General features: G+C 39.5%; 45 protein-coding genes (2 of these 45 cut by a window edge). 23 read left to right on the top strand and 22 right to left on the bottom strand.

Annotated features, from left to right (window positions below):
- Nucleotides 1-771: the beginning of a patatin-like phospholipase family protein gene (locus BUR11_RS17980; RefSeq protein WP_074226401.1), read on the bottom strand. It extends 1578 nt beyond the left edge of the window; the window shows 771 of its 2349 coding nt (coding positions 1-771); its start codon is at nucleotides 769-771; the stop codon falls past the left edge of the window.
- Nucleotides 772-785: 14 nt separating this feature from the next.
- Nucleotides 786-2207 carry an amidohydrolase gene (locus BUR11_RS17975; protein ID WP_074226400.1) on the bottom strand — a complete coding sequence of 474 codons (1422 nt, stop codon included), beginning with the start codon at nucleotides 2205-2207 and terminating at the stop codon, nucleotides 786-788.
- 237 nt (nucleotides 2208-2444) lie between these two features.
- On the opposite strand from BUR11_RS17975, the gene BUR11_RS17970 reads away from it, so the two are divergent.
- Nucleotides 2445-3434 carry a c-type cytochrome gene (locus BUR11_RS17970; RefSeq protein ID WP_074226399.1) on the top strand — a complete coding sequence of 330 codons (990 nt, stop codon included), beginning with the start codon at nucleotides 2445-2447 and terminating at the stop codon, nucleotides 3432-3434.
- 50 nt (nucleotides 3435-3484) lie between these two features.
- On the opposite strand, the gene BUR11_RS17965 is transcribed toward BUR11_RS17970, so the two are convergent.
- The gene (locus tag BUR11_RS17965) at nucleotides 3485-4234 is read right to left on the bottom strand and encodes a DeoR/GlpR family DNA-binding transcription regulator (RefSeq protein WP_074226398.1); all 750 of its coding nucleotides are present in this window, start codon (nucleotides 4232-4234) and stop codon (nucleotides 3485-3487) included.
- 224 nt (nucleotides 4235-4458) lie between these two features.
- Between BUR11_RS17965 and BUR11_RS17960 the strand changes: the two genes are divergently transcribed.
- From BUR11_RS17960 to BUR11_RS17940, 5 genes are all read left to right on the top strand, one after another.
- Entirely contained in the window at nucleotides 4459-5124 is a 666-nt protein-coding gene (locus BUR11_RS17960) for an N-acetylmuramoyl-L-alanine amidase (protein WP_074226397.1), read from the top strand.
- Between the two features lie 200 nt (nucleotides 5125-5324).
- Nucleotides 5325-6767: a glycoside hydrolase family 10 protein gene (locus BUR11_RS17955; protein WP_234982197.1), complete on the top strand. Its 1443-nt coding sequence runs from the start codon at nucleotides 5325-5327 to the stop codon at nucleotides 6765-6767.
- Between the two features lie 11 nt (nucleotides 6768-6778).
- Nucleotides 6779-7267, top strand: a complete 489-nt coding sequence (locus BUR11_RS17950; RefSeq protein WP_074226395.1) for a GNAT family N-acetyltransferase — start codon at nucleotides 6779-6781, stop codon at nucleotides 7265-7267.
- Nucleotides 7254-8519, top strand: a complete 1266-nt coding sequence (locus BUR11_RS17945) for an MFS transporter (protein ID WP_074226394.1) — start codon at nucleotides 7254-7256, stop codon at nucleotides 8517-8519. The genes BUR11_RS17950 and BUR11_RS17945 overlap by 14 nt, the downstream gene beginning before the upstream one ends.
- 87 nt (nucleotides 8520-8606) lie before the next feature.
- Nucleotides 8607-10169 carry a glycoside hydrolase family 3 protein gene (locus BUR11_RS17940; protein ID WP_074226393.1) on the top strand — a complete coding sequence of 521 codons (1563 nt, stop codon included), beginning with the start codon at nucleotides 8607-8609 and terminating at the stop codon, nucleotides 10167-10169.
- 80 nt (nucleotides 10170-10249) lie between these two features.
- On the opposite strand, the gene BUR11_RS17935 is transcribed toward BUR11_RS17940, so the two are convergent.
- From BUR11_RS17935 to BUR11_RS17915, 5 genes are all read right to left on the bottom strand, one after another.
- Complete coding sequence (locus BUR11_RS17935; protein ID WP_084561062.1) at nucleotides 10250-10825, bottom strand: DUF4142 domain-containing protein; 576 nt, start codon at nucleotides 10823-10825, stop codon at nucleotides 10250-10252.
- Nucleotides 10826-10976: 151 nt separating this feature from the next.
- Nucleotides 10977-12122 carry a hypothetical protein gene (locus BUR11_RS17930; RefSeq protein WP_074226391.1) on the bottom strand — a complete coding sequence of 382 codons (1146 nt, stop codon included), beginning with the start codon at nucleotides 12120-12122 and terminating at the stop codon, nucleotides 10977-10979.
- A gap of 62 nt (nucleotides 12123-12184) precedes the next feature.
- Complete coding sequence (locus BUR11_RS17925; protein ID WP_074226390.1) at nucleotides 12185-13333, bottom strand: aldose epimerase family protein; 1149 nt, start codon at nucleotides 13331-13333, stop codon at nucleotides 12185-12187.
- Nucleotides 13334-13372: 39 nt separating this feature from the next.
- Nucleotides 13373-14737 (bottom strand): amidohydrolase family protein, encoded by a 1365-nt coding sequence (locus tag BUR11_RS17920; RefSeq protein ID WP_074226389.1) that lies wholly within the window; start codon nucleotides 14735-14737, stop codon nucleotides 13373-13375.
- Between the two features lie 89 nt (nucleotides 14738-14826).
- Entirely contained in the window at nucleotides 14827-15306 is a 480-nt protein-coding gene (locus tag BUR11_RS17915; protein ID WP_074226388.1) for a gluconokinase, read from the bottom strand.
- Nucleotides 15307-15358: 52 nt separating this feature from the next.
- On the opposite strand from BUR11_RS17915, the gene BUR11_RS17910 reads away from it, so the two are divergent.
- From BUR11_RS17910 to BUR11_RS17865, 10 genes are all read left to right on the top strand, one after another.
- Nucleotides 15359-16813 (top strand): DUF294 nucleotidyltransferase-like domain-containing protein, encoded by a 1455-nt coding sequence (locus BUR11_RS17910; RefSeq protein ID WP_074226387.1) that lies wholly within the window; start codon nucleotides 15359-15361, stop codon nucleotides 16811-16813.
- Nucleotides 16814-17049: 236 nt separating this feature from the next.
- Nucleotides 17050-19377 (top strand): PIG-L family deacetylase, encoded by a 2328-nt coding sequence (locus BUR11_RS17905; protein WP_074226386.1) that lies wholly within the window; start codon nucleotides 17050-17052, stop codon nucleotides 19375-19377.
- 99 nt (nucleotides 19378-19476) lie between these two features.
- Nucleotides 19477-20337: an ROK family protein gene (locus BUR11_RS17900; protein ID WP_074226385.1), complete on the top strand. Its 861-nt coding sequence runs from the start codon at nucleotides 19477-19479 to the stop codon at nucleotides 20335-20337.
- Nucleotides 20338-20456: 119 nt separating this feature from the next.
- Nucleotides 20457-21410 (top strand): carbon-nitrogen hydrolase family protein, encoded by a 954-nt coding sequence (locus tag BUR11_RS17895; RefSeq protein WP_074226384.1) that lies wholly within the window; start codon nucleotides 20457-20459, stop codon nucleotides 21408-21410.
- A gap of 175 nt (nucleotides 21411-21585) precedes the next feature.
- Entirely contained in the window at nucleotides 21586-22458 is an 873-nt protein-coding gene (locus BUR11_RS17890) for a geranylgeranylglycerol-phosphate geranylgeranyltransferase (RefSeq protein WP_234982196.1), read from the top strand.
- Nucleotides 22459-22629: 171 nt separating this feature from the next.
- A complete protein-coding gene (proB, locus tag BUR11_RS17885; protein WP_074226383.1) occupies nucleotides 22630-23712 on the top strand; it encodes a glutamate 5-kinase in 1083 nt (360 codons plus the stop codon).
- Nucleotides 23705-24946, top strand: a complete 1242-nt coding sequence (locus BUR11_RS17880; protein WP_074226382.1) for a glutamate-5-semialdehyde dehydrogenase — start codon at nucleotides 23705-23707, stop codon at nucleotides 24944-24946. Before proB ends, BUR11_RS17880 begins: the two co-directional genes overlap by 8 nt.
- A 249-nt stretch (nucleotides 24947-25195) precedes the next feature.
- The gene (gene purN, locus BUR11_RS17875; RefSeq protein WP_074226381.1) at nucleotides 25196-25753 is read left to right on the top strand and encodes a phosphoribosylglycinamide formyltransferase; all 558 of its coding nucleotides are present in this window, start codon (nucleotides 25196-25198) and stop codon (nucleotides 25751-25753) included.
- Nucleotides 25754-25823: 70 nt separating this feature from the next.
- Entirely contained in the window at nucleotides 25824-27335 is a 1512-nt protein-coding gene (locus tag BUR11_RS17870; RefSeq protein ID WP_074226380.1) for a sulfatase family protein, read from the top strand.
- Nucleotides 27336-27788: 453 nt separating this feature from the next.
- On the top strand, nucleotides 27789-28520 hold the full coding sequence (locus tag BUR11_RS17865; protein ID WP_074226379.1) for a hypothetical protein: 732 nt from the start codon (nucleotides 27789-27791) through the stop codon (nucleotides 28518-28520).
- 18 nt (nucleotides 28521-28538) lie between these two features.
- Here the strand turns inward: BUR11_RS17865 and BUR11_RS17860 are convergent, their stop codons facing one another.
- Together BUR11_RS17860 and ppsA are read right to left on the bottom strand one after the other, a co-directional pair.
- Nucleotides 28539-29297 (bottom strand): glucose 1-dehydrogenase, encoded by a 759-nt coding sequence (locus BUR11_RS17860; protein ID WP_074226378.1) that lies wholly within the window; start codon nucleotides 29295-29297, stop codon nucleotides 28539-28541.
- On the bottom strand, nucleotides 29278-31677 hold the full coding sequence (gene ppsA, locus BUR11_RS17855) for a phosphoenolpyruvate synthase (RefSeq protein ID WP_074226377.1): 2400 nt from the start codon (nucleotides 31675-31677) through the stop codon (nucleotides 29278-29280). Before ppsA ends, BUR11_RS17860 begins: the two co-directional genes overlap by 20 nt.
- Nucleotides 31678-32030: 353 nt before the next feature.
- Here ppsA and BUR11_RS17850 point away from each other — a divergent pair, with 353 nt between their 5' ends.
- The 7 genes from BUR11_RS17850 (at nucleotide 32031) to BUR11_RS17820 (ending at nucleotide 43706) form a co-directional block, all read left to right on the top strand.
- Nucleotides 32031-33245, top strand: coding sequence for a glycoside hydrolase family 18 protein (locus BUR11_RS17850; protein ID WP_234982195.1), 1215 nt, complete (start codon nucleotides 32031-32033; stop codon nucleotides 33243-33245).
- A gap of 387 nt (nucleotides 33246-33632) precedes the next feature.
- Nucleotides 33633-35159 carry a bifunctional phosphoribosylaminoimidazolecarboxamide formyltransferase/IMP cyclohydrolase gene (purH, locus tag BUR11_RS17845; protein ID WP_074226376.1) on the top strand — a complete coding sequence of 509 codons (1527 nt, stop codon included), beginning with the start codon at nucleotides 33633-33635 and terminating at the stop codon, nucleotides 35157-35159.
- A gap of 254 nt (nucleotides 35160-35413) precedes the next feature.
- Nucleotides 35414-36907, top strand: a complete 1494-nt coding sequence (gene cysS / locus BUR11_RS17840) for a cysteine--tRNA ligase (protein ID WP_074226375.1) — start codon at nucleotides 35414-35416, stop codon at nucleotides 36905-36907.
- Complete coding sequence (locus tag BUR11_RS17835; RefSeq protein ID WP_074226374.1) at nucleotides 36897-37877, top strand: M28 family peptidase; 981 nt, start codon at nucleotides 36897-36899, stop codon at nucleotides 37875-37877. Before cysS ends, BUR11_RS17835 begins: the two co-directional genes overlap by 11 nt.
- A gap of 70 nt (nucleotides 37878-37947) precedes the next feature.
- On the top strand, nucleotides 37948-38973 hold the full coding sequence (locus tag BUR11_RS17830) for a LacI family DNA-binding transcriptional regulator (RefSeq protein WP_074226373.1): 1026 nt from the start codon (nucleotides 37948-37950) through the stop codon (nucleotides 38971-38973).
- Nucleotides 38974-40119, top strand: coding sequence for a galactokinase (gene galK, locus BUR11_RS17825; RefSeq protein WP_074226372.1), 1146 nt, complete (start codon nucleotides 38974-38976; stop codon nucleotides 40117-40119). It begins immediately after the preceding gene.
- A gap of 140 nt (nucleotides 40120-40259) precedes the next feature.
- Nucleotides 40260-43706, top strand: a complete 3447-nt coding sequence (locus tag BUR11_RS17820) for a ThuA domain-containing protein (protein ID WP_074226371.1) — start codon at nucleotides 40260-40262, stop codon at nucleotides 43704-43706.
- A gap of 107 nt (nucleotides 43707-43813) precedes the next feature.
- Here BUR11_RS17820 and BUR11_RS17815 read toward each other — a convergent pair whose 3' ends face one another.
- The 12 genes from BUR11_RS17815 to BUR11_RS17760 form a co-directional block, all read right to left on the bottom strand.
- Entirely contained in the window at nucleotides 43814-45187 is a 1374-nt protein-coding gene (locus BUR11_RS17815) for an alkaline phosphatase family protein (RefSeq protein WP_074226370.1), read from the bottom strand.
- Nucleotides 45184-46401, bottom strand: coding sequence for a metabolite traffic protein EboE (gene eboE, locus BUR11_RS17810; protein WP_074226369.1), 1218 nt, complete (start codon nucleotides 46399-46401; stop codon nucleotides 45184-45186). Before eboE ends, BUR11_RS17815 begins: the two co-directional genes overlap by 4 nt.
- Nucleotides 46402-46435: 34 nt before the next feature.
- On the bottom strand, nucleotides 46436-47587 hold the full coding sequence (locus tag BUR11_RS17805) for a 3-dehydroquinate synthase (protein ID WP_074226368.1): 1152 nt from the start codon (nucleotides 47585-47587) through the stop codon (nucleotides 46436-46438).
- 74 nt (nucleotides 47588-47661) lie between these two features.
- Nucleotides 47662-48570 (bottom strand): UbiA-like protein EboC, encoded by a 909-nt coding sequence (eboC, locus tag BUR11_RS17800; protein WP_074226367.1) that lies wholly within the window; start codon nucleotides 48568-48570, stop codon nucleotides 47662-47664.
- 3 nt (nucleotides 48571-48573) lie between these two features.
- Nucleotides 48574-49485: a TatD family hydrolase gene (locus BUR11_RS17795; protein WP_074226366.1), complete on the bottom strand. Its 912-nt coding sequence runs from the start codon at nucleotides 49483-49485 to the stop codon at nucleotides 48574-48576.
- A gap of 51 nt (nucleotides 49486-49536) precedes the next feature.
- Nucleotides 49537-50433 carry an EboA domain-containing protein gene (locus BUR11_RS17790; protein ID WP_074226365.1) on the bottom strand — a complete coding sequence of 299 codons (897 nt, stop codon included), beginning with the start codon at nucleotides 50431-50433 and terminating at the stop codon, nucleotides 49537-49539.
- A 222-nt stretch (nucleotides 50434-50655) separates the two neighbouring features.
- On the bottom strand, nucleotides 50656-52146 hold the full coding sequence (locus BUR11_RS17785) for an arylsulfatase (RefSeq protein WP_074226364.1): 1491 nt from the start codon (nucleotides 52144-52146) through the stop codon (nucleotides 50656-50658).
- Between the two features lie 84 nt (nucleotides 52147-52230).
- Nucleotides 52231-53394, bottom strand: coding sequence for a Gfo/Idh/MocA family protein (locus tag BUR11_RS17780; protein WP_074226363.1), 1164 nt, complete (start codon nucleotides 53392-53394; stop codon nucleotides 52231-52233).
- A 69-nt stretch (nucleotides 53395-53463) separates the two neighbouring features.
- Nucleotides 53464-54486 (bottom strand): sugar phosphate isomerase/epimerase family protein, encoded by a 1023-nt coding sequence (locus BUR11_RS17775; protein WP_074226362.1) that lies wholly within the window; start codon nucleotides 54484-54486, stop codon nucleotides 53464-53466.
- Between the two features lie 58 nt (nucleotides 54487-54544).
- Nucleotides 54545-55756, bottom strand: coding sequence for a cupin domain-containing protein (locus BUR11_RS17770; RefSeq protein ID WP_074226361.1), 1212 nt, complete (start codon nucleotides 55754-55756; stop codon nucleotides 54545-54547).
- Between the two features lie 71 nt (nucleotides 55757-55827).
- Nucleotides 55828-56892, bottom strand: coding sequence for an aldose 1-epimerase family protein (locus BUR11_RS17765; protein WP_074226605.1), 1065 nt, complete (start codon nucleotides 56890-56892; stop codon nucleotides 55828-55830).
- 205 nt (nucleotides 56893-57097) lie between these two features.
- A protein-coding gene (locus BUR11_RS17760) for a 3-keto-disaccharide hydrolase (RefSeq protein ID WP_074226360.1) crosses the window boundary here: on the bottom strand, nucleotides 57098-57671 show its 3' portion. The gene runs 209 nt beyond the window's last position; 574 of the gene's 783 nt are visible here — the last part of the coding sequence; its start codon lies off the right edge, out of view; it ends in the stop codon at nucleotides 57098-57100.

Genomic DNA, 57671 nt, shown 5'->3' with positions numbered 1-57671 from the left:
TCCAAAGCCACCAAGATCATCTGCTTTTGAAAAATCCTCATCAGAAACATTTACTCCAATAATAATATCCGCACCCATGTCTTGAGCAATATCCACAGGAAAATTATTGACTACTCCTCCATCGACCACTTGTGTTGAATCTAAGGAAAATGAGGTAAAGGCAGTAGGAATCGCTATACTGGATCTAAGAGCATCGTGGAGATAACCTTTGTCAAAAATAATAGGCTCTCCAGTGGAGATGTCCGTAGCTATACATCTAAATGGGATTGGGAATTCGTCAAAGCTTTTGTATTCATTGGCGGGCCAGGTGTAATAATGGAGAACTTCTGATAATTTTTGCCCCTCAATCAATCCCGAAGGAATGGATATTTTCCCTTCTTTTAAAGGTAGCTCCAACAGATATCGATTGTAATACTCCTTTTCTTCAAAAGAGATAGAGTTGAACTCTACTCTATTGGAAATCAATAAATCCCAGTCGATGCTGAGGATAATTTTTTCTAACTCATCCGCACTATACCCTAAAGCATACAAGCCACCAATGACAGATCCCATACTTGTTCCGACCACATAATCGGGTCGTATCCCTGCTTTTTCTAAATATCGAATGACTCCAACATGAGCCATACCTTTGGCTCCTCCACCACTCAAAACCAGACCAATTTTAGGTCTGGTTTCGTCAGTGGGAATTTGTTGATAAGCAAGTGATTTAAATACAGAGAGATGAATAAAAATGATCGTAAAAAACAGTAAACCAATTCGTTGCTTATTCATCTCTATATCTATAATTATTTCCTATAATCTAAAGGTGCGCTTCTTTCCCCTGTTAAAGCTTCATATTTAAAGTTAGCTCCTCTTCTTTTATCCAATTCTACCTTTGCTTTTTCAGCGATAGAAGGATCCTTGAAAATATCAATCACAGTCAAGGTAAGGGTTTTTGCTGCTACCATCATTCCTTTTTTACCAATACTAGTACCCCCTGCTGCTACCGCCTGCCAAGTATGTGCTGAAGTACCTGGAACCCAAGTTGCCGTGCCTAATCCTGCAGTGGGGACTAGCCAACTCACATCACCAACATCTGTTGAACCACCTGAACCTTTTTCATTTACTTCGAATGGAGCAATCTTCTCAGCATCTTCAGGAGAAACTATCACACCAGCAGGATACGTTTTGATGATATCTTCCGCAAACTTGGTTTCTTCTGCATTGTATTCAACACCCCCTACTGCTTCTAGGTTTTTATGCATCACAGAGGCCAGTGTTTCGTTAGGAAGTAAATTATATACCCCGTTAATAATTTCGTATTCCATTTTGGTTTGAGTACCTAAAGCTGCACCTTCTGCTGCATCAATCATTTTAGCAAAAATTTCCTTCACTTTCATGGCATCAGGATGTCTTACATAATGGTAAGACTCTGCAAATGCTGGCACCACATTAGGCGCTTCTCCACCTCGGGTAATAACATAATGCATTCTGGTTTCCATAGGCACGTGTTCACGCATCAAATTCACCATAAAATTCATGGCCTCTACAGCATCTAAAGCCGATTTCCCGCGATCAGGAGCTGCAGCAGCATGAGAAGCTTCTCCATAGAATCTAAATTTGGTGGAAATATTAGCCAAAGAGGAATTTGCCCCTGCGTTATTGGCAGAAGATGGGTGCCAGTGAAGCATGGCATCCACATCATCCATGATTCCGGATTTTGCCATATATACTTTTCCCCCTCCACCTTCTTCCGCTGGAGTACCATAAACTCTAATCGTACCTTGAATATTATTCTCTATCATCCATTCTTTCGCAGCAATTCCTGCTGCTACTGAAGCAGTACCAAATAAATGGTGACCACAAGCGTGTCCAGCTCCACCCTCTACTACCGGCTCACGAAAAGGAACTGCTTTTTGAGATACACCTGGCAAAGCATCAAATTCTGCCATGATTCCAATTACTGGTTTCCCTGATCCATATTCTGCCACAAAAGCTGTTGGAATCTCAGCTACACCAGCTGTAACTTTAAACCCAGCATCAGATAACGTTTTTTGTAACAATGCAGAACTCTTTGTTTCTAAGTATCCCAATTCTGCATAATCCCAAATCTGCTGCGATACCTCAGAATAAAAAGAAGTCTTTTCATCCAGTTTTTTCAAAACTTCATCCTGGGCCTTTGCAATAAAAGCCAGGAATAAAAAACATAGGGTAATTAAATTTTTCATTTCTTAAGAGTTGTGGTTGATTTAGTTTCGAAAATACGGATTGAATAGTAGAATAGTATGAAGGTTCTTTAAAAAGTGAAATTTCATTTCTCTTAATACAAGTAGTTTTCGGCCATTTCAGCACCGATGAAAGCGATTTTTTTATATTTCAAACCTAAAAAAACGTTTTTTATGTCAATATTTTTGTAAAAACTATTTTTTACATAATTTACTGATTACCAACCTTAACCACTTTTCATGAAAAAACTATTTAAAATTATTGGGTACCTCTTTGGTGCCATTATCATTTTAGTAATCGGGGCTATTGCATACCTCCAAGTAGCATTTCCAAGCGTAGCTGAACCTGCAGAATTAAATGTAGAGTATAGTCAAGCTCGTATAGAACGTGGAGCCTACCTAGCAAATCATGTCACAGTTTGCATGGATTGTCACTCTACCAGGGATTTCTCCTTATTCTCCGGACCTCCTGTTGATGGTACGCTAGGAAAAGGGGGAGACAAATTTGATCATAGCATGGGGTTCCCGGGGGTTTTCTATGCTAAAAACATTACCCCCACAGGAATTTCTGATTATACCGATGGAGAATTATACCGAGTGATCACCACAGGGGTTACCAATGATGACAGACCCATGTTTCCATTGATGCCATATCTCTATTATGGGAAAATGGACCCAGAAGATATTTACTCTATTATAGCGTACATCAGATCTTTAGATCCAATAGATTATGAAGTACCGGATTCTGAGGCAGACTTTCCTGTCAATCTAATCATGAGGACCATCCCAACAGAAGCTAGTCCTGAAAAAATCCCTGATCCAAGTGATCAAGTAGCCTATGGAGCTTACTTGACCAATGCTGCTGGATGTATCGAATGCCATACTCCAGTAACACCACAAGGTCAGATCATTCCAGAAATGGCATTTTCAGGAGGAAGGGAATTTGGTAATCCAGATGGCTCAGTTTTAAGATCTTCCAATATTACTCCCGATCCATCAGGCTTGGAATCTTGGGATGAAATACGATTTGTAAGGCAATTTAAACAATACCAAGACTCAGGCTATGTGATCCCTAAGGTCCAACCGGGAGAATTCAACTCTCTAATGCCTTGGACCATGTATTCAGGAATGAAAGATGAAGATTTGAAAGCGATTTATGCTTATTTGAAAACCGTGAAACCTATCTCCAATCAAGTAGTGAAATTCACTCCAGCCGAGGCTTCGGAATAGATTTATAAACAACATATTTAAGCTTCTGAAGAAATCTTCAGAAGCTTTTTTTATATTAAAGTTAAGTTAAATGGCCGGAAGGCATCTAAAAGCTGGTCCGATGGATCCAACTCCGTAACCAAGGTATGAACAGCAGACATATCACAGGTCTTGTATTTTTGGACTGAATGCAACTTATCTGAAACAGAAAGAATAACTGTCTTCTTTGCCGCACGAATCATGGCTTGTTTCACTTGAATTACCTCCCAATCAAATTCTGTCAACCCATATTCTGCATCCAAATAACCGGTACCTAAAATACATAAGTCCACTCTAAGTTGAGATAGGGAATTTACCACTGTGCCTCCCACTGCAAATTTCGCATCATGTAATAACTTCCCTCCTAAAAAAATCACTTCCACTTCTGGGTGCTCCAATAATTCCATGGCCACATGGAGACTGGGAGTAAAAACAGTAAGAGGAAGTTTCTTGGGAATCATTTTCGCTACTTCCATATTCGTGGTGCCTCCACTCATTATGATCACTTGCCCTTCGGACAACAGGGAGACTGTTTTCTCTGCAATTGCTATTTTTTTGGATTGTAAGTATACATTTCCCTCTTCCTTCCGGAAATTCATAAACCCAAACGAAGTAGCTCCACCATGGACTTTCTTTAATTTCCGATCCTTGGCCAGTTCTTTCACATCCCTTCTCACAGTATCTATGGAAACATTTAAGCTTTCTGATAAATCTACCAACAATACCCGGTGATGAAGATGCACCTGATCTAAGATGAACTTTTGCCTTTCTTCTTTTAGCATATTCTTTTTGATTGAGGTCTTAAACTAGCAAAAGCTGCAAGACCATGCAAGATTTATCAAGAATCTGAAAAATACAGCAAATAATTGCGCCTTAATACCCTGATTACTCTAATTTCCTACTAGTTTAGCTTACCTGTATCGGCGATCAGCATTCATTCTTAAATTCATGTCAAAATTCCCGGTTCTTTAAGCAATACCTAATCTCTATTTCAAGTTTGACTATTATGAGACTTTTGAAGCATTTAACAATTTATATTCTCCTCCTCGCCTCAATTTCCTGTAGTTCTAAATCAACTTTTCGGATTTTCGAAAAACCAATTACTTGGAATCAGGAACGTGAAGAACTTTCACTCAAGTATTTGAAAGAAAGACATGGTTTGGATAAAACAGAAGCTACCATCGACCCTACCATGGTAGTGGTCCACTGGACTGCTGTCAATTCCATAGAATCTACCTTTGATGTGTTTGACTCTCCAACTTTAGGAGGAAGAGCAGATCTTACCGGAGCAAGCAACCTGAATGTTTCAAGTCAATTTTTGATCGATCGGGATGGCACAATTTTTAGGCTTTTACCGGAAACAAACTTTGCAAGACATACAATCGGTCTAAATTATACCGCCATTGGAATAGAAAATATTGGTGGCCCCAATGCCCCATTAACAAAGGAACAGCTCAAAGCTAATGAAATGCTCATCCGGCATTTAAGAAAAAAGTATGAAATCGAATATGTAATAGGTCATTATGAATATCAAAATTTTCAGGAGACTGACTTATGGAAAGAATATGACCCTGATTATAGAACTGTGAAAACAGACCCTGGAGTTGACTTTATGGAGAAGCTTCGAAAAAACCTTTCTGACTTGAATTTGAAACCAATACCTTCGCTTTGATTACCTCGCGATTATTTATGCGGAATACCCGTTTTTACCTTTGCATTGCCCTAATTTCCGTCTTTGCTTTTGCTAGTTGTAAATCAAAAAAAATAGGGACAAATACCTCTAAGGAAGAATTACCACGAAATTCAACTACAGGCCCAAAAGACCAATTCCCTGAAAAGAAAACTCCTCCGATAGCAGTTCATCTGCAACCTTTGAATTATCAATTACCAGAGATCCCTAGGGAATTTAGAGGAGTTTGGATCGCTACTGTGGCAAATATAGATTGGCCTACCTCGCCAACAGATCCCTTTGAAAAGCAAAAAAATGATTTCCTTAAATTATTAGACTATTACAAGTCCTTAAATTTTAATGCAGTCATTCTCCAAGTTAGGGCTGCCGGAGACGCTTTCTACCCCAGTAATCTCGCTCCATGGTCTAAATACCTAACTGGAAAGGAGGGAAAAGCTCCTGAAACTTCCGAAAATCCATTGACTTGGATGATCAAAGAAGCACATGCTCGAGGCATGGAATTTCATGCTTGGCTGAATCCATACCGTGCCACCTTTGATTTGAAAACAGAATTACTGAGTCCATCGCATGATTACAATCTCCATCGGGATTGGATGCTGAAATACGGAGCCAAATACTATTACAATCCCGGGCTTCCCGAGGTCAAATCTCATTTAACTTCTGTCATCAAAGAATTGGTTGCCAATTATGATTTAGATGCCGTTCACTTTGATGATTATTTCTACCCTTACAAAGTGGAGAATCAGTCTTTCCCTGATATCAACACCTATAATCAATTTAAATCTCCGGGCCAGACCTTAGAAGATTGGAGGAGACAAAATGTCAATGATTTAATTTTTGCTGTTCACAAGACTATAGAAGCCACTAAACCTTGGGTGCAATTTGGAATCTCTCCTTTTGGGGTTTGGAGAAATCAAGACAAAGATCCAAAGGGCTCCCCTACCCGGGCTGGACAGACCAATTATGATGATCTTTTTGCCGATCCAATTACTTGGATGAAAAATGGGTGGATAGATTACTTGATCCCTCAAATCTATTGGAGCATGGATTATGAGTTGGCAAGCTATAGAAAATTGAATGATTGGTGGTCAAATAATAGCAACCAAACAAATATCTATATCGGAAACGGCCCTTATAAAATCCGAGACAATGCAGATAAGGCTTGGGATAATCCCAGAGAAATTCCTGACCAAATTTCTTACACTCGAACTATCCCAAATGTACAGGGTAATGCCTTTTTCTCTGCCAAATCTTTGCTGATCAAAAATCAGGATGTGGCGCAAACCATAAAAAACGAGCTGTATCAGGAAACCACATTACCTCCTGCTTTCCAACCCAAGAAACCGGCAATTATTGACATCCCTGTGGTCTTGGATATCACCGCAGATCAAACACTGACCAAAATCCATCTCGAGAAGCCATTGGACCCGGCAATTCGTTACGCATTGGTACAAGGAGCAAGTGAGTTGGACCAACTTGCCGATTCAGAAATTCACCCCATTTGGGTGGGAGGAATGAGAGCTAGAGCATTAGAAGTATCCAGTTTAAATAAAAAGTATCTTGCCATAAGATGGATAGATCATTATGGTAGAATAGTTCAAACCCAAGTCTACCAGGTACCTTAAAATTTTCTACAATGAAAGACATGCTTGTCAGATTGATTGGATTACCGGATTGTTCCGATTTAGAAAAACAACTTGCCAAAAAGGAAAACATTGTCTTTCGTAGAGCCATCGCTCCAGAAAAGCATTTTGTCACTTCTTGGGTACAAGAACATTTTGGTGCTTATTGGAAATCGGAAGTAGAGGTTTCTTTTTCCAGACAACCTGTAAGCTGTTACATAGCCCAAAGAGAAAATGAAATCCTGGGTTTTGCTTGCTATGAGGCTACAGCAAAAAACTTTTTTGGCCCAACAGGCACCAAAGAATCCGAAAGAGGAAAAGGAATAGGAAAGATACTATTGATTAAGTCTTTAGAATCTCTTCGGGAAATGGGATACATCTATGGAATAATCGGAGGAGTAGGACCAGAGGATTTTTACCAAAAAACGGTGGGAGCTAAAGTAATTGATGGCTCGGAAATCAGTGTATATGAAAATTTGATTCGCAATAATGACACAAAATAAACCTAAAAACCCTTGGCTTTGGATCCCTTCCTTATACATGACCGAAGGGATACCCTACATTGTGATCATCGTAGTCTCTGTGATTATGTATAAAAAGCTCGGGGTCTCCAATAGCGACATCGGATTATACACCAGTCTATTGTATTTACCATGGGTAATTAAGCCCATTTGGAGCCCTATCATTGATTTAGTAGGTACCAAAAGAAAATGGTTTTTATACATGCAATTGGTATTGGCCTTGGTATTCATTGGAGTGGGGTTCAATACCTCAGGCTCTTCGTTTTTCTTTATCTCACTCGCTTTTTTCTGGATGGGGGCATTTGCCTCTGCTACCAATGATATCGCTTCAGATGGCATGTATTTGATTGCATTAAAACCAGACCAACAAAGCTTTTTTGTAGGACTGAGAGGTACATTCTATAGAATAGGCATGATCACTGGGCAAGGCTTGATCGTCATAATTGCAGGGTATCTAGAAACCAGTTTAGGAGATAATAGCAAAGCTTGGTCTTATACCATGATTATAGTCGGGGCATTAATGTTGCTACTTACCGCTATTAATTTTTTAACCACTCCGAAAGTAGAAGAGGAATCCAAAGACACAAGTAAAAAAGAAGCCAGTTTTGCCATGGTTTTCAGTACTTTCTTCACAAAAAAGAATATTGGAATCTCCCTGGCCTTTGTCTTGCTTTATCGGTTGGGAGAATCTCAACTAGTAAAAATGGCCTCTCCATTTTTATTGGAAAATCGCCAAACTGGTGGATTGGGCTTGAGCACTTCCGAAGTCGGCTTTCTTTATGGTACCATCGGAGTAATTGCATTATTATTGGGTGGGATCTTGGGTGGTATTGCCATTTCAAAAAATGGATTGGGGAAATGGATGATCCCCATGGCCTTATCCCTAAACCTCCCCAATTTACTTTACATCGCTTTGGCCCATTTTCAACCAGAAAACATCGTTTTTGCCGGCACAGTCGTCGTCATAGAACAATTTGGGTATGGGTTTGGCTTTGCAGCCTATATGATCTTTTTGATTTATTTGGCGGAAGGGCTTTTTAAAACTTCCCATTACGCATTAGCCACTGGATTTATGGCTATGGGAATGATGTTTCCAGGGATGGTTTCAGGGTATATTCAGGAATGGTTAGGATACACAGGGTTCTTTATTTGGGTAGGAATTGCCATGATTCCGGCCTTAATCATAGCAAAATCCGTAAAATACCCTAAAGAGTTTGGAAAGAAAACTGAATAAAACTTTCTCCAAAACTTTCAACTAAAACCGGTAGCTTTGAACTAGGCGGCTTTCGAGTAAAAAAGCACATAAACCTGAAATTAACGAATGAACCCCACGCTAACCAATAGGCAAAAAATAGCCCAGATTTTCTTCCCTGCGGCATTTATTCATGATTCGGAAGAAAATTATCAAGACTTGGAAAACCTGATCCGAGAGGAAGAAATAGGTGGATTGACCTTTTTTCATAGTCGTATTTCAGCTGCTGCCAACTTCGAAAAAAGACAGGAGGTTTTAGACATATCAGGGACTTTAGAAAAATTAGTAGCACTTATCAACCGGTATCAAGAGGCTTCTACCATCCCTTTAATCATTTCCATTGATGGGGAATTTGGTTTGGCAATGCGTATCGAGCAAACTCCCGCTTATCCTTTTGCTATTTCTTTGGGCGGAATTAGCCAAGAAGGGGAAAAGCAAGTAGAAGAGGTCAATTACCGAATGGGGCTTGATCTAAAAAGCGCAGGAATTCATCTAAATCTAGCTCCTTGCGCAGATGTCAACACTAATCCTTCCAACCCAGTCATAGGCTATAGGTCTTTTGGGTCTGACACAAATTCTGTCGCCCGGCTTGCCTTAGCTGCTTACAAGGGATTGAAGAAAGCAGGAATTGGAGCTTGCCTAAAACACTTTCCAGGCCATGGAGACACCCATGTGGATTCTCATTTAGGTTTGCCTGTGGTAAATAAAACGAAACAGGAGTTAGTAGCCGAAGAATTATACCCCTTTCAATATGGAATCGATCATGATGTAGAAATGATTATGGTCGGACATTTGGCGGTTCCAGCACTTAGTGGAAATATTGAAATTTCCTCCAGCATCAGTCGGGATATCATTACTGACCTGCTGAAGAATAAAATGGGATTTAAGGGAATGGTCATCTCAGACGCACTTAATATGAAGGCCGTAGCTAATCTCTTCCCCAATCCTGGGCAATTGGAGTGGGAAGCTTTTCAGGCAGGAAATGATATTTTGTGCTTTTCTGACCACATAAAAGAAGGAATTCAATTTATTTTAGAAAGAGGCAAAAAAGAGGATATCGAACTAGCTTATCAAAAAATCCTGGATCTGAAACAAAAACTTGGGGTCCTGGAACGAAAAACCATTGAGGTTCCTCATTTCAACTGGGAAAATCATGACAAGTTCTTGGAGAAGCTTTCGAAGGAATTCCTTTGTCAACTGGAAGGAGAAATCAATCCCATTAGAATCAGAGATTTGGGAGAGTCAGGTAATTTGGGATTACGGTCTTTTCCATCCGGTCCAACCACAAATTTTGAAAGTTTACTTCAAGAAGCCTTCGGTAGAAATCTTGCAGAAATCTCCGATAAAAAATCTGAGCTCTTAATAATCCCCGTTTTTGTCCCTTCTGCTAAACCGATGAATCATTTTGGATTGGATAAATCTGATTTGGAGGAAATCCAGCAGTTGGCTCATGAAAAACCCTGTATTTTGTACCTATTTGGAAATCCATTAGCCTTACGGCACTTTGGAGATCTATCTATCTACTCCAGCGTAGTCGTAGCCTACCAATCTTTTGATGCCACCCAACGAGTCGCGGTAAAGCATTTAATGGGAGAATGGAAAGCAATTGGAAAACTCAGTGTTGACCTCTAACCAATCCAATGTTAAAGAAGAAAAAAGGTCCTCAGAAATATTCTGAGGACCTTTTTATTGAACTGTTAAGGAAGCTAATTTTACAATCCTTCCAGACCTATTTCAGCTTTCACCAAAATTGCTTCCGCTTTATGATCTTTGACTATTGCCAGGTTTTTTTCGGCATAACCTGAAATAGTAAAATTCTCTCCATTGTCAATTTGGTTTTCATACATGGACATAGAGTTATTTAATAAATCGATTTGAAAATTGATAAACTCCTTATCAAATTCCTCTCCTTGGAGCGCAGCCAATTCGTCATATCTTGCTTGTATTTCGGTAGTAATTCCATCTGAAATTTGCAAATCCTTGCCGTCTGCTAAGGCTTCCAATTCTGCTTTACTCTCTATATTCGAATCTGCAATCAGTTGCGCATATTCCAATACAGAATCATCTTCCCCATTTTCCAAGGCCAATTGCCCAAAACTGATTTGTGCATTAGCCTGCTGAGATGCTGAAATAGCAAAGTTCATATCTTGCTGACTGACGGTATCCACAATTGGCTCATCATCCTCATTATCGCAGGATGACAATCCTCCAATAGTAAATGCGGCCATCAATACGGCTCCTGACATTCTTAGCCTGTTCACTGTAGTTTTTTGAAAATTGATTTTCATAGTTAGTATAGTTGGTTATTTGTTACTCATCCTACTTACAATACCTATACCTAACCCCTAATTGTAGTTAAAAGGCGATAATCAATTTTTGTCATGGGTATTAATTGTTCATAATGTAGAAACAATTGCGCTATTCATCCATTTCTCCAACTTAGCCCTCCACGATTTCCCAGATCTCATAAGGATAATATTCCAGCTCCTCCTCTCCTTCTTTTACTTTAACCAAAAGTCTGTTTTTAGGCAAAGCCATTTCTATCATCCCCGTTGGGATAGTATGCTCACCAGGAAGCTGGACACCGTCTTTAAATAAAATCAGTCGATGCATTTCCGGATCACCTAAGCGATAGATCTTATTCGTATTTTTTCTGAGTTCAAAAGAAACTTCAGATTCACCCTGCACATAAATCAAACCCAGAAAATCAGAGTCAAACTTGATCAACCTCCTATTCATCGCGAAAAGCATAGCCCCCCCCTTATCTTCGGCAGTTGGAAAATTTGACTCTCTTAGAGGAATATCATCCAGCGGTTGAAACTCCTCATGATTCACCTTGATTCTTTTGACTACAAACCAGTTGATCGGATTGTATACGGTGATCTCATTATCGATCGTCGTCGTGAGATACAAAAGATTCTCATCATAGTTTAATTCATAAATGGAATTAATTCTTGCTGGTGATTTTTCATCCCCAAACCCTTGGAAAACCCCTTTCTCTGATAAAGGAGCTAATGATTGAACAGATTTTAGTTTCGGATCATAATATTCAATCAATTGTACTTTTGATGGAACTTCAGGCCCCATCGCCATTCCTGAAATACCGGAAACACCGGTCAAAAATGAAATCTCATTTTTTTTGGACAAAGGAATAAACTTTTCTCTGGGGCCGGAATAAACCACTGTAGTGAATTTTGGTTCATACCGAATTCTTTTGATCAGATTAAATTCCCGATCATACTTAAGAAATTCCACAGATGTTTGCACATAAATCCCTCCATCTGGAGCAAATCCCATCGTCAAGGCGGAAGAAGAATAAAAGTTTGGACCATCTCCTCTCCTGACTTCACTAATCACAATTTTACCATCAGAATCAAAAATCGCCAGTTCTACTCCCTCTGACCCTTTATCCACAAACCCTAAATATTCTTTTCTTTCAGGATCGTAGTCCCGGATACCAACTGGTGCCAAGCTTTCAACATGTAAGTCATCAACTTTCCTTAGCTGGTAATCTTGGGCATAACTGGAAAAGGATAAAAAAATAGCACTCATGACAAGTGCTGGTAGTGTTAGCTTATTTTTCATGGGTTATTGTTTAAACTAACAATCTAACTAAAACCTTCTAAATTTAAAACTTACTCTTTCGTTTATTTATCTATTTCAAACTGATACACAATCTCATGGACGTACTTCTCTCCCGGAGCCAAAGTTGCGGATGGGAAAGAAGGTTTATTAGGACTATCAGGCCAAGCTTGTGGTTCTAGGCAAAAAGCCCAAAAAGGTTGATAAACTTTTCCGTCAGCCCCCTTAAAATCCCGCATCCCATTGGCTGTATAAAATTGTACACCCGGTGCCGTGCTAAAAACTTCCATGACACGACCGGTATCTGGATGTTTTACTTTTGCGATAGCAATCAAATCAGAAGAGTTTTCTTTTTTGGTCACAAAATTATGATCATATCCACCCCCATTCAATTCCATTTGCTGCCCTAGATTTTTTGGAGTTTGAAAATCCAAAGGAGTCCCTTCAACATCCAATAGATTTCCTGTTGGAATCAATCGATCGTCTGTTTCTGTATAAGAATCTGCCAAAATCTGTACTTCATGATCCTTCACATCTCTAGTAATTCCGCCTAGATTGAAATAACTATGATTGGTCAAATTCACGACCGTTTTTTGATCGGTAGTAGACTCAAACCTGACTTTTAATTCATTATCAGCGGTTAATTCCATGTACAGCCATGTATCCAGATTTCCGGGATAACCCTCTTCTCCATCTTTGCTGAGGTAATGCATTTTGACACCAATCGATTGATCAGTATCAAATGGTTCAGCATCCCATACTTGTACCCCGAAACCTTTTCTTCCTCCATGCAAATGATTTTCTCCCAGGTTTTTGGTGATTTCATAAGTCACTCCATCCAGCTCAAATGATGCTCCTCCGATTCTATTGGCATACCGACCAACAGCGGCGCCTAAATAAGGTCCATTTCCTGTGAAATATTGGGGTATGCTATCCAATGCCAAGACCACATTTTCTAAATTCCCATCCTTATCAGGAACAAGTATCCTGGAGATGATCCCTCCAAAATTGGTCATTTGGACCTGCATGAAACCATTATCTAAATCGTACTTGTACACATCATTGCTTTCCCATTCTCCCACTTTCTCTACTTTCATTTCAAAGTTTATTTCTTTTGAATCATCCATTTCAGTTCGTTCTGAGGGCTTATTCTGACAGGCAAAAATCATCATGGATACTAGAAGCCAGTAGAATAATTTATTTGTCTGGTACATAGGTGGTTTTGGAATTGGGTGAATGGAAACTCTTTGAAATTATCGTTGATGGTTTGACTCAATTTTTGCTAACTCTAGATCCAGTCTATTCCGATCATAATACGCTCCTTTCATCATCACTCCGATCGGTGTCTTCAACGTCTCTAAATCTTTCAATGGGTTTTCCTTAACCAAAACAAAATCTGCTGAAGCTCCTTTTTTGATTACTCCCCATTGGCCTTCTTCCTCAAAATACAGGGCAGGATTTATCGAACCGGACTTTAGAATTTCATAATTGGACATACCAGCATCGGACATTAATTCGATTTCGTGATGGATAGAAAATCCTGGGACATTAAAAACCTGAGGAGAGTCCGATGTCATCAAAACAGGAACACCTGCTTGATGCAAAGTCATCAATAATTTATTTCGAAAATCCAGGTAAGGCTGCACATTTTCTTTGGTCAAAATTCCAGCTTCCTCATAGGGAGTTTTGGCATTGATCCAGTTCTGCACCTGGGCCGCTGACATGTATTTCATTTCAGGAATGTTTCTATATTCTTCAGCAGGCTTTGACCCAAAATATCGATCAAATAAGGTCAAGGTAGGTGCTATCCAAACTTTATGATCTAAACTCATTTGAACAAGTTCAGGCAGTTTATCCATATCCACTTCTCCCACCAATAGCATGGTAAAAGGACCTGCCACATCTGAATCAAAAACTTTTGAATAGTCAGGCAATAAGGCTTCCACATATCCATCCATATGCTCAATGGATTTATAGCCGTTTTCCAAACTGGCTTTAAGGCCTACATCTAAGGAAACATGCCCTCCAAATGGAATATCCAATTCCTTGGCAGTTTTTGCAATGACCAAAAATTCGTCCATTTCTAACCCTGGATGGAGTTTTAGATGATCATAGCCAGCAGCCTTTTCATCTCTTACCATCTGTGCAGCTTGTTCCGGAGAGGAAACAGAACCTCCGCTGAATGAGGGACCTGAAAGAAATAATCGGGGACCTGGTAAGGTTCCAGCTTCAATTCTTGCTTTTAAAGGTAAATGTGAAGCATGCCCGATCATTCCTCTCACTCTTAACACCCCATTTGCCAAATAGAGCCACATGGCTTCTTCTTGTAATTGAGTATTTCCACTTTGAGCCACAGGAATATGAGAGTGAAACTCTGCTAGACCTGGAAAAACGTATGCTCCATTTCCTTCAATGATAGTTTCATTGGGACGTCTGGCCACTTTTGTCATCGGAACAACCTCCACAATTTTTCCATTTTCTACCCGAATAGCCTGGTTTTCCAAGATGGAATCATCTTCCATACTGAGCACGTGGACATTTTGAATTACCTGAACTTGAGCTTGTAGGTAAGTAAAGGACAAAAGGCAGATTGCGACAAATAAAACAGGGTGCTTCATAGCGGGTTAGAAGATTGGATCCATGAATAAGTTCGTGTATTCCCAAATTGTATGCAACTCTTTTTATTTCATTGTATCGAAAAAGTCCTCTATTTATGGATGTAGGCGATGGCTTCTTCAATCATTTTTTCTGGGGCATTGGCAATAGATAATTTGAGCCCAAAATCAGGCTCTTCCCAGGTTGCAATCTGAGAATCTAACATACTGGCTTTCATGTAGTGGTTCTTTCGGGCCAACATCCGCTCCCAAATCAAATCCCTATCTCCTTCCAGGTGTATCCATTTTACCTGATCATTGACTTGTAAAATATCCCGGTAAGATTGCTTCAAAGCAGAGCAAGCTAAAACAGCTCCGCTAGATTTCTCAGATTCCTTTAATTGATTTGCCAATGCTTGAAGCCAGGGTAATCGATCCTTATCATCCAGAGGAAAGCCATTGCTCATTTTTTCTATATTCTCTGGGGGATGGAAGTTATCTGCATCAAAAAATGGTAAATTGAAATGATTTGAGAGACCTTTTCCAATGGTAGTTTTGCCTGTCCCTGAAACTCCTGTAACGATAATTAGCATGAAGCCAAGTTAGGAAAATTAATTATTTTCAACCCTTCAAAATTTTTACAAAATGGATTTTTCCACTCCTGTCGTCACTGACCATTTTTACTCCAAAAAAGTGAGTGATCTTCACTTTCGAAACTTAAGATTGGCCCCTCCAGAAACCCCTGTTTTTGAATGTGCAGCAAAAATGTCCCAAGAAAAAGTGAGTTGCTTATTTATAGGAGTATCCCCAGAACAGATCATAGGTTATATTACAGATATTACGTTGAGAGATCAACTGCTCGCAAAGAAACTATCCGCAACCATTCCGGTATCTGAAATCATGGAATCTGATATGGTCACGATCAGCCCCCAAGCATATTTGGTAGAAGCCTTGATGCTGATGTTTAGGACCAGGTCTCGCTATTTATTAGTGGAAGAGAATGGCAATTATGTAGGCTGGATCAGTAGAACAAAAATACTGACCGAACAATCCCAAGGTCCCTTCATGTTTATCCAATCTGTAAAAGAGGCCAGACAAATCCCAGAGCTTACAGAAAAGTGGAATCGAATGCCTGAAATCATTCACTTGCTTTTATCTAGAGGAATGAAAGCAGGGATCGTCAATCAGATCATCACCACAGTAGTTGATACAATAGCGCAAAGAGTCATAGAGCGAGTATTTAAGGAAATTGGTCCCGCTCCGGCAAAATTCGTGTTCTTTGTTTTAGGCAGTGAGGGTCGTGGAGAATTGACTTTGAAAACCGATCAGGATAATGCGATTATTTATGAGGACAAAGCAAACGAACACCGAGAAGAAGTAAGAGCCTATTTTTTGGATTTTGCAACCCGTGTTTCCACAGCCTTAAATGAAATCGGAATCGTCTTTTGTGAAGGAGAACTGATGGCCATGAATCCAAGATGGACGCATTCCCTCTCCCATTGGAAAAGAAATTATGAAAGTTGGATACAGGATGCTTCCCAAGAAACGGCGATGAATTATGCGACTTTTTTTGACTGCCGAGCAATCTATGGAGAAAATTCTTTGTTGGAAAGTCTCAAAGAATATATGGACTTCCAATTGCAACAAGCCCCTGAGAAATTTTACATCAACTTAGGATACAATGCACTCCAATACGAACCTCCCATTACTTTTTTCAGGAAAATTAAAACTGAGACCATTGATGGCGAAAGGCAAGTAAATTTAAAACAGATCATGCGCCCCATTGTAGACTTAGCCAGAGTTTATGCCTTAAAATATCGGGTATTTGAAACAAACACCACTCGAAGGATTGAATTACTTAGAGATAAAGGAGTATTTTCCGATAAAGAGGCGCAGGAATTAATTCATGCTTTTGACTATTTGATGGCGCTCCGATTAGAAAACCAATCTCATTTGATTCTAGAAAAGAGGGAAAAACCCAAAAACTTTTTAATTATCAATCAGATCACAAAAGTTCAGTCCGTTACTCTTTTGGAAATTTTTAAGGTAATCGAAGAATTCCAAGCCAGAATCAAATTGGCTTTTACCAGGACTTTGTAAGGAAAGAGGAATACTTTTATAAAATTTTTATTAAAGTGCTTTTTATTCAAAAACTTTTTTTAAATTTGTTTAGTTGAAGATTGATTAATCCAATCAGCTTTACACCAAATATTATTTTTAAATAATAAGTCAAATCGAAGTTATATCGATTTACACTTAGGTTTAACTGAATATTATTTGGATTCAAACGAATATAATTTTATTATTCCCAACTATACCTAACCTGTTCTAATAGCATGCTAAGTAAGTACCCTCTTTCAGAAGTAGAAAAAAGTTTTCTTAAGGAATCCGGGATTGAGAAAATAAGCACTCTTATTCCCTATTTAACCGTTGATAATTTCCCGAAACTTGGTTTGCTGACTGCATGCCGTTTTCTAGAATGGGTTTCGGAAAACCCAAATGGAGTTATCAGCTTACCAACTGGTAAATCTCCAGAATTCTTTATTAAATGGACTCAATTCCTATTGGACAATTGGGACAACAAAAAAGGTAAAGACGTCAGAGAAAGGTATGGTTTAGGAAACTGCAAAAAGCCAGTTTTAAAGGACTTGACATTTGTCCAGATTGATGAGTTTTATCCAATTTCTTCTGAGCAACAAAACAGTTTCTATCACTATGTGAATAAATTTTACATTGAGGGATTCGGTTTAGCAAAGGAAAACGCCATCTTAATCAACTCCGATGAGATTCCTTTGGCGAATGGATTGACCTATAAAGAGGTATTCCCGGACCTAAAAGTAGATTTATCTCTTAGATTCAGAGATCCGGAAAATGATCTAGAAAAGCTTCAACAAGAATCCATTTACTTAATCGATAAATGGTGTGGAGATTATGAGCAGAAAATCAGAGATAAAGGCGGTATTGGTTTCTTCCTAGGAGGAATAGGTCCTGATGGACACATTGCTTTTAACACCAGAGGCTCCCATATTTTCTCCGTCACTAGATTGACAGAAACCAACTTTGAAACCCAAGCAGTAGCTGCCGGTGATTTGGGAGGTATTGAAGTATCTGCAAACAGGCTAGTTATCACCATAGGTTTAGATACCATTGTTTATAATCCAGAAGCAGTGGCAATTATCATTGCTGCAGGTGAGGCAAAAGCCGGTATTGTAAAAGATTCATTAGAAACCCCATTAGATAACGTTTTCCCTGGAACAGTACTTCAGAAACTTAAAAACGGAAGGTTCTACCTTACTAAAGGTGCAGCGGTAAAATTAACTGATTCCATTGATGCTTACTATGAAAAAGGAGAATGGACTTGGGAGAAAACTGAAAGAGCAGTAATTGATCTTTGCAAGAAAATTGGAAAATACGGTCATCGAGTGAAGCTTTCTGATCTGAAAGCAGATAAATATACTCGAATGATCCCGGAACTTTCTGAAGACACTGTTAATCAGGTCATGAAAAGTACGGAGGCAAAATTAGCCAAAGGCTTGGAACAAGAGACAGATGAAGTATTACTTCATACCGGTCCTCACCATGACGACATATCACTAGGGATTTTACCGCATATCACGAATCAACTTCATGAGCCGACTAATGAAGCACATTTCTCAGTATTGACTTCAGGCTTTACAGCAGTGACCAATACCTTTGTAATAGATACCTTACAGCAAACCAAAAAGTTACTGGATGAAAATAGAATCCAGATGGTTAATTTCGAGGACTTCTTTGAAATAGGCTATAGTCTAAAGACAGACAAAGATGTTTATCACTTCTTGACCAATGTGGCTTCAGAAAGAGCTGACGAAAGAGTTAGAGGTCTATGCCACAGAGTGGTCAGAGCTTTGGTAATTGTTTTTGGAGTAAAAAACACCACGCAGTTAAGAGAAACCATCAATGAAGTAATCAGCATTTTGAAAAATAGCTATGATGGAGAGAAAAACCCATCTAAGATTCAAAAGCTGAAAGGAATGATCCGTGAGTTTGAAGAGGAATTAGTATGGGCGCACTTCGGAGTTCAAGTCAAAAATGTGCATCACTTAAGACTTGGATTCTACACAGGAGATATTTTCACAGAACAGCCGGACAAAAAGCGAGACGTGGAACCGATCGTGGAAATGTTCCGAAAAATCAATCCAACAAAGATTAGTTTAACACTCGATCCTGAAGGTTCTGGCCCTGACACCCACTACAAAGTACTACAAGCGACTGCAGAAGCTGTTCGTCAGTGGGGTGAAGAAAAAGATATCAGTAACTTGAGAATTATTGGTTACAGAAACGTTTGGTTTAAATTTGAACCTCATGAGGCTAATGTAATTGTACCTGTTTCTCTTGGCGACATGTCAGTTATGGAAGATTCCTTTGCAAACTGTTACTTAAGTCAAGTGAACGCTTCTTTCCCGAGTTATTCTCATAACGGAAAATTCAGTACAGTTGCCAAAAGAATCTGGGTTAACCAACTGAATGACATACAGTTGCTTTTGGGTAAAAATTACTTCTATCAGCATGAAAGAGCTAAAGTTAGATCTAGCCATGGCTTGATTTTCTTTAGAGATATGAACGTAGAAGAATTCCTTGCAACTGCAAGAGAACTTGAAAAATCAATCGAAGGCATGCTTTAATTAGCCCTTTATTTAAACTTAAAGCCATAAGCAATGTTACTGATGCGTCATTAACATTGCTTTTATCAAACCTTAAACCATAACAGTAAACCAAATCGAATGGAAAAGGCCATTTTGGGATTGGACATCGGAGGCACAGGCATAAAAGGTGGAGTATTGATCAAAGGACATCTAGAAGATATTCGATCAATACCAACCCCTGCTGATCAAGATCAAGATCATATATTAGAAACCATTGCCATGTTTATCGAGTCCTATTTACATCATGATATTGAAGGTATTGGCATAGGAATCCCTGGTTTGGTAAATGTAGATGAAGGAATAGTACTCGGTCTTGCAAACATACCGGCATTTCAGCATGTTGAATTGAGAAAATTTGTTTTCCAGAAATTCGGAAAACCTGTATTCATAAACAACGACGCAAATTGCTTTGCATTAGGCGTTCATAAATATGGCGTCGGGAAGAAGTTTAAAAATCTGGTAGGCATTACACTAGGAACCGGTGTGGGAGGGGGTATCGTAATCAACGGACAACTTTATAGTGGAGTTACTTCTGCTGCTGGAGAATGGTGCAGCGCTCCTTATTTGGATAATAATTATGAATTTTATTGCAGTGGCAAATTCTTTCATAATTTCTATCACCAGAGACCAAAAGCACTTGCCAAATTAGCCATGGCTGGCGACAAAAATGCCATCAAAGCATTTGAAGAATATGGACATCATTTAGGGGAACTCATCAAGCATATTTTATATGCCTTAGCCCCTGAGGCCATTGTTCTTGGCGGATCAATCAGAAAATCATATCCTTTGTTTAAGGATTCTTTGTATAAAACATTATCCACTTTCATGTACCCTACTGTACTTGAAAATTTACAAATTCTTCTTTCAGAACTTGACGAAACAGCCATTCATGGAGCTGTTGCGCTAGTAGATGTGGAGCCTGAAGTGGTAAATAGTTAGTTAATAAGTTGGTTTAGATAGATAAAAATGCGGCCCAAAAATGGGTCGCTTTTTTTGTTTTGGTCATTTTCCAATGCATTTCAATTCCTATTCTATTATTTTCATGCAAAAGCTTTTGTATGAAAAACTTATTAACTGTAGCATTGGCTCAAATTGCCCCTGTATGGCTGGACAAACATCAAACTTTAGAAAAAGTCAAAATAGCTATCCTAGAAGCTGCAGAAAAAAACTGTGAATTAATCATCTTCGGAGAAGGGCTTGTGCCAGGATATCCATTTTGGTTGTCCATTACCAATGGATCAGCTTGGGATAACCAAACCCAAAAAGAAATACATGCACACTACTTGCGAAATGCTGTTCAGATAGAATCAGGAGACCTTTCTGAAATCCAAGAACTCGCTAAAACGCATGAAATAGCTATCTATCTAGGAATCATCGAAAAACCAACGGATCGTGGAGGACACAGCATCTATTGTAGTTTGGTTTATATAAATCAACAAGGTGAAATCAAATCAGTGCACCGAAAACTCCAGCCTACCTATGAAGAACGATTAACTTGGTCCCCTGGGGATGGCAATGGACTTCAGGTTCACCCCTTGAAGGAGTTTACAGTTGGAGGACTTAATTGCTGGGAAAATTGGATGCCTCTAGCAAGGACAGCCCTTTACGGATTAGGAGAGAATCTTCACATTGCCGTATGGCCAGGAGCTGTAAGAAACACAGAAAATATCACCAGAATGATTGCACAGGAAAGTAGATCTTATGTTATTTCAGTTTCCAGCTTAATGAGGACAACAGATTTTCCGAAAGACACCCCACATTTGAAAACCATATTAGAAAATTCACCCGTAGTTTTGGCAGATGGAGGTTCTTGCATTGCTGGGCCAGATGGAAAATGGATACTAGAACCAGTTCCCTTTCAAGAAGGCCTCTTGATACAAACTTTAGACTTTAACCGAGTATTAGAAGAAAGACAAAACTTTGATCCAGTGGGGCATTATTCCAGGCCAGATGTATTGCAATTACAAGTTAATAGAACAAGACAAAGCTCAGTCACTTTTACCAAGGAGTAACTTTCTACTGCATAAACCCTGACTTTTGAAAATACCGAACTTAAGAACCTCACGAATAGAAACTTAACTGATAATAAATCCGAAATTTAAAAACCTTGAAAATTAGGGAACCGTTTTCTTAGTATTCCCTTAGTAAATAGTGAGTTAATGAAATGAATTAAGCTATTTTTGGAGTATGGATGCAATAAGCATGGACCGGACCATTTCATTCGGAGGTTTATTTCGAATAAGCAGGCCTATCAACTTGCTCATGGTTGCATTTGCCCAAATTATGACAGCCTATTTTTTGGTAAACACCACCAATTCAGGTCTTCCCGTGCTTAAGGATTACCATCTTTATCTAATGGTGATTTCTACGGTTATAATTGCTGCGGCAGGTTATATGATCAATGATTACTATGATGTGAAAATTGACTATGTCAACCGCCCGAATGAAGTAGTCGTGGGTAAAGGAATCAAAAGAAGAGTAGTGATATTCCTACATACCATTCTTAACTTCGCAGGAATAGGTTTAGGATTTTTAGTGTCTCCCTACATCGGTATGGTGAATTTCTTTGCAGCATTTCTACTTTGGCTCTATAGTAATAGGCTGAAAAGAGAACCATTTATTGGGAATCTTTCCGTTGCTTTCTTGACTGGGGCTACTATTTATATGATTGCCATCTATTACCAGAAGTCGGAATTGCTCATTTTAACTTATGCGATTTTTGCTTTCTTTTTGAACTTGATTAGAGAAATCCTAAAGGATATTGAAGATCGGCCTGGGGATCGTAAACATGGCTGCAGAACCTTACCCATTGTGATTGGCTTTCACAATACAAAAAAGGTGATTTTTGCCATTGCTCTGTCTTTTGTCATCTCCATCTTAATCGTAGCCATTAAAATCAATTCACCCAACTTATTCTATTATTTTGGAGTGATGGGAATTTTCTTTGGCTTGTTTATGTACCGGATTTATTATGCGGACAGAAAATCTCAATTTACCCAGCTCAGTGCTTTTGCAAAAATCCTGATGCTAGTAGGAACCTTAAGTATGGGATTGCTTTAGTCAAGCAAATTGCTCAAAGTTGTTTTTGGCGGTTATTACACCCATTCCAATCTTTTTACATGGTTTTTAATTCAAATACTTCCTTCTAATACTACAATTCAAAAAATCTCCATTCATTAATTCTTAGCAATTCCCTTCCAACTTCCCTATTTTCGGGCAAATTTTTAGATTATGCTCAACAGCAAACTTCTAGTGATCAAAATAGGGTCCAATGTATTGACTCAGGAAAACGGACTTCCTGATTTGATACGGATGGAGGAATTGGTGAATCAAATTCAACGACTCATCAAGTCTGGCAAAAAGGTAGTACTGGTTAGTTCAGGTGCAGTAGCTTTCGGCAGACAAGCCATCCCCCTTTCCAAAAAATTAAACCCGGTTTTTAAAAAACAAATTTGGTCTTCCACTGGTCAAGTAAGGCTGATCAATCAATACCAGAACCTGTTCGAAAAACATGGTCAAGAGGTGGCACAGATCCTAGTAACAAAGGAGGATTTCCGGGACAGAAAGCATTTTCTAAATATGAAAAACTGTATTCAGGCATTGCTCTCTCAAGGGATTCTTCCTATTATCAACGAAAATGACACTGTTACCATCACAGAATTGATGTTTACGGATAATGATGAACTGGCAAGCTTAGCAGCAGCTATGATCAATGCCGATTCACTGCTACTGTTAACCAATGTTGATGGCATATTTACAGGAAACCCTTCAGACCCATCCTCTAAACTCATTGAAAAAGTCTCTTCCACCTTACCGGAAGTGAGTAAGTATATTTCCGCAACCAAATCCTCTTTTGGGAGAGGAGGTATGCTCACCAAATACGCCATGGCAAAAAAATCTGCCAATTTGGGAATTCAGGTAATCATTGCGAATGGTAAAAAAGATGGAGTGTTAGACGAATTTGCCTCCCAAAAACTCCGTTGTACTTGGTTTGAACCAAAGAGGGCAAAACAAGGAGTAAAAAAATGGTTGGCACATGGAACTGAATATTACAAAGGAGAACTTATAGTGAATGAAGGGGCCAAAAACTCACTCCATTCGGAAGTAATTCGAAGCCTACTGCCCATTGGGATCACCCAAATAATAGGAGAATTTTCCAAAGGAGACATCTTGGTCATCAAAGATGAAACAGGAGAAAAAATAGGTCTAGGAAGAGCAGAATACTCCAGCAAATTGGCCTTGGAAAGAATAGGTCAAAAAAACCAAAAAGCATTGATCCATTACGATTACCTCTATATTTTCGATTATGACTGAGTACCAACATATTTTTGAAGAAGTAAAAAAGGGTGCAAGAAAACTGACTGGCATCACGAATGATCAAGTCAATTTTGTGCTCCATAATTTAGCAGTACTTGCTGTCGAAAATGCTCCTTTTCTTCTCGAGGAAAATGAGAAAGATCTTCAAAGAATGGATCCCGAAAACCCCATGTATGATCGTTTATTGTTGACAGAAGAACGTATCGCGGGGATTGCAGGCGAACTGGTTCAAGTCAGCGCGTTACCTAGTCCATTGCATCAGGTGTTGGAAAGCAAAACCCTTGAAAATGGTTTGGACTTACAAAAAATAACAGTTCCACTTGGTGTAATAGGGATCATCTATGAGGCCAGACCTAATGTGACCTTTGATGTTTTTTCATTGGCACTTAAATCTGGAAATGGCTTGGTATTAAAAGGAGGTTCTGATGCGGATCATTCCAACAGAGCAATTATGAGCCTTATTCATCAGGTACTTGAAAATCATGGGTTGCCTGTTTCCGCCTTTCAGCTTTTGCCACCGGAAAGAGCTTCCACCAAAGCCTTATTGGAAGCAGTACACTTTGTGGATGTTATTATCCCTAGAGGATCTCAGGGTTTGATTAATTTTGTCAGAGAAAATGCAAAAGTCCCAGTTATCGAAACGGGGGCAGGAATTGTTCATACTTATGTGGACGAATCTGCAGATTTAGAAAAAGCTGCAGCGATTATTCTCAATAGTAAAACCAGAAGACCAAGTGTTTGTAATTCGTTGGACTGCCTGATTGTCCATGAGTCTATTCTTCCAAATCTCAATGAATTGATAGCTCCACTTCTCCAAAAAGAGGTACAGGTGTTTGCAGACCAAAAATCCAGGGAGGCCCTTCATAAACACGAGCTCATTTCTTTAGCAGACGAGTCCCATTTTGGAACGGAGTTTCTCAGTTTAAAAATGGCAATTAAAACCGTGTCGAATTTAGATGAGGCCTTGGACCATATCGCTATTTATTCTTCCAAACATTCGGAAGCCATTGTATCGAATACTCAAGAACACATCAATCGTTTCCTTTTGGAAGTAGATGCCGCCGCCGTATACGAAAACACCTCCACTGCTTTTACGGATGGAGCTCAATTTGGACTAGGGGCGGAAATTGGTATCAGCACTCAAAAGCTACATGCCCGAGGGCCAATGGCCTTGAAAGAGCTTTGTAGCTACAAATGGGTCATTCGAGGAAATGGACAAGTGAGGGATTAAATTGCAGGGATCAGGTAACAATTTACAGTCGGTCACTTTTCTATTTTATTATTAGGAGACCGAAGAATCAACTACCAAAAGCATGAAAGTTCAGATCATAAACTAAACAAATATAACCTCTTATTTTAGTTGGCCGCCATCTGAATATCTTTCCTTTTCCATCCATTTCTTTAAAAAACAACCAGCCCCTTCGCTCCTTTCCGAGAGAATTCCCTTAATTTCGCAGTAATCGAATAAAACCAAAAGCCCTTGAAACGTCTTGCCATATTAGCATCAGGAAGTGGTAGCAATGCCGAAAAAATCATGGAGCATTTTCAAAACTCTGAAAAAGGAAAAGTAGTTTTGGTTGCATCAAACAAGGCAGGTGCATATGTACTAGAACGGGCAAAGAAGTTTCAGGTCCCCACCTTCACCTTTACAAAGAAAGAAATGGAGGAAGGTATTTTGCTTAAAAAACTGGAAGAAGAACAAATTGATTGGGTGATTTTGGCAGGATTCCTCCTAAAAATTCCAGATGCTCTTACCCGAGCGTTTCCAGATCACATGGTTAATATTCATCCAGCATTACTTCCTAAATATGGAGGAAAAGGCATGTACGGTGCTCATGTTCATGAGGCTGTAAAAGCAGCTGGAGAGAAAGAAACCGGCATTACCATCCATTTGGTCAATGAAAATTATGACGAAGGGAAAATAATTTTTCAAGCCCACACGGCTATTGATGAATTGGACACTCCCGACAGTATTGCTGCCAAAGTACATGAATTGGAACACAAATATTTTCCAAAAGTGATTGAAGGGTTACTTTGAACCAAAAACTCAAATTAAACCTAACTCCAACTCGATATATTAAAACTATACATCTAGCCTTATTTAAGGTATGCGTAAGCCAATTACATTTTTATCCATCGTTTTTTTTCTAATTACCATAAGCTGTGGCACCAAAAAAAATCCACTTCCAAACATCGTCATTATCTATGCAGATGATATGGGCTATGGGGACTTGAACATTCAAAACCCAACTTCTAAAATCCCTACTCCATCCCTAGATCAACTAGCTGCAGAAGGCATGCGTTTTACAGATGCACATAGCTCCTCAGGAATTTGTTCTCCAAGCAGATTTGCACTACTTACAGGAATGTATCATTGGCGCAGACAGCACGAAATTGTCGGGGCTTTTGGCAAACCATTCTTTAACGACTCAGATATCACACTACCCCAACTTTTAAAAACAAAAGGTTATACCACTGCAGCTATCGGGAAATGGCATCTTGGTTGGAATTGGGTATCAAAAAATGATTCAACTGGTCAAATTAACAACCCAAACCAAGTACTTCCTGAGGATATTGATTGGACTAAGCCAATCGCTGGAGGACCAACAGATCGAGGATTTGACTATTATTTTGGAGATGGCACTATTAACTTTCCTCCCTATGCCTGGATAGAAAATAATCGTTTCCTGGAAGCCCCAACTGAACTGATGGAATTTAATCAAGTGGGGTTTGAAACAAAGGAAGGTAATTGGGAATTCCGGGTTGGTCCAAAAGTAAAAGATTGGAACCCATATGAGGTATTACCCACCTTGACCCAAAAGACTCTGGAATGGATTGGCAATCAGAGTCAAGACCAACCCTTTTTCTTATTTTTTGCATTGCCTTCGCCACATGCTCCTATCATACCAAATGAAGAATTTGATGGAACATCACAGGCTGGAGGATATGGAGATTTTGTGGTACAAACAGACTGGGTAGCTGGACAAGTTTTAAAGGCTCTGAAAGAAAATGGATTGGAAGAGAATACCATTGTGATTTTTAGTTCTGACAATGGACCTGAACATTATGCCTGGGATCGAGCTTTAGAATATAAACATTTCAGCATGGGTGAATATAGAGGATTGAAAAGAGATGTTTGGGAGGGAGGCCATCACGTTCCCATGATTGTAAAATGGCCGAGTAAAATCAAAGCTGGAACAGTATCGACTGAATTAATTTCCCAAATTGACCTGATGGCTACTCTGGCAGAGGCTGCAGAAATTACACTTCCCCAAGACGCTGCTCCTGATAGCTATAATTTTCTGCCTGTTTGGAAAGAAGAGCCGTATCAATCCCCTTTGAGGGAAGCTACCATTCATAATACCTATGCTTCGATCTGGGGAATCCGAAAAGGAGATTGGCTTTTTATCAATGACTCTACTGGAGGACATAGAAAAATACCTGAAGATTTTGCAGAATTGAGAGGATATTCAGACTTCAATACTCCCGGATTATTATTCAATATGAACGAAGACCCAGAACAAAAGAATAATCTGTATGGAGATTTCCCCGAAAAGGTAGAGGAATTGAACCTTTTATTGGAGAACTACAGAGAAGGAGAAAAGACTGTAAAAAGATAGTTATCCTGAATACCTTCTTTCAATTTGAAACGAGCCCCAAACACTTATTTTTAAACCTTTTCCAATCGCTTATTACCATTTATCTCATTAATTCGGAATAACAAGTGTTTCAATAGAATTCCTCCAATCTCATTCAACTAGTTGACGTGGAAAGTAAAAACATTCTGATGTTAAAATAGCATTTGAAAAACCAATATCATCCAATGGCTTAAGTATATAATTAATTTTTTAATTACAATTCATTATTTGAATAATTACATTTTCTGCTTATTTTAAAAGATCAAATTTTTATTGATTAAGCTTTTTTCCAATCCCGAAAACTATCCAACTTTCAAATACCTGCTTAATCAATTAGGAACATTACGTGGTATCACGATATGTACCCTCTAGCAAGAAGTATGGGGTCCATGTTTAGATTCCTTTTTAGTTTAATCACCAAAATATTTCGTGAGAATGGAAAAGTATAAAAGTTTGCATAAATGGATGATTATCCCTTTAGTGTTAATGCAGTTGGGGATTTTCAGAGACTATTGGGGTGATTTTACTGAAAACGCTTGGTCTGTCCATATTCATTACATCACTGGAACCATTTGGTATATCTACCTCATCATCCAACCCTACTATGCTACCCATGGTATGCTGGAGAAACATCGCACCAATGGCATTATTGGAATGTTCCTAGCAGGAGGTGTAGGGATTACTGCCTTTAGCATGATGTATAGAGACATTAGAACCGCCCAATTATCTATGACAGAACCAGATCGATTTGGTCCTTTTGAACCTTGGTTTTTCTACGGGGTTGCATCTGTTGAAATCATCATGATCTTGGCATTTATTTATGCTGTCATAAAAAGTATACTCACTAGAAAATCCTTGGAAGATCATGCGTGGTGGTTAACTTCTACCGTATTCTTGATCATGATGCCTGCACTGGGACGAGGAATTCAGAATGTTCATATTGGAATCATGATTGATGATTGGCCAAACATTCCAATAATGCCATCCTTATATCTAACACAAGCAATCATCATCGGTATATTGTTACTTGCAGCTTGGAAATTTAACAAACTAAAGCATCCTGCTACTTATTTGGCAGTTGCTATCAACCTGATTGTTTGCTTATTAGAACCATTAGGTAGATCAGAAGCAATTCAATCATTCTTAACTACCATCATTAAAGGATAACCACAACAGACAGTCCATTTAATAAGCAGTCCATCCTCCATCTGCGGTTAAAACTTCTCCATTGACAAAGGAGGAGTCTTCACTTGCTAGAAATAACGCAATTTTTGCAATCTCCTCAGGTTCTCCCATTCTGGGCATGGATGCTGCCCCTGAACTGCAAAGCTTGGCTCCTTCTTCATCGGGCAAAGCATTTTGCATGATATTGGTATTGACTCCTCCAGGTGCAATGACGTTGCTTCTAATCCCTTTTTTCGCATACATGAATCCTATATTTCTGCTCATTCCTATCAGGGCATGCTTTGAAGTTGTATAAGCTAGACCAGCTCTTGCTCCATGTGTTCCCCCTATTGATGAAATATGAATCATCACACCTTTTCCCTGCTTCAACATAGGAACAATTGCCTCTCTTGATATATAAAAAGGGCCATTAATATTGACTCCCATCACTTTATCCCAACGTTCATTCGTCACTTTATCCAATGGAGTAAAATCATCCATAATTCCTGCATTATTGACAAGGATATCAATGGAACCAAATTCCAATTGGGCAGCATGAACCATTTTTTTGACCTGAATCTCATTAGACACATCACATTTTAACCCAATGGCATGGCCAACTTCCATCCGGATCATTTCTGCAGTATCCATTGCATCATCAGGGTTTAAGTCCACCACCACTACTTTTGCTCCATTTAAGGCAAACAATCTAGCAATTGCTTTTCCCATACCAGAAGCTGCACCGGTGACAATCGCCGTTTTATTTTCTAACTTTTTCATTTTTGTGTGTTTTATTTTGGGTTTCTGCTTGGATCATATTCTCAATACCTTTTAGTAATGCATCCGGATTAAAAGAAATACTATCTATTCCTTGAGCAATTAAAAATCGCGCAAAAGTAGGATTGTCGCTGGGAGCCTGTCCACATAATCCAATTTTCTTTCCCTCCTTTCTGGCCACACGAATCACTTCTGATATCATCCATTTGACGGCTGGATTCTGCTCTTCAAATAGTTCGCTCAACACCTCTGAATCCCTATCTACTCCCAAAGTCAGTTGGGTTAAATCATTGGATCCAATGGAAAACCCATCAAAAATCTCCGAAAACTCCTGTGCCAAGATCACATTGGATGGAATCTCCGCCATCACATAAATCTCCAATCCATTTTCTCCCTGCTTGATTCCTTCCTCTTGAAGAATATGGACCACTCTTCGCCCTTCTTCAGGTGTACGGCAAAAAGGAATCATCACCTTTAAATTTTCCAACCCCATTTCATCTCTCACCCTTTTAACTGCGGCGCACTCTAAAGCAAATCCATTCCGGTAACGCTCATGGTAATATCGGGAAGCACCCCGAAATCCAATCATGGGGTTTTCCTCATCAAATTCAAATTGATGTCCCCCGATTAAATTGGCATATTCATTTGATTTGAAGTCGCTCATTCTTAAAATCACATCTTTTGGATAGAATGCAGCGGATATGGTTCCAATAGCTTGGGATAGTTTATCAATGAAATATTCTTTTTTATCAGAATAACCTTCACATAATTCCTCGATCAATACTTGCTCTTTTTTATCCTTCAACTGGTCAAAATTCACCAAGGCCATTGGATGGATCCGGATGCTATTGTTCACTACAAATTCCATCCGCATTAGGCCTACTCCTTGGTTTGGAAAAAAAGAAAGATTAAAAGCTTTATCCGGATCAGCCAAAATAAACATGGGTTTGGTTTTTGGAAGAGTCAATCCATGAAAGTCATGTTCTGTGGTCTTCCATTTAAGCTTTCCTCCATACACTTTCCCAATTTTCCCCGATGAATTATCCAAGGTTACCACTTCCCCATTGCTCAGTGTTTCTAAGGCTTCTTCTGCCCCTACGATTGCCAAAGCCCCCATTTCTCTAGCAACAATCGCGGCATGACTTGTCCGCCCTCCCTTTGTGGTAATGATTGCTCCTGCTTTTTTCATAACAGGATCCCAATCTGGGTTGGTAATCTCAGTGACCAAAATGTCACCTTCTTCCAATTGATCTGCTTCAGAAGGTGAAAAAATGACTTTTACTTTGCCAGAGGTAATTCCACCTCCAATAGCATATCCCGAACAAAGCAATTCCCCTTTTTCTATAAGGGCATATTCCTTCAGAAGGTAAGGATCTTTATCAGCATGCACTGTTTCCGGTCTAGCCTGCACAATAAATAAGTCACCTGAAAGTCCATCTTTTGCCCATTCAATGTCCATAGGCATACCGTAATGATTCTCAATCTTGATTGCCCATTGACCCAGAATTTCAATTTCCTCATCATTCAAGACAAAAGCTTTTTGCTTCTCTTTACTAGTATCCAGATTGACTACTCCCCCATTCTCGGAATAAATCATGGTTTTGGTCTTTGACCCTACTTTTTTGGAAAGAATGGCTCTTTTACCTTTTTCAATACTTGGCTTAAATACCAAAAACTCATCAGGAATGACCGCTCCTTGCACGATATTTTCCCCTAATCCCCAACAACCTGTTATCAAAACCGATTGAGTAAAACCTGATTCAGGATCTATGGAAAAACATACACCACTACTGGCCTTGTCAGCTCGCACCATCAATTGAACTCCCACTGAAAGGGCTATTTCCAGATGGTCAAAACCTTTGTCATGACGGTACTTGATAGCTCTTCCGTTATATAAGGAGGCAAAACAGGAACGGACCGCTTTCAACAATTCCTGCTCCCCATTGATATTTAAAAACGATTCGTGTAACCCTGCAAAACTAGCTCCGGGCAGGTCTTCCGCAGTCGCGCTACTTCTCACTGCCACATCAGGATTGATTCGATTCGACCCTCCCAGGCTTTGGTAGGAATGAACAATTTCTTTAGCTAAATCATCAGGTATCTTGCCATGCAAAATCAAGGACTTGATTTCCCTTGAAACTTCCCGGAGATTGGAAAAATTATCTAAATCCAATTTGGAAAGCTTTTCCTGAATGGATTGACTGAGCTTATTTTCTTTTAAAAAAAGTCTGTACCCTGCCGCTGTCACTGCGAAACCATTGGGAATGCGAATTCCTAAGGGAGTCAGCTTTTGGTACATCTCTCCAAGTGAAGCATTTTTCCCTCCCACTTTAGGAACATCTCCAATCTCAATTGTTTCAAAAGAAATCACTAGATCATTCATAATCCCTGTTGCCTAAACCAAAATGAATGATTCAATTTACCCATTTTGAGGCGAGCTGTTCATGATGCAAAAGGGGTGAAATCATGATATTAATCAGCTATTTATCTGAATACTATAGAATACTTCTCAAGATTTCATTTAACACCTATGTGGGGCTATCTTTATATATTAGATAGAGGAAGAGGTCGTTTCAAACCCACTCATTATAAAGCATCTAGACTCAGCCAATACTCTGAAACAATAAATTCTAGCCTTTAACAATATCTTTTTCCCTCTTCATTATTAAAAAAGAATTTAATTTAAGTAATTGCTACTTAATAAAAATTATTAATTAAGTATAAAACCTGACCACATTGAAAAGCACTTACCTCTCTTTTATTTTTCTATTGACACTCATTTTGAGTTGCTCGGCTCCAATCGAAAATGAGCAGGAAACATCACAAAACACAGGGATACTTACTTCTGATCCTGTAATTATGGCTTATTATGTTGCCGAACGTGATTATCAACCTGGAAAAATTCCTGTTGAAAAGCTGACCCATATCATTTATTCATTTACCAATGTCATCGATGGTGAAATGAAATTTAGAAATGAAGATTCAGCAGGACCTAAATTGGAAGCATTGGTCAAGCAAAAAGAGCGTAATCCTGATTTGAAAGTTATGATTGCCTGCGGAGGTTGGGGAGCTGATGGATTCTCTGATATGGCTTTGACCGAAGAAAGCCGAACTAAATTCATCAAGAGTGCTTCAGAATTTATAGCAAAATACAATCTTGATGGCATGGACATGGACTGGGAATACCCAGGAATATCTGGTGCAGGAACCATGGCTAGACCAGAAGACACCAAGAATTTCACCGCCTTGATGAAAGGGTTGAGAGAGATGCTGGATCAATTCGAAACTCCGAAAATTTTAACCTTTGCATCTGCGGGTTGGAAACGCTATTATGATTTCATTGAAGTAAATGAAGTCATGAAATATGCGGACTATACCAATGTCATGACTTACGATCAAGTTTCTGGTGTTTCAATTTATACCGGACATCATACTCCTCTTGGTGATGTCAAAAAAGGAGATATTGAAGGAACTCCTTTTCAAGTACACTTAGATAGCTTATACCAAAATGGTGGTAACCTAGACCCTGACCCTAGATCAGCCGAAAAAATTGTGGACTTCCTAATTCAAGAAGGTGTGGATCCCAAACAAATTGTCATCGGTAGTGCATTTTATGGAAGAGTTTGGAAAGGTGTTCCCCCTGCAAACAACGGACTTTATCAATTGAGCGGGGGCTTACATATAGGTTGGATGGCTTATCATCAAATTCGTGACAACTATGAACCTGATGGCAAATTTAAACGCTATTGGGATGAAAAAGCCAAATCACCTTACATGTACAATGCCGAGGACAGCTTATTTGTTTCCTATGATGACACGGTTTCAGTCGCCTTAAAAACCGAATACACCATGAAAAAAGGATTAGGAGGTATTATGTTCTGGGAACTTGGAAATGACACCAAAGAAGCTGGAAGCTTACTTGATGCAATTTATAAAGCAGCCAACGATTAAATTTGTCCAGATTAAAAATCGAAAGGTGCAGTTCCCGACTCATTGGTAGCTGCACCTTTTTTCTTTTAAACTTCCATTTTAAAAACTTGATTATTTTTTCACCTTAGCAACAAAGCGTTATAAGGATGTTTATTTTAATTGGAAAAACTAAGAAAAAAGATGGCCAGCGTCTGAAGTCACGTAATGCATAAGGGCGAAAACCTTTTACACTCTAATCCAATACGAGATTAATAGTATTTTCAATAGAAAAACTCCATCCTTTTTCCTTTTTCGAGTTTGCTCCAAATTATATTTTAATTACTCCTCCTTTAGGTCTTTTTTCCTACCTTTGCATTCCGCTTTGGCGGACAAGGTTATCCTTTAGAAATCAAACAAATCCATTCCCAAATGGCAACAAAGAAAATTCAATCTGCCCTCATCTCTGTCTTCTATAAAGACAATCTCGAACCTATCATTGCCCTATTAAAAAAACACGGTGTAACCATCTATTCAACCGGTGGTACCCAAAAGTTTATTGAAGAGCAAGGCGCAGCAGTTGTTCCTGTTGAAGAATTGACCAGCTATCCATCTATCTTTGGTGGAAGAGTAAAAACCCTTCACCCAAAAATCTTTGGTGGTATTCTTTATAGAAGAGATAATGATGGAGATCTTTCCCAGGCTGCAGAGTACGATATTCCTGCCATAGATTTGGTGATAGTGGATTTGTATCCTTTCGAAGAAACGGTAGCCTCTGGTGCTTCCGAAGCTGACATCATCGAAAAGATCGACATTGGTGGTATTTCTTTGATCAGGGCAGCTGCCAAAAACTTTAAGGATGTGACCATTATTGCTTCTAAAGATCAATACACTGAGCTAGAGCAAAGATTAACAGACCAAGACGGAGCAACTACGATGGAAGACCGTCGTTATTTTGCTGCACAAGCATTCCAAGTTTCTTCCAATTACGATACACATATCTTTAATTACTTCAACAGAGCTGAAAATATTCCAGCGTTGAAAGTATCTGAAAACAAAGCAAAAGCACTTCGATATGGTGAAAACCCCCATCAAGCGGCCCATTTCTATGGGGACATGGATGCTCTATTTGACCAATTGAATGGAAAAGAACTTTCCTACAACAATTTGGTGGACGTAGATGCAGCAGTGAACTTGATCGCTGAATTCAAAGGAGAAACTGCTTTTGCGATCCTAAAGCATACCAATGCCTGTGGTGTAGCTCTAGCACCAACGGTGAAAGAAGCCTACCAAAAAGCTTTCCAAGCAGATACCATTTCAGCTTTTGGGGGTGTTTTGGTTACCAACCAAACCGTTGACAAAGAAGCAGCAGAAGAAATGCATTCATTATTCTTCGAAGTATTGATTGCTCCTGAATTTACTGAGGAAGCTCTGGAAGTATTGACTTCAAAGAAAAACAGAATTTTACTTCGTCAGAAAATCGACCTTCCAGGTACTAAAATGATGAAAACACTTCTGAACGGAGTGATTGAACAGGACAAAGATCTTGCTACTGAAACAAAGGCTGATTTCAAAGTAGTCACTCAGGAAACTCCTACTGAAAAAGAAATGGATGCGATGGTATTTGCAGCTAAAATCTGTAAGCACACCAAATCCAACACTATTATCTTGAGCAACGACAATCAAATGTTTTCTTCAGGAGTAGGACAAACCTCTCGTGTGGATGCATTAAAGCAAGCTATCACGAAAGCGCATGAGTTTGGTTTTGATTTGAAAGGAGCGGTAATGGCCTCTGATGCCTTCTTCCCATTCCCTGACTGTGTGGAAATAGCCGGAAAAGCTGGAATCACTGCAGTGGTTCAGCCTGGCGGATCCATCAAAGACCAATTGAGCATCGACTATTGTAACGACCACGGGATGTCCATGGTAATGACAGGAGTAAGACACTTTAAACACTAAAAAGTATCAAGTAATTAGATTTAAGTAGCTAGACCTCCTGATTAGTTCAAATCAGGAGGTCTTTTTATTCTTATCCGATTCTTTAACTCAATTTAAACATTTCAAAGACTTTGGGTAAACCAAGGACTTATCTATTTTAAATAATACTTTATTTCCGGTTCTAATATTCTATTTTGCAGCCCGATTCCGAACCGTATCACACGGATCACGTTACCCAATAATTATCGGACTCAAATTCGTACTTTTGAAGACTTATGAAATCGCATCAATTAAAGCTATACAACACTCTTTCCCGCAAGAAAGAGAACTTCCAAGCAATTAATCCTCCATTTGTAGGTTTATATGTCTGCGGCCCCACCGTTTATGGAGACGCACATTTGGGTCATGCACGTCCAGCGATCACCTTTGATACGGTCAATCGCTATTTAACTCATTTAGGGTATCGGGTAAGATATGTCCGAAACATTACGGACGTTGGGCATTTACAGGGGGATGCAGACGAAGGTGAAGATAAAATCGCAAAAAAAGCCAAACTGGAGCAACTGGAACCTATGGAAATTGCGCAGCAATACACGGATTCCTATCACCGGGACATGGCTTTATTGAATACATGGAAACCTAATATTGAACCAAGAGCTACCGGTCATATTCCAGAGCAAATTGCCCTAGTAGAAGCAATTTTGAAGGAAGGATTAGCTTATGAAGTCAATGGGTCGGTCTATTTCGATACCTTGAAATACAATGAAAAAACTCCTTATGGACGACTTTCAGGGAGAGTAATCGATGAATTGATGAGTGGGAGCCGAGAACTTGACGGGCAAAGTGAAAAGAGGAACCCCGTAGATTTTGCCTTATGGAAAAATGCAGCCCCAGAACACCTGATGAAATGGGATTCTCCATGGGGAGTAGGCTTTCCAGGATGGCATTTGGAGTGTACAGCCATGAGTTCAAAATACCTAGGAACAACTTTCGATATCCATGGAGGCGGAATGGACTTGATGTTCCCTCACCACGAATGTGAGATTGCTCAGGGAAACGCATGCAATCATAAGGATCCAGTAAACTACTGGATGCATAACAACATGATTACCATCAATGGTCAAAAGATGGGTAAGTCTTTAGGAAACTTTATCACTCTTCAGGAATTATTCAATGGAGACCATGACTTATTGGAGCAGGCTTATAGCCCAATGACCATTCGCTATTTTATTCTGACTGCACATTATAGATCCACTTTGGACTTTTCCAACGATGCCTTAAAGGCTGCGCAAAAGGGGTATAAAAAGCTAATTAATGGCTTGAGAATAGCGAAAATGCTAAAATACCAACCCGCAGAGGATATTTCCATTGATGAAAAGCAATTGGAACAAATTAAAAGCAGCATCAGTAATGCTTACAGAGCGATGGATGATGACTTTAACACTGCACAAGCCATTGGTCATCTATTCAATTTATTGAAGAAGATTAATTCTATGTATACTGGCCAGTTGCCACCAGCTGCTTTGGGTGAGGAGGTATTCAATCTATTGATCCAAACATTCATCACCTTCGTGGAAGATATTTTAGGATTACTTGAAGAAAAATTCGATACCCAACAACAGATGATTTCCTTGCTTCTCAACTTATATACAGAAGCTAAAACTGCTCGTGATTATGAAAAAGTAGATGAAATCAGAGCTGGTTTGAAAGAAATAGGTTTTGTCGTAAAAGACATGAAAAATAAAATTGACTGGGCATATGAAGAATAAATTGTGGCTCATTGCCCTTTTGATTTTAGCTTGGGCTTGTAGCTCTCCAGAAAAGAAAACCGAAACCGTAGCTGAGATTCCTGTTAAACCCTACCCAAGCTTCTCATCGGATTCTGCCTATACATTTATTCAGAAACAAGTGGATTTTGGTCCTAGGGTTCCAATGACCCCTGGCCATCAGGAAACCAAAGATTGGATCATTTCAAAATTTGAAAGTTATGGAATGAGCGTTCAAACTCAGGATTTTGAGGCAAAGACTTACGATAACCTTACTTGGAATCTTAGTAATATCATTGCCTCTTATAATCCCGCAGCAACCAAAAGAATCATGCTATCTGCGCATTGGGATAGTAGAAGGATTGCTGATAAGGATTCCCAAGACATGGATCAACCTATTGATGGAGCAAATGATGGAGCCAGTGGAGTTGGCGTGTTACTGGAGATCGCAAGAACTATCCATTCTCAAGATTTGAAACCGGATGTGGGTATTGACTTTATCCTGTTTGATGGTGAAGATGATGGAGAGCCGGATCAAACTACTTACCGAAATACTTCCCAAGATTTTTGGTGGTGCTTGGGTTCTCAGTATTGGTCTGGAAATAAGCATATCCCTAATTATACCGCTTATTATGGCATTCTATTGGATATGGTAGGTGCCAAGGGAGCACATTTTTATAGAGAAGGCTATAGCAGAAAATTTGCCGCTGGCATCCTTAGGAAAGTCTGGGATAATGCTGCCAAAATTGGACACGGAGATTTCTTTGTGAATAGAGATGCTGCCGAAATCTTGGATGATCACGTCTTTGTCAATACCAAAGCAGGGATTCCTATGATCGATATTTTGGACTTTTCTCCTGATTATGGGTTTGGGCATTATCACCATACCCATAGCGATAATATGGAATTGATTGACCGCAGAACCTTGCAAGCGGTCGGAGAAACTGTTTTATTTACGGTTTACCAGGAGTAAAATGGTATCTTTCGAATTAATCTTTGTCTGAAATGCATCTTGTTGCATTCATGCTAACCTACATTTAATCATGAAAAAAGGGCATCAGGTCACCATGAAGGAAATTGCCAAGAAATTGGGAGTTTCTGTTTCCACCATTTCCCGAGCGCTAAAAGACTCTCCAGAATTACATCCAGAGACCAAGAGAAAGATTGTGGAAATGGCGAAAGAGATGAATTACCAACCTAATCTTTTGGCCCAAAGTTTAAGGATTAGCAGAACCAAGACCCTTGGTGTCATAGTGCCTGAAATCACTTCCCATTTCTTTGCATCCTGTATCAGTGGTATTCAAGATCAAGCAAATGTCCGTGGATACAATGTAATGATTTGTCAGTCCAATGAACATCTTGAGTTGGAAATTGCCAATATCAAAACCTTGGTAGCCAGCCAAGTAGATGCACTATTAATCTCATTGAGCAGAGAGACCAACCATTACGAGCACCTTTTTGAACTTTATAATCGAGAGATTCCATTTGTACTTTTTGACAGGGTGCAAGAAGACATTCCTGTCTCCAAAGTTACATTTAATGATGTCGGTGGAGCTTATCAAGTAACCAAACATCTCTTGGAAGTGGGATGTAAGCGGGTTATGTATATATCTGGCCCTGAAGATTTATATATCAGTAAAAAAAGAAAAGAAGGGTATTTAAAGGCCTTAGCAGAATTTGGGGTGGCTGAAGACCCAAGTTTGATCAAAGTGACTGATTTGACCTCTGAAGGCAATATAGCTGTAGCGGAAGAAATCCTGCAAATGAAGGAAAGACCTGATGGAGTGTTTTGCATGATTGATCCCGTAGCTGTCGAGGTATTAATTCATTGGAAAAGCCAAGGAATTAAAATCCCTCAAGACATTGCGTTAGCAGGTTTTACAAATAACCCAACTTCAGCAGTGATTGAACCCCCATTGACCACCGTTTCTCAACCAGGTTACGAAATGGGTAAACTTGCAGTAAGTCACCTGTTAGACCAATTGGATGGGATCGCTTCAGATGATCCTATTTCAATCGTATTGGAAACAACCCTTATTCCAAGACAATCCACGCAAATCAGTAAATAAATGCGCGAACGTATAGCCAAGTCCTTTGTTGAGATTTTTTCTCAAGAGCCTCTTCTTGCCTTTGCACCTGGTAGAATTAACCTGATCGGTGAACATACGGATTATCAAGAAGGATTTGTATTCCCCGCTGCAGTTTCTCAGGGAATTTGGGTAGCCGTCCAAGAAAATGATTCAAATTCGGCTAGGGTCCATTCATTTGATTTTAAGGAGGATTTTGTATTTGATGTCAAATCATTCTCACCGAAAAAGGGTCATTGGGCAAATTACATCATGGGGATGGTAGCCCAGCTGAAACAAGCGGGATATCCCGTAAAAGGCTTTAACATGGTATTTGGAGGAAATATCCCGGTGGGATCTGGACTTTCCTCTTCCGCTGCACTATCAGTAGGCATAGGAACTGCACTATCAGGATTATTTTCATTCAAAATCCCAAAACGATCCATTGCTATTTATGCTCAAAAATCCGAACATCTTTTTGAAGGGCTAAACTGTGGAATCATGGATCCCTATGCCTCAGCCTTTGGGAAAGAAAATCATGCCTTATTATTAGACTGTAGGAGCAATACCCATGAAGAAATCCCAATTAATTTAAAAGACTTTAGTCTGCTTTTAGTCAATACCAAAGTAAAACATAAACTCGCGGATTCAGCCTACAACAAAAGAAGAGCAGCCTGCGAAGAAAGTGTAAGAATTCTTTCAAGTAATTTCCACGGGATCAAAACCTTAAGGGACATTTCTACTGATCAACTGCCTGAAGTAGAAAAATTGCTCCCTTCAGAACTTTTTCCTAAAGCCAAACATGTGATTATGGAAGATTCCCGGGTTCGTGAAGCAGGTACATACCTTAAGAATGGGGATTTAATCAATTTTGGAAAGTTGATGAAAGCTTCACACGAAAGCTTAAGCAAAGATTACGAGGTGAGTTGCGCCGAACTTGACTTTTTGGCGGAAGAATCCTGGAAAATGGATTTTGTTTTGGGATCAAGAATGATGGGAGGTGGTTTTGGCGGTTGTACCATTAACTTACTGAAAACTAACTCTATAGAAAAGTTTCAAAATTCTTTAGAAAAAGCGTATTTCAAAAAATTTGGTATCCATCCCGAATTTATCCCTGTCACTCCATCTGAAGGAGCAGGAATTTTATGATAACACCTTAGAATTCAAAAGAATTCCTTCTATTGTATCAAAAAGAAAAAATTGTCAAATCTGACTGAAAATTCGACTAAATTCAGTTAATTACGTCGATTTTGGCTAATAATAGCTATTTTCCCAAAAATTTGACAAATATGAAATTCCCGAAAAACCTACGTAGCCTGCTGCTTTTGGCTCTACTTATAAGCCTTGGGACCTGGAGCTGTAAAAATAAACGATCCGGTTCTCCAAAAGTGCTTGTATTTAGCAAAACAGCAGGGTATTATCATGAATCCATTCCCAATGGAATTGCAGCCATACAAAAGCTCGGTTCCGAAAATGGCTTTGAAGTGGACACCACTACTCAGGCAGAAAAATTCAACGAAGAAAATTTAGCTCAATATTCCGCTGTCATATTTTTGAGCACTACTGGTGATGTGTTAAATAATTACCAAGAAGCAGACTTTGAAAGATATATTCAGGCAGGCGGAGGATATGTGGGGATACACGCTGCTGCAGACACCGAATATGGTTGGGGCTGGTACGGTCGCCTGGTAGGTGGTTATTTTACCGATCACCCAGGAATAAATGATCCAAACCCTAACGTTCAACCTGGAGAAATTACTGTAGTAGATGCGAATAATCCTGCTACTTCATTTCTTCCAAGCCCTTGGGCAAGAACAGACGAATGGTATAGCTATAAAAACATGAACCCTGAGGTGAATGTACTTTTGGAATTGGATGAAAATTCCTACAAAGGTGGATTTGACATGGGAGACCATCCCATCGCTTGGTATCATGATTATGATGGCGGAAGAGCTTTCTATACAGGAGGCGGACATACCAATGAGTCTTATTCTGAAGATTTATACTTAAAACACCTTTTAGAGGGAATCAAGTATGCGATTGGAGATAATCTCGAATTGAATTATTCGAAAGCAACAAGCAAAAGAGTACCGGAAGAAAACAGATTTACTAAAACTCCTTTGGCTTATGGCGTATTTACAGAGCCAACAGAGATGACCATTCTTCCAAATTTGGATATTCTTGTGGCGCAAAGAAGGGGTGAAATTCTATTCTTCGACAATGAGACTGAGGAATTGAAAGAGGTTGCCAAATTGGATGTTTATTGGAAAACTGAGGTTAGAGGAGTGAATGCAGAAGAAGGGTTGATGGGAATCCAGAAAGATCCGAATTATGCTGAAAATGGATATGTATTTGTTTACTATGCTCCTTCAGGTGAGGAAGAGATCAATAGACTATCCAGATTTACTTTCAAAAATGATACTTGGGACATGAGTTCCGAAGTGGTTATTTTGGATATTCATTCTGATAGAGATATTTGCTGCCATACGGGAGGTTCCATTGCATTTGACAAAGACGGAAACTTATTCCTATCATTGGGTGATAATTCTACTCCATTCAACCAGGCTGATTCAAAATATAGAAACAATGGTTTCGCTCCATTAGACCAAAGACCTGGATATGAACAATATGACGCCAGAAGATCTTCTGGAAATGCCAATGATTTAAGAGGGAAGATCCTTAGAATAAAAGTAAATGAAGACGGTTCTTACGACATTCCTGAAGGGAACTTATATCCTGTAGGAACTGAGGGTACTAGACCTGAAATCTATGTACAAGGAAATAGAAACCCTTATAGAATTTCAGTAGACCAGAAAAATGGCTTCCTGTATTGGGGCGAAGTGGGACCAGATGCCAATGCAGACAGCATGGCTACTCGAGGACCTAGAGGATATGATGAAGTCAATCAAGCCAGAAAAGCCGGGAATTTCGGATGGCCATTTGCAGTAGGAAACAATTATCCTTACCGTGAATATAATTATGAGACCGGGGAGTCAGGACCAGCATTTGATCCTAATGGACCGAAAAACACTTCTGTAAATAATACTGGCATTACTCAGCTTCCTGAATTTGCCCCTGCATTCATTTGGTATCCATATGGTGAATCCAAAGAGTTCCCACAAGTGGGTTCTGGAGGAAGAAATGCAATGGCAGGACCTGTGTATTATTCTGATATGTTCACAGCAGACACCAAATTCCCTGATTATTTCGATGGAAAGGTCTTTATCTATGATTGGATCAGAGGCTGGATCAAAGTGGTAACCATGAAGGAAAACGGCGATTTCGATAAGATGGAGCCGTTTATGCCTAGCACTAAATTCAATGCTTTGATCGACATGGAAATGGGGCCTGATGGCAGAATTTATATTTTGGAATATGGAAATGGATGGTTCTCCAAGAACCCAGATTCAGGACTTTCTAGAATAGATTTCAATGGAGGTAATAGAGCTCCTGTAGTGACTACCATTTCTGCAGATAAAACTTCAGGTACCAATCCATTGACTGTTACATTCACTGCTACTTCCTCTGATCCTGAAAATGATCCTTTGACTTATTCTTGGGATCTAGGAAATGGCGAAACCAAGACAACGGATGTTCCTACCCTTACGCATACCTTCAATGCGATTGGAGAATATGAAGTGAGAGTTACCGCTAAGGATCCTGATGGGTTAACTGGAATCAGTGGAATTGAAAGTGTTTATTCTGGAAATATTGCTCCTATTGTGACCATTTCAATTGATGGAAATCAGTCTTTCTATTTCCCAGGCAAGAAGGTAGCATACAGCGTTTCTGTGGAAGATCCAGATAATCCTGAATCAGCGACAGATATGAGTACCTTGTATGTTTCTGCGGATTACATCGAAGGTCTTGATCAGGCAGAGTCCGATATGGGACACAAAGTGATGACTGAAGCCATGATGGGAAAATCTTTATTTACCACTTTGACCTGTAAAACATGTCACAAAGAGGCTGAAGCTTCGGTTGGGCCTTCTTATGTGGATGTAGCTAAGAAATACAATCAGAGAGATATAGATTACCTAAAAAACAAAATTAAAAATGGAGGCGGAGGAGTCTGGGGAGAAACAGCAATGCCTGCGAACCCGGATTTAAAGGATTCTGACCTGAATGCTTTGGTAGCCTATATTCTTTCTTTGGATCAAGTAACTACTCCATCTTTACCTGCATCTGGTAGCGTAGATGCGACAACAGGAAAAACTCCTAGCCCTAATGGTGTTTTAATGCTAAATGCATCCTATACAGATCAAGGAGGGGAAAATGTGAAACCTTTGACTGGCTCTACCACAAGATTGCTGAAGAGCAACACGGTGGATATGGGGAACACAGGAGATTATACTGGCGGGTATAGCAGTATGAGCTATGATGGAAATAACCTACTAATGGTTCCAAAAAATGAGGCTTCTTTCTCCATAGGTGGAATTGATCTGACAGGTGTTGGATCCGTAACTGCAATCGCTGTAACCATGGGAAGCCTTGGAGATGAGTTTGATTTCGAACTTAGATTAGATTCTCCAACTGGCGAATTGGTTGGGTCTTCTACATTTGTTCAAAAACCATCCAGCGGGCCTGAAGGAGCTCCAAACTTTGGTCCATTTACTATCCCAATTACAGGAAATGCAGATGGACAGCTTCATAAGCTATTTGTAGTTACCAAACCTAAAAATGATGGAGGATCCGGTACTTTTGTAGTATCAGGAATGACCTTCAATGCCAAATAAACCAACCTTATAATCAACCAAAAAGCCATCTCCAAATTGGGGATGGCTTTTTCATTTCCTTTAAAATTTTATTTAAAAAATTGGAGGTGTGAATCACCTTGATCTATTTACTCAAAAATCTTTTTCAAAATCAAGCCCTGAACATCCACCGGAGCGATATGCTTTTGCTGGGTTAAAGATTTATTAGAAGTAAAAAACACCGGATGATCTAAACTTTCCTCTGGAATTCTACCGTGAGCACCTTTTACCAAAGTAGCATCTAGTGGAATTACATCCATCAAATAACGGAACCCTAATTTCTTCTTTAGAACTTTTAAACCCACTTTGACCATGGGTAAAGCGAATTCTGGGTTCATAAATAATTCCACAGGGTCATATCCTGGTTTTTGATGGATAGCTACACATCGGGCATAATCAGGTGCTTTTGAGTCATCCAACCAGAAATAATAGGTAAACCATGAGTCTTTATCCGCAACGACCACCAAATCCCCAGAACGCTCATGATCTAAATGATACTTCTTTTTCTCCTCCTCATCCAAAATCAGGTCCACTCCCGGAGTCTCTTCCAATAGCTTTTTAACGAGAGGTAAATCAGCTTTATCTTTGACATGAATATGCGCCAATTGGTGGTCCACCACAGCAAATGCCCTGCTAGTCCCGGCATCTAAGGTTTCTAAACCCAGCTCATTTTTGACCTGAATGAGTCCCGCCTTTCTAAAAACCCGGTTGAGGTGAACAGGATTCGATACCGAAGTGATCCCATATTCAGAAAGTAAAATCACTTCCGCTCCTTGATTTTCATAGTAGGTAATCAAGTCTTCACAAACCGCATCTATTTCTCTCAAATCTTTAGAAATATTGGAAAAATCTATCCCATATTTCTGAAGTCCATAATCCAAGTGTGGAAGGTAGATTAAGGTGAGCGTAGGATTCTTCCATTCATCTACTTTCTTAGAAGCATTTGCTATCCATTGAGTAGATTCTATATTGGCATTAGGTCCCCAAAAAGAAAATAAAGGGAATTGTCCCAACTCTTCTTGAAGCCTATCTCTTAAATCCATAGGATGAGAATGGCAGTCAGGTATTTTTCTACCATCAGAGGGGTACAACGGCCTAGGTGTTACCTGGTAATCAGCGGTAGAATACATATTATACCACCAGAACATATTGGAAACGGTGAAATTAGGATTTTTCTCCTTGGCAATATCCCAAATGTTTTTTGCTTGAATCAGCTTATTGGATTGTCTCCAAAATTTGATCTCACACTCGTCTTGAAAATACCATCCGTTCCCAACGATCCCATGTTCTGTAGGCCATTTTCCAGTTAGGTAGGTTGTTTGAGCAGAGGTAGTAACAGCCGGAAGAACCGGATCAATAGTAGCTTGAAGTTTTTCTGAAGTCCACTTTTTTAAGAATGGGGTGTGTTCGCCTATTAATCTTTTGGACAAGGCCACCACATCTATGACAACCGTTTTTTTCATTTCTTCTTCATATTTTCAGTCACCCAGGAAAGTTCTCGAATGATAGAATTTTGAATATCTATGTTCATCCCTTCGGGTAATACATCCCATGTGTAGGTTTCCACCTCAAGATGCTTTGATACATCTTTTTCCTGAACCAATTCTAGCACTTCCGAAATATCTGACTGAGTAGATGAAACCTTTCCATAATCCGATAAAAACACAGGAACATGGAAGTGAATCCTCCATTCATTTTGTGAGGTATCAGAAAGCAAATCCAAAGCTTGATCTAAATCTCTGTAAGATTCTATATGGCCATTTTGATCTCTTCCTATTACCTGATGTAAATACGTGGATTCAGCAAATGGCGAAAGGGTTTCTTTGATCAATGATCTTCCAGATTCTGAATCTGGAATATTGATTTTCAATGCTGCTGAAATTTGAATCTTTCCAATCTTAATTCCCGCTCCTTCCATTGCCTTGAATACTTCAGCTGGCTTTTCATAAACCAGCGCAAAATGACAAACATCATAGCATAATCTTATATGCTCTCTAATTGCAGATTCCGCATCTTGTTTACTCATTTGAAGGGAATCCATCAAGTCTCTGGTCCCCATTGGAATCAACCAATCCTGAAAATAGGCAAGCATTTCTGCGGTATTTTCTAAAATTCCATCCGGCTCTGGCTCAATATCAAGATGCAAAACTTTTCCGGACTTCTGCCTAATCTCAATCAATTTAGCAACCACCTGAACCAAATGGGTAGTAGACTTGGTAATCGCCCGTTCTAAATCATGTTGGGTATTAAACCAAAACCGATAGGATAATGGAGAAGTAGAAATCCCTCCCTCCATTTGATTAGGAAGTAATTCTGCGAGTATTTCAAAAAGTCGAATAGTATAATCTCTTCTATCTTTGGTGGTCCAATCTGGATCATGGACCTTGTCTTTTACCACCTGACCATGAAAGCCCCCATAGGGAAATCCATTCATGGTAAAAACATAGCAGTCGTTTTCTTTCAACCAAGATTTAAACAGTTGTAGCTCTTCTTGTTTTTGTAAAACTAAACTAGCTTCGTTGGAGAGTCTTAACCCTATCCCAAATGGTTGAGTAGAAGAAAGTTCTTCTTTAATTTTAGGGATATATTTTTTAAGATTATCGAAGGTTTCTTTCCAGCTTTCCCCAGGATGAATATTGGTACAATAAGTCAGGTGAGTTCCTTCTTTTACAATCATTATTTTTAAGAATTTTTTGGAATAAAATGCAAAATCAATTAGTAATCAACCGATCTGCTTGGAAGGCTTTTAATTTTTCCACAGCCGCAACAATAAGCGTTTGATCCATTTCATGAACCTCTTTTCCTAGTCCCAGCTTGGACAATAACATAATAGTCAATTCTCCTCCCAAATGCTCTCTAAACTCTTCCAATCCCTTCAACAACATATCTCCTGAAAGTACTTCATTGTAAAGATGGAATCCTAACCTTGAAATTACAGAGACAATCCTTTGAAGTTCTTCTTCAGAAATCATCCCCTTTAAGTAGGAATAGGTAGAATCCAAAGCAATCCCCATAGCAACAGCCTCACCATGTCGTATTTCATAACCCGAAAGGTGTTCCATTTTATGAGCAGCCCAGTGGCCAAAATCCAAAGGTCTGGAAGATCCCATTTCAAAAGGATCTTTTCCTGCAATATGATCCAAATGCATTTGTGCACATCTCACAATCAATTCTTGCATGGGCTCCATTTCTCTATTTGCAAGAGAAATCGCATGGTCTTCGATCCATTCAAAAAAATCCAAATCCTTAATCAAAGCTACTTTGATCGCTTCAGAAATCCCGGATCTCCAATCTCTTTCATCCAATGTCTGTAGGAAATTGAAATCATTCAATACTGCAAAAGGTGGCGCAAAAGTGCCTAAGTAGTTCTTTTTACCAAATGAGTTTATCCCATTTTTAACCCCAACTGCAGAGTCATTTTGGGAAAGAACGGTGGTAGGAATTCTGATTAGTCGAATGCCTCTATGAGAGATGGCTGCAGCAAAACCAACCATGTCCAATACAGCCCCTCCTCCTATCGCAACGATATAGGAATGTCGGTCAATACCATATAGATGGGTTGCCTCCACTATTTTCTCATAGTACTGAGGGTCATTTTTGGAAGCCTCGCCCCCTGGAACAATCAGAGGTTCGGCACATAACTTAAACTGAGCAGCATGTGCATCGGCATATTCCTTGATTTGCTCCAATAAGCTAGGATGAGCTACCGCAACTCCACTATCAATCACAAAATAGGCTTTCCCTCCTTTGCCATTGTCAAGCAAACCAGCCAAAGTATCATCTCCCTCATCAAAAATGTTTTGAGAGAAAATCACCGGATAGGTATATGGTACCGCAAATGATTGTTCTATTATTCTTTTCATCAATTACTCAATCTAAAACAGGGGCAAAAGGTTCTTTCGGCCTGCAATTTATTGCTTTAAGCATATTTTTTAGCTTAGGTCACTGCAAATTTTCTGGCCAGCCAAAGAGAAATTGGCAATAAGATTAATACCATTAAGCCATATAACCATCCTGCAAATGCTGCCGACAGTGAAGCATTTACTATTATCAACGAAATCACTGCAGCTTTGACTGCTTTCCCTATCAATTTTGGATCCTGTTTTTGAATGGCTTTCACCAGGGGTGGAAACACCATGTACACAAATAGCACCACAAAAGGAATCACTTCTATTAGCTTTCCTCCAAAGCTATAAGCCAAAAGAAGTATACCTGCTACTATCGTGATATACATCAACAAACCACCAAATAATGCTTTTCTATTTTTCCCATGAACTTCTCCCCTACTGATCATGGTGATAGCTGCCACAAATACCAATGGAATCAATCCTATAAAGGCATATTCAGATATTAATTCTGGAACCACACTGACTCCTAATAACAGGTTTCCGGTACGGCAAAGCCCCATATTGATTGGGCCAAAAAAATGCTGGTGCTTCCCCCAATAATCATACAATACGGCACACAAGGCAACAGCAAATGCAATGATTGCTGAAGTCATACTGACCATTGCAGCGGCTAGTACCCCTAACACAAGAAGCAGAAATGCCATGGTAGAAGCACTTCTTATAGAGGCTCTTCCACTAGGGATGGGACGCTCTGGTCTTTCTACTGCATCTATATCGGCATCAAATACGTCATTGAAAGCTACCCCACCAGCATAAAGCCCAATGGTAGACAACACCAGCCAGGCTAAATCTATTAAATGGCCACTTTCATTGGAAAAAGAAGTTAAATAAACACCCATTCCAGCTATAGCAAAGCCCGCAATAATATCTGCTATGGCGGTGACCACATTGGCTGGCCTGGTTAGCTGCAAATGGGCAAATACCTTCGATGTATTCATGAATTAATTCTCCACACGATCGGCCGGCCCATCTACACGGGGAACCTGGCCTCCTCTCAACACTGAATTTCCTGACATTTTTTTGGTTTGGTCAATTGGCTCAGCATTCAACCAATCCAATTCATCCATTTGACCACTTTGAGAATAGGCTGTCAATGCATTTTGATAACAAGTCAATCGAATGTGTTCTTCGGGCACTCCCATTTTACGCATCAACGCGGCAGTTTTTGGAACTGCCAATGGATCTGATATTCCCCAATCAGCAGCAGAATCTACAATAATCCGTTCTGGTCCATATTGTTTTACAATGTCCACCATTCGCTCGCTTCCCATCTTGGTATGAGGATATATGGTAAAAGCAGCCCAATAGCCACGATCCAACACTTCTTTGACAGTCTCCTCATTATTATGATCCACGATCACCATGTTAGGAGCCAAACCATGCTCCTCACTGACATCCATGCTTTTGGAAGTTCCTTTTTTCTTATCTCTATGTGGAGTATGAATCATCACTGGAAGATCCATTTCTTTGGCAAGTTCTAATTGCAGTCTATAAAACTTGTCTTCTGCAGCGGTTTGGTCATCATATCCTATCTCTCCAATTGCTACTACCCCTTGCTTGCCCGCATAAAGTGGAAGTAACTCCATCACTTGCTCCGCTAAAGGCTCATTATTGGCCTCTTTGGAATTTAATCCGATCGTACAGTAATGTACAATTCCAAATTGCTTGGCCCGGAAGCGTTCCCATCCTACCAAACTGCTGAAATAATCTTTAAAGCTAGCTGCCTCAGTCCGGGGTTGGCCTAACCAAAAGGCAGGTTCAATAATCGCCACAATGCCTGCTTTACGCATCGCTTCATAGTCATCAGTTGTTCTGGATGTTACGTGTATATGTGGATCAATAAACATTTCCATGTCTGGTAAATTTGGGGTTCTCTACTTAATTTTTATGCTTCTCGATGGGAATTAAGCTAAAGCCAAAGCTTCTTCGCCTATCCAATCCCAGTTAAGTTTTCCTGATTCAATTTCTTTTGCAATTTCGCTATTCTTTTCCAAAAGGCTCTTGGCTTCCGGAAAATCAGACATACTACATGCCAGTAAGGCTGCCCTTTTCTCTAATTCACTGCCTTCTTCTACAACTTTTTTAAGGTCCTCTATGTTTTTTGAACTAATAAAAGGGCCTACAAACCTCCACAATTCAGGGATTACATTTCTACCTGCTGACCATCTTTCATGAGCAAAATCAATGATTATATCCGCCAGCTCTTGGTTGGCTCTGGCTTCTGCATGCTGGATTTTGAAAAGAGGACGTTGCATAAAAATGGCTTTCACGACCATCTGATTCCAAGCACTTTCATCGAAGTAGGTAGATGGATAAGGATTATTTAATGCCACTGCATCAAACACGGAAGTGATATTGGTCCTCAAACCTTCCCTGGCCCTACCAACCATTTCTTCTGCAAAAGGCATAATCGGCAAGGCAGAATACAAGGCTTCTATTTCAAGCATATCTCCCGTTTCAAATAGTTTTTGAAGGGTGCTTTTCCAAGAAGCCGAATCAGCTGCTGGGTATTGAAGTAGTAAATAAACTCTTGCTGCCTGTAACTGGCTCCATAAATCCATCCTGAGACCCACGCACAATGCTTGGGACTCATGAAATTGATCTACGCTAAGTTTTAAAGGAATACTTTTAAAATATCTAGAAGCTTGGCTAAAAGCCATAAAGAAATCCATTTCCTTTTCGGATAATAGAATCTTCTCTCTTTTTTGAGCTAACCATACAATCGATTTCTCAGCAACCTGTTCGCTTAGAGCCGATAGAATGATGGTGGTAATTGGGTTTACTTGATTTGGGATAGACATATCGAATGGTATATTTCGAACGGTTAATCGAGGTCAATAAAGGTAAGGCAATATTCTAATTTTTTGAGGAAGGAATAACACCAGCGGTCAAAAAAGGGCTGTTTTTCAGTGGAAAATGAGAAAAATCATATTTCTTGAAGCCGCAATTTCAAATGAATCACCTCCTCTTCTATTTACCTTTAAACGATATGAAAACTACATCCTTTAAAAATTTATTCAACCTTATTCAGAAGACTCCTTCTCACTTCTGTAAAAAGAAAATCGCGGATTTTGGATATGGGAAGAACTCATCAAGCTTTCTAACTCTTGCGCTTTTTCAGGGAAATCATTTGCAATGTTGTTAGTTTCTCCAGGGTCCTTACTTAGGTCATATAATTCCAATACCGGCTCTTCGCTTTTAAATACATCCAGTTTCACAGCTTTCCAATTGCCTTGCCTCACTGCTTGTTTGCCTCCCTGCTCATGAAACTCCCAATACAAATACTCATGCTCTTGTTGTTCTCCTTCTCCCACCAAAGTAGGATAGAACGAAATCCCATCGATTGCAGACGATATCTTCTGTCCTGCTACCTCAGCAAATGTGGGTAGCAAATCCCAAAAGGCGGCCACATGATCCGTAGTAGTCCCTGCTTTTATCTTATTGGGCCACCAAGCAATCATTGGAGCACGTACTCCTCCTTCATATAAATCTCTCTTAAAACCTCTGAATTGTCCATTACTATCAAAAAACTCGGGATCTGCTCCTCCTTCTTGATGTGCTCCATTATCCGAACTGAAAATTATTAGCGTATTTTCTGAAAGTCCATTCTCTTCCAACTTATCCAAGACCTCACCCACATACCGGTCAATCCTTTCTACCATTGCTGCAAAAGTCGCATGTGGATAAGGTTGAGACTGATACCCTGGAATACGCATATCAGGACCATAATCAGCTCCTTTCCCTCCTACATAAGGTTGTTCATTTGGAAACATCTTTTTGTATTTAGCCATTAACTCATCATCAGGAGCAGCGAGTTCTGCATGAGGAGTTACGATAGGCATAAATAGAAAAAAGGGTTTCTCAGCATTTTGATCTATAAACTCAAGGGTCTTCTCCTGAATGATATCAGGAGCATAATCCCCAGTAGTAGTCCAATCATTTCCTGGCAAATCAACCTTTTGATCATTATGCCATAAATAAGCGGGATAATAACGATGCGCATACCGTTGACAGTTGTATCCAAAAAACTCTTCAAACCCTTGATTAACAGGCTCTCCAGTCGAACCTATAAATCCTAGCCCCCATTTGCCAAATGCCCCAGTAACATACCCTGCTTGTTGCATGGCCTTACCCACGGTCATTACAGAATCCGGCATTGGAAACTGACCTTCTGGCTGCACCTCTGAATTTCCTCTAATCGGTGTATGCCCAGTATGTAAGCCAGTCAAAAAAGAAGATCTCGAAGGAGCACAAACTGTGGACCCTGAATAAAAATCAGAAAAGAACATACCTTCTTTTGCCAGTCGGTCAATATTTGGAGTTTCAATGTATTGTTGACCCAAAAAGCCCAAATCTCCATACCCTAAATCATCAGCAAGGATAAAAATGATATTTGTTTTTTTTTCAGTTACTGCCTCATCCTTGTTCTTTGGAGACTCGCATCCGTAAAAAAGCAGGGAAAGAATCGGTAATAAAAAAGCCAACTTGGTGGTAAAAGAGAGTTTCTTAGTCATGGGCGGGTAATTTTATTTTCTATAAAAAAGCTCAACCAAGGTCAACTTGATTGAGCTAATAGATATTAATCGAATTTAAGAAAATTATTTTTCAGTCCATTCAACACCTGTGTCTTTCCATGCTTTCTCATTCGCAGAATTAATCACTGCCTCACATACTTTTTGAGTTTCAAAAGCATCTTTAAAAGTAGGATGACATGCTGTGCCCTCATCTAAGCTTTTAAAGAAATCCGCTACTTGATGTATAAAGGAATGTTCGTATCCAATGGAAGTCCCTGGGATCCACCATCTATCCATGTAAGGATGATCCCCATCAGTTACGTGAATAGATCTCCAACCCCTTACTTTTCCTTCATCATCATGATCAAAATATTCCAATCTGGTCAAATCATGAAGATCCCATCGGATTGAGGCATGCTCTCCGTTGATTTCAAATGTATAAAGCGCTTTATGTCCTCTTGCATATCGAGTAGCTTCAAACAGCCCTAAAGAACCATTATCAAAATGACAATGGAAAATACAAGCATCATCAATGGTTACTTTTTTCTTCTCACCAGTTCCTTGATGTACTCGCTCTTTGATAAAAGTTTCTGTCATTGCAGAAACATCTTTAATTCCTCCATTGATCCACATGGCTGTATCAACACAGTGTGCCAATAAGTCACCGGTCACACCCGAACCTGCAGCTTCTGCATCCAATCTCCATAATGCATCCCCTCCCTGAGGTAAATCGGGGTTAATGGTCCAATCTTGAAGGAAATTTGCTCTGTAATGGAAAATTTTTCCAAGCTTCCCAGAAGCAACGATCTGCTTTGCAAGGGTAACAGCTGGAATTCTTCTGTAATTGTACCAAACCGTATTTTGCACTCCAGCTTCCTCAATGGCATCTACCATTTTTTTAGCCTCTTCCACTGTTCTTGCCAAGGGCTTCTCACAAAGGATCATTTTTCCCGCTTTAGCAGCTGCTATGGCAATTTCGGCATGCATATCATTGGGAGTACAAATATCTACTGCATCGATATCGTCTCTTTCCAGTAATTTTCTCCAATCAGTCTCTACCGACTTATATCCCCATTGCTCTGCAAATGCTTCCACTTTTTCTTTTCTTCTGGAACAAGCAGCCTGTAAAACTGGTCTATGCTCATATTCTGGGAAGAAGTCTGCCAATCGTTTATAGCCGTTTGTATGGATTCGCCCCATCAAACCTGTTCCGATTAATCCTATTCGTATATATTTTTTTTCGCTCATTGTTTTTAAATCTAAAATTGAAAATTGAAAAAGAGGGTGAACTACACCTCCTGATTATTGGCTTCTAATTTATTCTGACCATCCGTGAGCCTCTCTCACTTTGATCATTGCTGCCAAAATATCATTCCATGTCTGCTGGTTTTCCATCACTGAATTTGGGAACATACAACCATCCCAGCAGATATGTTTGAAGGCCTTTGTCAGATTTCCATTTTCATCTCTCAACCAGTACCCGGCATCATGGGCAATATCTAACAGTCCATTTGGATCGGTGGCTTGACAGTGTCGTCCTGTCTTATCATGTGATCCAGAACCGAAAACACTTCCATCGTTTTGAGCCACATGGAAATCAATGGTCCATGGTCTTAACGCATCGGTCACTGTTTTCAAAGCAGCCTCTATGGCACCTCTATCTTTCAAGTCTACATCCTTTGGTAAAATCCTATGTTCTGGAGCATTGTATCCTAAGGTGTATAGGAAAGTATGAGACATATCAGCCTGGAAACCTATATTAGGTCGATCCACCATCTCCATCAATTCCACCATGTATTTCCAGCTGTGCATGGCTCCCCAGCAAATCTCCCCTTCTGCAGCAAGCTTCTCACCAAACCCAGCAGCAATATCACATGCTTCTCTAAAGGTATCGGCAATTTGCTTGGTGTTCCCTTTAGGGTCCTTTGACCAAGCCTCCACTGAAGAAGCTGAATCTATGCGGATCACTCCATACTTTCTGACACCTAAATCATTGAGCTCTTTTCCAAATTCGCAGGATTTGCGAACCATCTCCAAAAATATTTTACGTTGTTCTTCAGTACCCATTGCAGCCCCAGCCCAAATCGGAGCCACCATCGAACCTATATTCAAATTATATTTTGACACTTTATCTGCAACTTTCTTTGCCTCATCAGGGGCATCTAAGTTGATATGTGGCTCAAGTAAACCAATATCCACTCCATCAAATTTCACCCCATTGACTTCAGCTGCAGCTGTCATCTCCAATAGCGAATCAAAAGGAATTACAGGTTCGGAGTCTGGGCCTTTTCCTACTAATCCAGGCCACGTTGCATTATGTAATTTCGGGAAATTATTCATAGTTAAAAGTGGGTTTTATGTTATTGCACTTGTTTATTAAATCGACCTTTTAATGGGATTATTCCACTACTTTAAGGTCAGGATTATCTGGTCCAAAATGTTTTAGCATGACGATCGGATCAGTCTTGGAATGGTTGGTGATTTTCACCCCTTCCTGAGCCGCCTTCTCTGAAACAAAATACTCATCATGGGTCAACTGCCCAAATCGAATCAATGCAGGAGTCTCAATATCCCAATTATTCATCTTACCATATCCTTGCATCATAATCATTCCATAAGCCGCTGAATCTTTAATGGTCACAGTTTGTCCAGGGAAGATGGTCAATTCTTTGGCTGAATAATCATGAGAGCGGTAACAAATCCATTTATCATCATAGCCTTCAGCATTCATAGTAGCACGGTCCTTCACAGGAATTGGCTCCATGTAATGGTTATCCATCAAATTAGGATTGACATTCAAATCCCAATCGATCATCTCTACTAGCAGATCATAATCACCCCATCTGTCTTTTGGAGTAGCATTCCACAACAACTCATCAGGTATAATTGCTTCATTTACAAGCGATTGATACATCGCAAAAATATCTGATGCTTTTTGAGGTTCGTAAGTACACAAACTTCCAGGCGCATGAAGCATTCCAGGAGGAACATTCCATCCAGTGCCCGGCTCTAACTTAAATGCTTGAGAGTAATTCGTGATTTTATTATCTCCTTTATTGAAGTTCTTTAGACATTCTAAAATAGTCTCTTTGGAAGTTCCCGGAGCTATACCAAAGAATGTGTAAGGGAAATCACCTCCATGATTATTGACTTGGGGAGGGAAATAATAAGCCTCCGGTTTTCCGTTTTGCCCTGTTAATTTCCCAAATTCATCACTTGGGTGAATATGGTGCGGCAATGGCCCCATATTATCAAAAAACTTGGAATACATCGGCCAAGACTTGTACTTATCCCACAGTCTATCCCCGATGATTTGTCCTCCTAAATCATTGATTGCGTCTTTTAACAGAATCAATTCTGTTTTTCCATTTTCTTCAAATGCAATATGACTCAACCCCTCATTTTTGCTTGTCAACGGCCCATTCTCTGCAGGCGTGGTAGACGAAAACCAACGCTCGTCTATCCCCCCTCTAGCTCCACCTAAGGCATAGTAATCATCCGGGTGCAATTTGATTCTTCTACCTGGCACACAAAATGATCGAGGAACCCAAGTGGGAGTCAATCTTAATATTCCTTCTCCTTGTTCGAGCGCTTTATTTGCTAAACTCATTTTTATAATTGGTTAACGGGTTATTGAGTAATTATATGTTAAAAATAGGGTAATACCCCCATTTTAATCTCTTATTTAAAATCGTTTACATCCTTTCCTGTAATTGCCTCCAAGGTCAACTCATAAGACTTATATTCTCCAGGCTGCAACATGATCAATGTTTGATTTTTCCTTGCTTCAGCTTGCCCAATTGGCGGATTGGTTGCTGGTTCCAAAGCTGTAACGTATTCATTTTCGCCCCAATGTTGCCAATGGATTAACCATGGCAGTTGTTTCTTCGAAAATGATATTTTCAAACCTAGTTGGAGCGCATCGTTTGCATATCCACAAACCACTTGGTCTGCATCTACGCTAGAAGGTTTAATAAATGCCACATCTTCTCCAAAGCCATCATGCTCCTGTAATGGTGGAGCACATCTGGTAAATTGATGTTTTTTATTAAAATCAGTATTATTTATATCATTGGCTTTTGGAATTATATCTCCTTGCCAAACAATCCTTGTTCCATCATCTATCAAGGGCCAACCGCAATTTATATGGTATAATACCATATGGGGCGCCGGAGTATTCCCTCTATTAAGTACCGTATCGCTGATCCGTATCGCGGCAGAACCCAATTCGCCTGAGATAGTTCTGGTCAATTCCAAGCTTGGACCAAAAGTGCTGGTTTCTGTAATTTTCCCTACTATCTCAAAGGAAAGATCATTCCTATATAAATCAGGCTGTTTGATGGATATCAACTCCGCAGGGATATTACTAAAGTTTCCATGTAGTCCTCTTTCACCACTTTCATCCGAATTGGGAGGTCCGGCATTGGACAGACCACAAGTTGTTAATAATCCCCCTCCAAAAGTCCGAAGCCAATCAATTCCCTTATTGGAAAAAGGTTGCGGTGAGACATGTCCCGAGTGGCTTATCCAGGCCAAACTACTTTCATTAAAAAAGCAGTCCAGAATATCCATTCCCCGGTCCAAGATTACTTTATATCGAAGTCCGGAACCTGTATTAATCCATGCGATTCTCACTCCTCTTCCAGGGCCATTGTCCAATACAGAAGTTTCAATTCCTCCAAGTTGCTGAGAATTAGAAATTTTCCGCTTCCAGTTATCTATTTGAGCTATTTCGGGTGAGTTCATAGGATTATTTGACACCTTAATTTCCATTTCAAAGGTCTGTTTTCCATCCTGTAGTGTCAGGTTTTAAAAGTTAATCGTATCCTTCTGGTATACCAAGAAGGGATTGATCAATGGTCAAATACTTAGTTAAAAAAAAAGCACCGATCGGATGCTGTAATTCCAATCGGTGCATTTAACATTTACAATTAATCTATTCCCAACCCAATTAATTCATTTTTATCATCAAATCTTTGTACTGGACTTTCATAGGTGGCCCTACATGAACTTGTACTCCTAGGTATCCTTTCGCAGAAAAATTGGCAGGATCCTCATCATGCACTTCACTCATCAGCACGCCATTGACATAATGCTTCAATACATTGCCTTTCGCAACAATATGAATTTCATTCCAGTCATTCGCTTTGATTTTAGTCTTTAACTCATCTCTATCTCCAATTTCCTCAATCACATTCAACCCTTTCCAAGCATTCCTTTCTACATAATCCCTCAGATTTCCCGTTGGGTTTTCTTGTGGAGTAATCTTGGTCTTTTGTCCACGATAAGCCAAAGTGGTTCTTTTTCTCTCTTCATAATTCTGACCAGTGTAATTGATCCTTCCATCGATATCGGCTTGGTAACCTTTTAAGGCAAAAGGAACATCAGGAACCATATCACTTCTATAGTTAATTCCTGAATTACCTGTTTCAGAAATCTTAAATTTAGCTTTCAACTCAAAATCTCCAGGCTGACCATCTTTCCAAATCAAAAATGTATTGGCCTTCAGTAAGGTTTCAGGAGTA

Source organism: Algoriphagus halophilus, assembly GCF_900129785.1.
Classification (GTDB): domain Bacteria; phylum Bacteroidota; class Bacteroidia; order Cytophagales; family Cyclobacteriaceae; genus Algoriphagus; species Algoriphagus halophilus.
Note: the sequence above shows the minus strand (reverse complement) of the source record. Positions and strands in the feature narration are given on the sequence as shown.

Coding starts and splice junctions, on each gene's coding strand:
- proB (WP_074226383.1), top strand. CDS start 22,630: ATGCTCAACAGCAAACTTCTAGTGATCAAAATAGGGTCCAATGTATTG.
- purH (WP_074226376.1), top strand. CDS start 33,633: ATGGCAACAAAGAAAATTCAATCTGCCCTCATCTCTGTCTTCTATAAA.
- BUR11_RS17945 (WP_074226394.1), top strand. CDS start 7,254: ATGACACAAAATAAACCTAAAAACCCTTGGCTTTGGATCCCTTCCTTA.
- BUR11_RS17905 (WP_074226386.1), top strand. CDS start 17,050: ATGCTAAGTAAGTACCCTCTTTCAGAAGTAGAAAAAAGTTTTCTTAAG.
- BUR11_RS17960 (WP_074226397.1), top strand. CDS start 4,459: ATGAGACTTTTGAAGCATTTAACAATTTATATTCTCCTCCTCGCCTCA.
- BUR11_RS17970 (WP_074226399.1), top strand. CDS start 2,445: ATGAAAAAACTATTTAAAATTATTGGGTACCTCTTTGGTGCCATTATC.
- BUR11_RS17775 (WP_074226362.1), bottom strand. CDS start 54,486: ATGAATAATTTCCCGAAATTACATAATGCAACGTGGCCTGGATTAGTA.
- BUR11_RS17920 (WP_074226389.1), bottom strand. CDS start 14,737: ATGAAGCACCCTGTTTTATTTGTCGCAATCTGCCTTTTGTCCTTTACT.
- BUR11_RS17830 (WP_074226373.1), top strand. CDS start 37,948: ATGAAAAAAGGGCATCAGGTCACCATGAAGGAAATTGCCAAGAAATTG.
- BUR11_RS17880 (WP_074226382.1), top strand. CDS start 23,705: ATGACTGAGTACCAACATATTTTTGAAGAAGTAAAAAAGGGTGCAAGA.
- galK (WP_074226372.1), top strand. CDS start 38,974: ATGCGCGAACGTATAGCCAAGTCCTTTGTTGAGATTTTTTCTCAAGAG.
- BUR11_RS17765 (WP_074226605.1), bottom strand. CDS start 56,892: ATGAACTCACCCGAAATAGCTCAAATAGATAACTGGAAGCGGAAAATT.
- BUR11_RS17890 (WP_234982196.1), top strand. CDS start 21,586: ATGGATGCAATAAGCATGGACCGGACCATTTCATTCGGAGGTTTATTT.
- BUR11_RS17900 (WP_074226385.1), top strand. CDS start 19,477: ATGGAAAAGGCCATTTTGGGATTGGACATCGGAGGCACAGGCATAAAA.
- BUR11_RS17820 (WP_074226371.1), top strand. CDS start 40,260: ATGAAATTCCCGAAAAACCTACGTAGCCTGCTGCTTTTGGCTCTACTT.
- BUR11_RS17965 (WP_074226398.1), bottom strand. CDS start 4,234: ATGCTAAAAGAAGAAAGGCAAAAGTTCATCTTAGATCAGGTGCATCTT.
- BUR11_RS17925 (WP_074226390.1), bottom strand. CDS start 13,333: ATGTACCAGACAAATAAATTATTCTACTGGCTTCTAGTATCCATGATG.
- BUR11_RS17795 (WP_074226366.1), bottom strand. CDS start 49,485: ATGGAAATGTTTATTGATCCACATATACACGTAACATCCAGAACAACT.
- ppsA (WP_074226377.1), bottom strand. CDS start 31,677: ATGAATGATCTAGTGATTTCTTTTGAAACAATTGAGATTGGAGATGTT.
- BUR11_RS17865 (WP_074226379.1), top strand. CDS start 27,789: ATGGAAAAGTATAAAAGTTTGCATAAATGGATGATTATCCCTTTAGTG.
- eboC (WP_074226367.1), bottom strand. CDS start 48,570: ATGAATACATCGAAGGTATTTGCCCATTTGCAGCTAACCAGGCCAGCC.
- BUR11_RS17835 (WP_074226374.1), top strand. CDS start 36,897: ATGAAGAATAAATTGTGGCTCATTGCCCTTTTGATTTTAGCTTGGGCT.
- BUR11_RS17910 (WP_074226387.1), top strand. CDS start 15,359: ATGGATTTTTCCACTCCTGTCGTCACTGACCATTTTTACTCCAAAAAA.
- BUR11_RS17930 (WP_074226391.1), bottom strand. CDS start 12,122: ATGAAAAATAAGCTAACACTACCAGCACTTGTCATGAGTGCTATTTTT.
- BUR11_RS17805 (WP_074226368.1), bottom strand. CDS start 47,587: ATGAAAAGAATAATAGAACAATCATTTGCGGTACCATATACCTATCCG.
- BUR11_RS17895 (WP_074226384.1), top strand. CDS start 20,457: ATGAAAAACTTATTAACTGTAGCATTGGCTCAAATTGCCCCTGTATGG.
- BUR11_RS17815 (WP_074226370.1), bottom strand. CDS start 45,187: ATGAAAAAAACGGTTGTCATAGATGTGGTGGCCTTGTCCAAAAGATTA.
- BUR11_RS17790 (WP_074226365.1), bottom strand. CDS start 50,433: ATGTCTATCCCAAATCAAGTAAACCCAATTACCACCATCATTCTATCG.
- BUR11_RS17785 (WP_074226364.1), bottom strand. CDS start 52,146: ATGACTAAGAAACTCTCTTTTACCACCAAGTTGGCTTTTTTATTACCG.
- BUR11_RS17975 (WP_074226400.1), bottom strand. CDS start 2,207: ATGAAAAATTTAATTACCCTATGTTTTTTATTCCTGGCTTTTATTGCA.
- BUR11_RS17915 (WP_074226388.1), bottom strand. CDS start 15,306: ATGCTAATTATCGTTACAGGAGTTTCAGGGACAGGCAAAACTACCATT.
- BUR11_RS17870 (WP_074226380.1), top strand. CDS start 25,824: ATGCGTAAGCCAATTACATTTTTATCCATCGTTTTTTTTCTAATTACC.
- BUR11_RS17770 (WP_074226361.1), bottom strand. CDS start 55,756: ATGAGTTTAGCAAATAAAGCGCTCGAACAAGGAGAAGGAATATTAAGA.
- eboE (WP_074226369.1), bottom strand. CDS start 46,401: ATGATTGTAAAAGAAGGAACTCACCTGACTTATTGTACCAATATTCAT.
- BUR11_RS17860 (WP_074226378.1), bottom strand. CDS start 29,297: ATGAAAAAGTTAGAAAATAAAACGGCGATTGTCACCGGTGCAGCTTCT.
- BUR11_RS17935 (WP_084561062.1), bottom strand. CDS start 10,825: ATGAAAATCAATTTTCAAAAAACTACAGTGAACAGGCTAAGAATGTCA.
- BUR11_RS17950 (WP_074226395.1), top strand. CDS start 6,779: ATGAAAGACATGCTTGTCAGATTGATTGGATTACCGGATTGTTCCGAT.
- cysS (WP_074226375.1), top strand. CDS start 35,414: ATGAAATCGCATCAATTAAAGCTATACAACACTCTTTCCCGCAAGAAA.
- BUR11_RS17780 (WP_074226363.1), bottom strand. CDS start 53,394: ATGAGCGAAAAAAAATATATACGAATAGGATTAATCGGAACAGGTTTG.
- BUR11_RS17940 (WP_074226393.1), top strand. CDS start 8,607: ATGAACCCCACGCTAACCAATAGGCAAAAAATAGCCCAGATTTTCTTC.